The following is a 57,671-nucleotide window of genomic DNA, read 5'->3' as shown; positions in this document are numbered from 1 at the left end:
GCACGCTCGCGGCGCTCGCGACCTCGGGCGGCGACGCGGGCCTCGTCGCCGATCTCGCCGAAGCCGAGGGTATCGGGTTTCCCGCCGTGAGCGCGCAGGGCCGCGCGATGCTCGGAACCGTGCTGCCGCCCTACGCGAACATCGCCAACCCGCTCGACTTCACGACCACGCCCTGGGGCCGCCCCGACGCCATGCGCGCCTGCTGCGACGCACTGCTCGGCGAGCGCCCCGGCGCGGCCGCGATGATCCTCGACTATCCCAAGGAAGACACCGGCGAGCGCCCGCAATGCGATATCGCCGCCGACGCCTTCGCGGCAAGCGCCCGCGCCAACGGCGTGCCGGCCGCGCTGATCTCCGTGTTTCCCGAACTGACGCCGCCCGAGCACGCGCTGCGCATGGCCGCCGCCGGCGTCGCGCCCTTGCAGGGTTTGCGCGAAGGCATTGCGGCGATCGGCGCGGCGATGTGGTACGGCAAAACGCGCGCGGCGCGGCTGGCCGAAGATCGCCTCTCCTCGCTGCCGGTGCTGCGCCTGCGCGCTGCATCGGGCCATGACGACGATGGCCGCTTGCTCGACGAATGGGAGAGCAAGCGCCGGCTCGCCGAGTACGGTCTCGACGTGCCCGACGCCGTCTGCGTAAGTCCCGCCGAAGCGCCGGCCGCGGCTGCGCAGCTTGGCTTCCCGGTGTGTGCGAAGGTGGTGAGCGAGCGGCTGCCGCACAAGACCGAAGCCGGCGCCGTGGCGCTGCGGCTCGATTCGCCCGAGGCCGTTGCCGAAGCGGTCGCGCGCATGACGCAGAGCGTTGCGCGCTACGCGCCCGACGTCGCGGTCGAGCGCATCCTCGTCGAGCGCATGGCGAGCCCGCCGCTGATGGAGCTGATCGTGGGCATCAAGCGCGACGCCGGCTTCGGGCTCGCGCTGGTGCTCGGCAGCGGCGGCGTGCTGGTCGAGTTGATCCGCGATACGGCGACGCTGCTGCTGCCCGCGAGTGAACAGGATGTGCGCGCGGCGCTGCTAGGTTTGAAGCTTGGGCCGCTGCTTACGGGGTACCGCGGCAGCGCGGCTGCTGATCTTGATTCGGTGGTGCGTAATGTGATGGCGATTGCGCGCTTCGCGCAGGATCATACCGGAACGTTGCTTGAGCTTGATGTTAATCCGCTGCTGGTGTCTAAGGAGGGGGCCGTGGCGGTTGATGCGTTGGTGCGGCTTGTGGGGTGATGGTGCGTTTTCTTGTTTGGGCGTTTTCTTGTTTGGGCGTTTTCTTGTTTGGGCGTTTTCTTGTTTTCGTGTCGGTCTGCCAGGGTTGCCCCTGTGCGGGGCGGCACCTACTTTCTTTGCGGCGGCAAAGAAAGTAGGCAAAGAAAGCCGCTCACACCGCCAGTGTGACGAAGTCCGCAAACAGCCGTTCAGGGGAAATGGTATAGGAGCATCTGTCACCTCGCACCACCAGACGAAGTGACAAGGCACTCGCACATCCGGCGGCGCTGCGCGCGCCGTGGGGCATAACCCCAAACCAGTGGGGTGCATGCGCCTTCGCTGGTTTGTGTAGCACCCTGGGTTTCCCACGCAGACCCGACCGCTGCGCGCGTAGCGCGCAGCGGGATGAATGAGTCCTTTGTCACTGGGTAGAATGGTGCGAGATGGCAGACGCTCCGGAACCGCTCCGGCTGAAGGCGAGCGAAGTACTGCGTCACACTGGCGGTTTGAGCCGCTTTCTTTTGCTTACTTTTCTTTGCGGCTGCAAAGAAAAGTAAGTGCCGCCCCGCACAGGGGCAACACTTGCATACCGACACGAACCCAAGGAAACGCGAAAACCCAATCCCCTATAGCCCACAAAAAAAACCCTCAAACCACCTTCCCAGGATTAAGAATCCCACGCGGATCAAACGCCACCTTAAGCCGCCGCATGGCGGAAATTTCCTCAGGACTCCGAGACACCTCCAACCAGTCCCGCTTATAAACCCCAATCCCATGCTCGGCGGAAATCGATCCCCCGGCCTCACCGACAAACCGATAAACAAGCGCCTCGACATCCTGCGCGCTCTCACCGGACGCATAAGCCACCGACACACACAAATGCAGATTGCCATCCCCCAGATGCCCAAAGAAGAGCACATGGGCGCCCGGCCAGCGCGCATCGAGCGCAGCCTCGCACCGGGCAACAAAATCCTGCATCCCCCCATGCGGCAGACTCACATCGAAATTCACAAGATCGGGCAACGCATCGATCGCCAGCCCTTCGCGCAGCGTCCAGAACGCTCGCGTATCGGCTTCGCTCTGGGCCAGCGCGGCATCGTCGATGAGGCCTTGCTCGAGCCAGTCCGCCAGCACGGCCTGAAAACGCTCGGCCGTCTCCTGAGCGTCGCGGCCCGCGCATTCGATCAACACCCGCAGCCCCGCGTCGCCAGCAAACGGTACGCGCAGGTCGGGTGTATGCGCCGTCACGTAGTCACAAAAGCGCGGCCACATCACCTCGAAGCTCAGGAGTTCGGGCAACGCTGCCCGCGCGGCATGCAGCAACGCGAGCGCGCGGCTGAAGTCCGCGGTAACGCATAACGCCGTGGCAGGCGCCGCGAGGCGCGGGTGCATTCTCAGCACGACGCGCGTGACCACGCCAAGCGTGCCCTCGCTACCGACGAACACCTGGCGCAGATCGTAGCCCGCGTTGTTCTTCAGCATCTTGTTGAGCGAGGTGAGCACGGTGCCGTCCGCGAGCACCACTTCGAGCCCGAGCACCTGCTCGCGCATCGTCCCATAGCGGATCACGCGATTGCCGCCCGCATTCGTCGCCACATTCCCGCCGATCTGGCATGAGCCGCGCGCGCCCAGGTCCACGCCCAGCGTGAAGCCGGCCGCTTCCACGGCTTCCTGCGCGGCCTGCAAAGTCGTGCCGGCCCAGACCGTGACCGTTGCCGCGTCGCGGTCGATCTCGTCGATGCCGGCCATGCGTTCGAGCGAAAGCACGATGTCGCCCGCGCGTGGCGACGCGCCGCCCGCGAGGCCCGTCATGCCGCCCTGCACGACGACGGGCACCTGAAGCGCATCGCACAGCGCGAGCGTGCGGCTCACTTCGTCGACGCTGCGCGCTCGCACAAGCGCGAGCGGCCGCGTGCCCGGTGCCTCGCCGTAGTTGGTGAAATAGCGCTCGCCGATGGCGGCGCCGCGGCTCACGCAGTCCGCGCCGAGCACGTGCACGAGGCGCTCGACCGCCGCCTCCATGCACGGGATAGTCTCTTCAGGCTGATTCATGATCCTCATGCCGGCGCGGTCCGCGCCCGTTCAGAAGTTGTGGCGAATGCCCACGCGCGCAGCGGTTTGCGTGCGGCTCGACGAGGGCTCGAAACTATAGCCGATCACCGCGTCCACGCCGTTCGACGCACGCAGCCAGTCCACGGCCGCGTAGATGTCGGTGCGCTTGGAGAGCAGATAATGCGTGCCGAGCGCGACTTCGTGCCAGTGATGTCCTTCAAAAGTCGTGTACTGATAGCCGGCCACGAGCGAGAGCGGCGCGTTCACCTGATAGATGCCGCCGCCTTCATAAACGCGCATCGTCGACGACTGCCCATAGCCCTTGAACGTCGTGTTGGAGAAGTCGCCGCTCACGGTGAGGTTGCCGAACACATAGGATGCGCCAATGCCGAAGATCGATTGCGAATCGACCTGGAAGGGCTTGTCCGAGTACAGGTCGGTAACGGCGCCCGTTTGCGGATCGACGCTCGCGACCTGCTGGCCGAGCATGGTGCTCACGCCGATCTGCGCATACGGGTCGACTGCGGCGAGCCCCTGCGGCTTGTTCAGGCGCGTGTAGTTGCCGCCCGCCGAGAAGTTGCCGATCGAATACGTGGAGCCGACGCTCCAGGCGCTGCCGTCGTGGAAGTTGCCCGCGGCGTTGCTGAACGAGTACATGCCGCCCACCACGAGCCCGTGGTAGCTGTTGCTCACGAACTTGACCGCGTTCTGCAGGCGGTCGCCGCTCTGGCGGTCGAAGTCGCCCTGGTGCACGCCGTAGCCGCTCGCGAACGCGCTCACGTTGAACGCCTCAGTGAAGTCGAACGCGAAGTCGTATTGATTGCCGAACGTAAGCGTGCCCCAGTCGTTACCGAGGCCCACGTAGGCCTGGCGCCCGAACAGCGCCCCGCCCTGATTGAGCTTGCCGTTGCCGAGCCTGAAGCCGTTTTCGAGCTTGAAGACGGCCTTGTTGCCGCCGCCCAGATCCTCCGTGCCCATGAAGCCGAGCCGGTTGCCATAGGAAATGCCGTCGTCGAACAGCCAGGCGTGTGCGCCGCCCGTGTTGCTCGCATAAGTGATGCCGGCGTCGATGATGCCGTACATCGTCACACTGCTCTGCGCGAATGCCGGTCCACCCGCCACTGCGCAGGCCACGCCCGCTGCCAGGAATCGTTTTTTCATCGTCGAGGTCTCCAAACCTGTGTTGCTCTTTTGTTGATCAGCGATCGTGGCCGAGTATAGAATTTGCTGAATGAATGTTCAACCCAGGAAGAGCCTGCGCAGGCAACTGGTTTTACCCGTATTTTCCCGTACATCGCCCGATGTTGAAAAATTGTTCAATTAAACATACCATCGGGCCGGACAGCATCAGAGAACGGAGCGCCACGCGTATGAACCGCCACGATCCCCTGAATCCGCATCAATTGCGCTCGGCCTATGAAGGCCAGCCATCGCGGCCCTTCGACCTCAATGCGCCGGTGGCCACGCCGCTGGAACTGCATCGCTGCACGGTGCAGCCGGTCTGGGTCGACTACAACCAGCACATGAGCGAGTCGTGCTACCTCTATGTGTTCGGCGACAATTCGGACGCGTTCTTCCGCTACTTCGGCATCGACGACGATTACCGCGAGCGCGGTCATTCGGTCTATACGGTCGAAACGCATATTCGCAACCGGCGCGAGGTCGCGCTCGGCGAGCCCTTAAGGCTGACGCTGCGCCTGCTCGACTTCGATCACAAGCGCCTGCATATCTTTCACGAGATGTTCCATGCCGAAAACGGCACCTTGCTGGCGAGCGCCGAGCAGATGCTCATGCACGTCGACATGCGCGCGGGCCGCTCGGCGCCGTTTCCCGCCGGGATTCAGCAGCGCCTCGCCGTGATTCACGCCGCCCACAGCCGCACCGCGCGCCCCGCCGACGCGGGCCGCGTGATCGCGATCGAGCGGCGCGATACACCAGGCGGCGCGCGGGCCGTAGCGGCCTGAGCGGGTTAAACCGCCATCGACCGCGGCACCCTTTCATTCAATACATTGAGGAGTACGACGCATGACTGAAGCAGTGCAGGATTGGGCCGCGCGGGCGGCAACGCTTGCCATCGAGGGCCGCGCATGGATCGACGGCACATACTGCGCCGCGCACGACACGCAGACGTACCCGTGCGCGAGCCCGATCGACGGCCGTGCGCTGACCGAGGTCGCTCATTGCCGCACGGCGGACGTCGATCGCGCCGTGCAGGCCGCGCGAACCACGTTCGAGCGCGGCATCTGGCGCGGCCAGGCGCCGCGTGCGCGCAAGGCGGTGCTGCTGCGCTGGGCCGAGCTCGTGCGCGAGCACGCCGAGGAGCTGGCGTTGCTCGAAACGCTCGACACCGGCAAACCCATTGCGGACACAACGAGTGTGGACATTCCGTCGGCGGCCTGCTGCATCAGCTGGTTTGCCGAAGCTATCGACAAGACGGGCGGCGAAGTCGCGCCCGTCGGCGAGGAATTTCTCGGTCTCGTGACGCGCGAACCCGTGGGCGTGGTGGGCGCCGTCGTGCCCTGGAACTTCCCGGCGCTGATCGCCATGTGGAAATGCGCGCCGGCGCTCGCGAGCGGCAACAGCGTCGTGCTCAAGCCCTCGGAGAAGTCGCCGCTCACGGCCTTGCGGCTTGCCGGACTGGCCGCGCAAGCGGGCCTGCCCGCCGGCGTGCTCAACGTGGTGCCGGGCTTCGGCGACGCGGGCGAGGCGCTCGCGCGCCATCACGACGTGGACTGCCTCGCGTTCACGGGCTCGACGGCGGTCGGGCGCAAGATCGCGCGCAGCGCGGCCGACTCCAACCTCAAGCGCGTCTGGCTCGAACTCGGCGGCAAGTCGCCGCAAATCGTGCTGCCCGACTGCCCCGATCTGGAGCGCGCCGCCCGCAGCGTCGCGCACGCCGTGTTCTACAACACGGGGCAGATGTGCACGGCCGGCTCGCGCCTGCTCGTGCATCGCGAGATCAAGGCGTCCTTCCTCGAGCGCGTGCTGGCGATCGCAGCGGAATACGCGCCGGGCGACCCGCTCTCGCCGGCCACGCGCATGGGCAGCCTGATCGACGCGGCCCAGGTGGATCGCGTGCTCGGCTATGTCGAGCAAGGCCGCGCGACAGCGCGACTGCTGCGCGGCGGCCAGCGCGTGCGCAGCGAGACCGGCGGCCAGTATGTCGAGCCCACGGTATTCGATTGCGCCGACACGCAAAGCCCGATCGTGCGCGAAGAAATCTTCGGGCCGGTGCTCGCGGTGACGGCGTTCGAGACCCTCGACGAAGCCATCGCGCTCGCGAACGACACGCCCTATGGCCTGGCGGCCGCGGTCTGGAGCGCCAACCTCACGACGGCGCACGAAACCGCTCGGCGGCTGCGCGCGGGCACGGTGTGGGTGAACGGCTACGAAGAAACCGACGACATGAATTTCCCGTTCGGCGGCTTCAAGGAGTCCGGCAACGGCCGCGACAACTCCTTGCATGCGCTGGAGAAATATACGGAGCTCAAGTCCACTATCGTGCGTTTGCGCTAGGCACCCGCGTTATGCGTGTTCGAGCCTTGCCAGCGGGGCTCGAATACGCATACGAAGAACACGAAAAGGAAAAATCGGGCCACCCGGAGAAAGCTTGCAAAAAGCTGACAGCCAGGCTTTAATGAGATGCACGTCGTCTGAATCGCTCGCCGACACATCATCTTTGCAGGGTCCTGGCCATGTCTTCCATTCACGCTCCGCGCCTCTCGATTCGCCGCCTCCCATGCGCAGCGGAAAAGGACGTAAGCCCGGATACGACCATGGCGCCTGGAAGACGCATCCGGAGCCGCAGCGGTCTCGCGGATAAATCAGCACTCCTCTTTGCCCGGCGCTTCGCATAACCCCCAACAGCATCGCGAAGACCGGGCGCCTCCCCTCGCTGTACACCCACTCCTGCCATGCGCGTGCACGCGGGTCGTGAAGCGACGCGCCACGAGCATACGCGTGATCGCGCGACGCATTCACGGGCGTTGCGCGGCGCATGCGGCTATCGGCTGGATATCTGAAAAGCGGCCACTGGACGCTCTACGAGCAAGCGGGAAAACCATGAAAACGCGAAGGAAGCTTTTACGGGCGACCCCGATTACGACCGGGAGACCGGACGCGGCGCAGCCCGCCCCCATGGTGCAGGGCGATGGCATGGCAGGCCTCGATCAATGCACCGAGCACAACGGCTACCGTCTGAGGGCGCTTGCGAGCCCGACTCACTGCGGCCTCTATGCAGCCGATCTGATCATCGAGCGGCCCGGCTATCCGTCACGTCATTTTCACGCCCTCGATCATTTCTACGAGGCAAGGCAAGCCCTTCGCTACGCGACCCGCTGGGGCATCATCTGGGTCGACCATCAGGTCAAGAAGCTTGCGGCCCAGACCCATCGTCTGGACTGCCGATTGCGGCAGGCTTGACGCAGAACCCGGCAACAGAGATGGATATTAAGGTATGCAGACGATATCGAACCCTCAAGGCCGCCCGGCGTTGCGGTTTGTGATCCGGGACCCGGCCAATCCGGCGGCAGCGCTGCTTTACTGGCTGGGCACGCCGGAACCCTCACGCGAGGCGAGTTTCATCGACGCCACCCGGCGTTTCGGTCCCCTGATGCAGGTCGTTTTCGCCGATGAGCGTCCCGGCGCGTTCGTCAACCGCCACGCCGTGCGCGAGGTGGTCGGGTTCGGCATCATCGACCGTCTCGTCTTTGACGATCGTTCGTGGCTGGACATCTGGAACGACAGCCGCTGCTCGGACCTCTGCAATCTGCATGCGTGCCGGCGGCACACCTGCCAATGACCGTCACCGCCAGCTAAGCGCCTGCCTGATGCGCCTCCCCGCGCAATCCATACGCCCTGCGCGCCAGCGCCTGCGCCAGCACGTTCGCCGGATCGACCAGCGTCCACTCGCACGCCTCATCCACGAACGGCAGCGCGAGCGGGATTTCCGTGCAAGCCATGACGATCGGCAGTCCACCATGGCGCCGATGCAGCACGCGCCCCACTGAGCCGAAGCGTTCGCGCGCGATATCGAGCCGCCCCGCCTTCACGCCGTCGTAAATCCCCTCCATGAGCGCCTGCTGTTCCTCGGGCCGCGGCAGCACGCACCGGATCCGGCAATCGCCGAACGCGGCCTGATACAGCCCCATCCGGTAAGTCCCCTGAGTCGCGAGCAAGACCGCCGCACCGGCGCCGCGCTCGCGCAGGCGGATCGCCGTCTCCCGCGCGATGTGCAGCAGTTCCACGTCGTCGCGTCCGCGCTGCAGCGCGCCGTGCCACGCGTGCGCGGTATTGCACGCAATGGCGATGGTGCGCGCCCCCACGGCGGCCAGTTGCGCAAGCGCGCGCTCCATGCCTTCGAGCGGCTGCGGCGCATCGTCTTCGAGTAGTGCGCGGCTGCGATCGACCACGGGAACCTGCACGAGCCAATGCTCGGGAAACGCCTGATCGACGATCGGCACGCCCGCCTCGCGCAGGTGCTTTTCACACGCCGCGAGGAACAGCCTCACGAAATCGACACCGGCGGCGGGCCCCATGCCGCCGAGGATGCCGACCGGATGCGCGTTCTGCACGAAACCCGCACCACCGGGCGCACCTGCGGGAAAATTGCGACGTGATGAAGACGGGACGGGGGTCATGGATTTGCCTCTCTCCGAACCTGACCAAGGGTAATCCCCAATGAAAATGAATTTTCTGTATATATATTCTGGCGAAAACCTACTTACATGCGCAAGCCCCAAAACGACCACCAACCTCCGATGAGCCAGTCAGACCTCTCCGTAGTCGAGCGGATTTCCGGGCTGCTGCCGGCCTTGAGCGATGCTCACCGGCGCCTCGCCGACTACGTCCTCGCCAAGCCGTTCAAGGTCGCCGTCATGACCATCGACGAGTTCGCGAGCGCTTGCGAGGTGTCCAACGCCACGGCCAACCGCTTCGTGCGCCGGCTCGGCTTGCCAGGCTACCCGCAGTTCCGCACGCTGCTCGCGCAGGGGTTCGAGGACGCCCTCGCGCCCGTCGAGCGTCTGCGTCTGGAGCGCTCGCGCACCGCCTCGGCGGCGGACATCTTCGCCGCCTCGCTTTACGAGGATCAGCGCAATTTCGAGCTCACCCGCATGTCGCTGAGCGCGGAGCAATGCGAAAAAGCCGTGCAGGCCGTGGTGGACGCGCAGCGCATCTTCATCATCGGCTTCGGTTCGAGCGGCTTTCTGGCGGGGCTGCTGCAGCGCAATCTCGCGGTGCATTGCGATATGGTCCAGAGCCTCGCGACGCCCGGCGGCGTATCGGAAACGGCGCGCCAGGTGTCGCGTTTGCGCGAGGGCGATCTGGTGATCGCGATCTGCTTTCCGCGCTATCTGGCCGATACGGTCACGCTCGTGAAGACGGTGCGCGCCAAGGGCATCGGCGTTCTTGCGCTGACCGACAAGCCCACTTCGCCGCTCGCCACGCACGCCGACATTTGCCTCTATGCGCGCAGCGAGCGCCAGTACCTCTCGAATTCGGAAACGGCGGTGCTCGGCATGATCGAGGCCTTGTCGGCGGCGGTCGCACACCGCTCCGCCGATTCACTCAACGACGTGGCTCAGCTGACCGAATCGGTGATGCCATGGCTGACTCACAGGGACGACAAAACATGAACCAGGCAGTACTGGCAATTCATGGCGGCGCGGGTGCGATGGCGCGCGCCGAGGCCTCCGACGAGGCGCGCATGGCCTACGAAACGGCGCTTGCCGAAATTCTTCGGAGTGCTGGCGGTATTCTCGAGCAAGGCGGCACGGCACTCGATGCGGTGACCGAAGCCGTGCGTCTGCTCGAAGAATGTCCGCTCTTCAATGCGGGCCACGGCGCGGTGTTCACGAGCGACGCCACGCATGAGCTCGACGCCTCGGTCATGGACGGCAGCACGCTCAAGAGCGGCGCCGTCGCGGGCCTGAAGACCGTGCGCAACCCGGTGCTCGCCGCGCGCGCCGTGATGGAGCACAGCCAGCACGTGATGTTCGTCGCCGACGGTGCCGAGGCCTTCGCGCGCGCACAAGGGCTCGAATGCGTGGCGCCCGACTTCTTCTCGACGCCGCTGCGCCGCGAGCAACTAGAGCGCGTGCAACAGGCCCAGACCGGGCAAATGGCGCTCGATCACGACGCGCTCGCATCGGGCGCCGCCGGCGTGCCGTTATCGTTTTCCGCCAATGCAAAAGCATCGGCCAACCCGGCGGCCAACCCCGCCCCGCTCGACGAAGACCGCAAGCTCGGGACCGTGGGCGCCGTGGCCTGCGACGCGCACGGCAATCTCGCCGCGGCCACCTCCACGGGCGGCATGACCAACAAGCAGCCGGGGCGCGTGGGCGACTCGCCCATCATCGGCGCCGGCTGCTACGCGAACAACCGCACCTGCGCCGTCTCCACCACCGGCACCGGCGAGATGTTCATCCGCATGGTCGCGGCGCACGACATCTCGGCGCGCATGGAATATACGGGCGCCTCGCTCGAAGCGGCCGCCAACGCCGTGGTGCACGAGAAGCTGCCGCAGATCGACGGCCGCGGCGGTCTCGTCGCCGTCGATGCGCAGGGCAACGTCGCCATGCCGTTCAACACGGAAGGCATGTATCGCGGTTTCATCCGCGTCGGGCAGGCCCCGGTCGTCGCGATTTACGCGTGAGCTGAGCGCGCGCTTTCCACGCTCCGATTCTTTCCGCAAGAAGCACTACGATGAGCCACACAGTTGCCCCCATCCCGGATATGCCTCCAGAACGCGTCGTTCAGGTGAACGAACTGAATGTCGAGTTCCGGGGTTCCGGGCGCACGCTCCATGCGGTCAAGCATCTTTCCTTTCACGTGGATAGCGGCGAGACGCTGGCCATCGTAGGCGAATCCGGGTCGGGGAAATCGGTCACGTCGCTCGCGCTGATGCGGCTCGTGGAATACGGCGGCGGACGCATCACGGGCGGACGCATGGCGCTGCGCCGCCGCAATGGCCAGGTCGTCGATCTCACGCAGTGCCCGGCGCAGCAGATGCGCGCGATGCGCGGCGCCGATCTCGCGATGATCTTCCAGGAGCCGATGACCTCGCTGAACCCCGTGTTCGCGGTGGGCGAGCAGATTGCCGAATCGATTCGCCTGCATCAGGGTCTGGGCAATCGCGAGGCGCGCGCGGAGGCGCTGCGCATGCTCGACCAGGTGCGCATTCCCGATGCAAAGAACGTGCTCGGGCGCTTTGCGCACCAGCTCTCGGGAGGCATGCGCCAGCGCGTGATGATCGCGATGGCGCTCGCGTGCAAGCCCGCGCTGCTGATCGCCGACGAGCCGACCACGGCGCTCGACGTGACGGTGCAGGCGCAGATTCTCCAGTTGATCCGCGAATTGCAGCGCGAGATGCGCATGGGCGTGATGTTCATCACGCACGACATGGGCGTGGTGGCCGAGATGGCCGACCGTGTGCTCGTGATGCTGCGCGGCGAGCCCGTGGAAGTGGGCGAGGCGCAGCAGATCTTCGATCACCCGGCCCACCCCTATACGCGCGCGCTGCTCGCGGCCGTGCCGCGCCTCGGCTCGATGCGCGGCACCGACCGTCCCGCGCGCTTCGACCTGCTCGACGCGGCGGGCCCCGCCAGCGAGCCGGCGTCGCTTGTGCAGGGCGCGTCATCCACCACGCCCGCCGCTGCGCCCTCGCGTGACGCCGAGCCGATCCTGAGCGTGCGCGATCTCACGACGCGCTTCGACATCCGCACCGGCCTGTTCGGCCGCGTGACGCGTCGCGTGCATGCGGTGGAAAAGGTCAGCTTCGACCTCTATCGCGGCGAGACGCTCTCGCTCGTGGGTGAGTCGGGTTGCGGCAAATCCACCACGGGCCGCTCGCTGCTCCAGCTCGTGCAGAGCCAGGGCGGCCGCATCGTTTTCGAAGGCGAGGAGATCAGCGGCCTGCGCGGCACGGCGCTGCGCAATCTGCGCCGCAACATCCAGTTCGTGTTTCAGGACCCGCTCGCGTCGCTGGACCCACGCCTCACGGTCGGCTATTCGATCATGGAGCCCATGCGCATCCACGGCGTCTACCCCGGCGCCGAAGCCGAGCAGCGCATGCGCTATCTGCTCGAACGCGTCGGCCTGCCCGCCGACGCGGCCCAGCGCTATCCGCACGAGTTCTCGGGCGGCCAGCGCCAGCGCATCTGCATCGCACGCGCGCTTGCGACCAATCCGAAGGTCGTGATCGCCGACGAATCGGTTTCGGCGCTCGACGTCTCGATCCAGGCGCAGATCGTGAACCTGCTGATCGACCTGCAGCGCGAAATGGGCATGGCCCTGCTGTTCATCTCGCACGACATGGCCGTGGTCGAGCGCATCAGCCACCGCGTGGCCGTCATGTATCTGGGGCAGATCGTCGAAATCGGCTCGCGCCGCGACATTTTCGAGAATCCTCAGCATTCCTATACGAAGAAGCTGATGAACGCCGTGCCGATCGCCGATCCGCGCCGTCGCCATCTCGACCACAAGCTGTCGTCGGGCGAGATTCCGAGCCCCATCCGCAACGTCGGCGACGAGCCCGTGGTGGCGCCGCTCAAGCAGATCGCCCACGGCCACTACGTCGCGCAGCACGCCATTGCCGCGCAGTTTTGATACACCATTCCGCTACGAGGAGCAAAAACAATGCGAACGATGCGAACATTTCGCGCGAAACAATGGGTCGGGGCCATCGCACTGGCTTTCGGCGTGTTCACGGCGCCGCTGGCGATGGCGGCAAAGGACGTGACGGTCGCCGTGCCAATCACCATCGACTCGCTGGACCCCTATAACACCAACTCCACGCTCGCTCAGGCGGTCGGCAAGGCCTATTACGAAGGCCTCTTCACGTTCGACAAGGATCTGAAGGTCCAGCCGCTGCTCGCGCAAAGCTACACCGCCAGCCCCGACGGGCTCGTCTACACCTTCAAGCTGCGCCAGGGCGTCAAGTTCCAGGACGGCACCGACTTCAACGCGCAGAGCGTGAAGGTCAATCTCGATCGCGTGCTCAACAAGTCCAATGGCCTCGCGCGCTACAACCAGTTCAACCGCATCAAGTCCGTGGACGTGGTGGACCCGTACACGGTCAAGATCACGCTGACCGAGCCGTTCTCGGCGCTCATCAACGCGCTCGCGCATCCTTCCGCGATGATGATCTCGCCGGCCGCGCTCAAGAAGTGGGGCAAGGACATCGCGTTCCACCCGGTCGGCACGGGGCCGTTCGAATTCGTCGAATGGAAGCCCGCCGAATATCTGAAGGTCAGGAAGTTCGCCGGCTACTGGCGCCAGGGCTACCCGAAGGTCGACACGCTGACCTTCCGCACCGTAACCGACAACAATACGCGTGCCGTGGTCGTGCAGACGGGCGAGGCGCAGCTCGCCTACCCCGTTCCCTATGAACAGGCGCCCATTCTCAAGGCGAACGCGAAGCTGAACCTGATCGCCACGCCGTCGATCATGGCCAATTATGTTTCGTTGAACGTGCAACAAAAGCCGTTCAACGACGCGCGGGTGCGCGAGGCGCTCAACTACGCGATCAACAAGGACGCCCTCGCGAAGGTGGCCTTCGCCGGCTACGCGTTCCCGTCGCAAGGGGTCGTGCCGCAGGGCGTCGCGTTCGCCGACAAGATGGCGCCGTGGCCCTACGATCCCGCGAAGGCGCGCGAGCTGCTCAAGGAGGCTGGCTACCCGAGCGGCTTCTCGACCACGCTCTGGTCGGGCTATAACGACGGCACCTCGGCGAAGGTCGTGCAGTTCCTCCAGCAGCAGCTTGCGCAAGTGGGCGTCAAGACCTCGATCGAGATGATGGAGTCGGGCCAGCGCGTTCAGCGCGTGCAGCAGGTGCAGGACGCGAAAACGGCGCCCGTGCGCATGTATTACGGCGGCTGGTCGGCCTCCACGGGCGAAGCCGACTGGGCATTGCGTCCGCTGCTGACGACCAACGCATGGCCGCCCGTGTTCTACAACACCGCGTACTACTCCAACGCGACAGTCGACAAGGATGTATCCGACGCACTCCTGACTACCGATACGGCCAAGCGCCAGCAGTTGTATACGGATGCGCAGCAGCGCGTCTGGAAGGATGCGCCGTGGGTGTTCCTGACCACGCAGCGCAACCTCTCCGTCGAGAACAAGAACCTGAGCGGCTTCTACGTGATGCCCGACGGCTCGTTCAACTTCAGCGACGTCGATCTGAAGCAGTAATCCGATCGCCTCTCCAGTAGCCGGGCGCGCGCGGTCTCCACCGCCCGCGCCCGCCCATCCGGTTCCGCCATGCTTGCCTATATCGTCAAACGACTCCTGGGCGCCATCCCCACCCTGGTGCTCGTCACGATCGCCGTCTTCCTGTTCGTTCACGTGCTGCCAGGCGACCCCGCGCGCCTCGCAGCCGGTGCGGACGCCGACGAAGCGACGGTCACGCTCGTGCGCCATCAGCTCGGCCTCGACCTGCCGCTGCCCGAGCAGTTCGTGCGCTATTTCGACCACCTGCTGCACGGCGATCTCGGCGAGTCGCTGCGCACGCGCCGCCCCGTCTCGCGCGAGATTGCCGAGCGCTTCATGCCGACCTTCGTGCTGACGCTGACCAGCATGGTGTGGTCCGTGGTGTTCGGCCTCGTGGTGGGCGTGGTGTCGGCGGTCTGGCGCAATCGCGCGCCCGACGCGATCGGCATGACGCTCGCCGTATCCGGCATCTCGTTCCCGGCCTTCGCGCTCGGCATGGTGCTGATGCAGGTGTTTTCGGTGCAGCTCGGCTGGCTGCCTTCGATCGGCGCGAGTTCGTGGCGGCACTACATCCTGCCGTCGATCACGCTGGGCGCGGGCGTGGCGGCCGTCATGGCGCGCTTCACGCGGGCCGCGTTCGTCGAGGTGATGCAGGAGGACTACGTGCGCACCGCGCGGGCCAAGGGCGTGGCCGAGCGGCTCGTGGTCGTCAAGCACACGTTCCGCAACGCGCTGATTCCCGTCGTCACGATGATGGGGCTGCAGTTCGGCTTTCTGCTGGGCGGCTCGATCGTGGTCGAGTCGGTGTTCGCGTGGCCCGGCGTGGGCAACCTGCTCGTGGACTCGGTGAACATGCGCGATTACCCCGTGATTCAAGGGCTGATCCTGCTGTTCTCGCTCGAATTCATCGCGATCAACATCGTGGTGGACGTGCTGTACGGGCTGATCAATCCGACCATCCACTACAAGTGAAAGAGGCGAACATGAGTCAAAACATGAGCCCCGTTCAGGCAAATGCGCAGGTGCCGGCGCTGAATGCAGGCGCCGTGCCGAGCGGCCGCGTGCGCACGCCGGCGCGCGAATTCTGGCGCAAATTCCGCAAGCAGAAGCTGGCCGTGCTGGCTGGCGCGTTCGTGCTGCTGTTGCTGCTCGTCGCGATCTTCGCGCCGTGGCTCGTGCCGTTCGATCCCGAGAATTACTTCGACTACGACGCGCTGAACGCCGCGCCGTCCTGGGTCCACTGGATGGGCGTGGACGCGCTCGGCCGCGACGAGCTGAGCCGCATCGTCATGGGCTCGCGCATCTCTCTGGCGGCAGGCTTCCTCTCGGTCGCGCTGGGCGCCGTGGCCGGCACCGTCATGGGGCTGCTCGCTGGCTATTACGAGGGCTGGTGGGACCGCATCGCGATGCGCCTCTGTGACGTGCTGCTCGCCTTCCCCGGCATCCTGCTCGCGATCGGCGTGGTGGCCGTGCTGGGCTCCAGCATGGCGAACGTGATCATCGCCGTGGCGGTGTTCAGCGTGCCGGCCTTCGCGCGGCTCGTGCGCGCGAGCACGCTGTCGATCAAGCACATGACCTATATCGAGGCCATGCGCAGCATCGGCGCGTCGGACGGCGTCATCATCTTCCGCCACATCCTGCCCGGCACGATTTCGCCGATCGTGGTGTATGGCACGATGCGCATCGGCACCTCGATCATCACGGCGGCGAGCCTCTCGTTCCTCGGCATGGGCGCCCAGCCGCCCACGCCCGAATGGGGTGCGATGCTCAACGACGCGCGTGCGGATATGATGCTCGCACCGCACGTGGCGATTTTTCCGGCACTCGCCATCTTCCTGACCGTGCTCGCCTTCAATCTGCTCGGCGACGGCCTGCGCGACGCGCTCGATCCCAAGCTCGACCGCTGAAGCCGGCGCGAGCGACCTGCAACCAGCACCATGTCCGTACTACAACCGCCGGCCAAAACGGCCGGCTCCCTCTCTCCCGCTTCCAGCGATGCGCCGCGCGTCGGCATGCTGCCTTCGGGGCCGCTCGATCTCATCAGCGACGTGCCCGGCGTGAGCGTCGGTCACGCGACGCTCGAAGACGGTGATCATCAAACCGGCGTAACCGTCGTCATGCCGCACGCGGGCGACACCTTCCTTCACAAGGTGCCGGCCGCCGCCACGGTCATCAACGGCTTCGGCAAGAGCGTCGGGCTCGTGCAGCTCGAAGAGCTCGGCGTGCTCGAAACGCCCATCGCGTTGACCAATACGTTTTCGGTCGGCACCGTGGCGACGGCGCAGATTCGCGCTGCCGTGAGCCGCCATCGCGAGATCGGCCGCGACTGGCCGACGCTGAACCCGCTCGTATTCGAATGCAACGACGGCTATCTGAACGACATTCAGGCGATGGCCGTCACGGCCGAACACTACACGCAGGCCTGCGACGCCGCGGCGGCGCAGTTCGCGCAAGGCTCGGTGGGCGCGGGACGCGGCATGAGCTGCTTCGGCTACAAAGGGGGCATAGGCTCGGCCTCGCGCGTGGCCACGCTCACCGACGGCCGCTCGTTCGTTCTTGGCGCGCTCGTGCTGGCCAACTTCGGCCGCCTGGAAAACCTCTGCATTGCAGGGCAGCCGCTGGGCCGCCGGCTTGCTGAACTTGCGAATACAAAAGACGCAGCAGACGCTGAACCTTCAGGGCCCGAAAAAGGCTCGATCATCATGATCGTCGCCACCGATGCGCCGCTCGACGTGCGCCAGCTAGGCCGCGTGGCGAAGCGCAGCGCCGCGGGGCTCGCGCGCACGGGCTCCGTTTACGGCCACGGCAGCGGCGACATCGCACTCGCATTTACTTCGGCCTACCAGGTACCCCATTCACCCGACGAGCCGATGCCGGCCGTGCCCATGCTCCACGAGACTCGTCTGGACGCGCTATTCGAAGCCTGCGCGGAAGCCGTGGAGCAGGCCATCGTTCACGCCATGTGGCGCGCCGCATCGGTCACGGGCCGCGACGGCCATCGACGCCGCTCGATCACGGAAGCGTTGCCCGACTGGCGCCGCCTGATCGGCCCTATTCAAACGAGGAATGAGATTTGAAGATTCTGATTTCGACCGACATCGAAGGCGTGGCCGGCGTCACGCACGCCGAGCAGACAGGCAGCGGCAACCCCGAATACGAACGCGCGCGCGCATGGATGACCGCGGAGGCGAACGCCGCCATCCAAGGCGCATTCGAAGGCGGCGCGACGCAGGTGTACGTCAACGATTCGCATGGCAGTTTTCGCAACCTGCTGCTGGACCGGCTCGACGCGCGCGCGCAAACCATTACGGGCAAGCCGCGCTATCTGGGCATGATGGCCGGCGTGGATCTCGGTTGCGATGCGGTCTATATGGTCGGTTATCACTCGCGTGCGCAGACGCGAGGCGTGCTTGCGCATACGATCAATAGCTTCGCGTTCAGGAACGTGGCTGTGAATGGGGTTGCGTTTGGTGAGGCGCAGCTTTATGGGGCGCTGGCTGGTGAGTTTAATGTTCCGGTTGCGCTCCTTTCAGGCGACGATGTTTTTCTCGAAGAAACGGCGCCGGTGTTTCCTGGTGCGGTTGGGGTGGAGACCAAGCGGGCTCAGGGTAATGGCGTGTGTCTGAGTCTTGCGCCGGAGCGTGCCTGCGGTTTGATTCGCGAGGCCGCGAAGGCTGCGGTGGCGAATGTTGCGGACTTGCGGCCGTTTAAGGTCGCGGGACCGGTTGAGTGCGAGCTCACGACGCAGACTCCGGCGCTTGCGGATCTGTTTTGTCAGTGGCCGATGATGGAGCGTGCTGAGGCCAGTGTGCTCAGGTTTCGGGCGGAGAGTATGCAGTCGGTGGTGAGGATGCTTAATTCGCTTTCGGCGATGTCGTTTATGTTGAGGTAGTTTTTTTGGGAGGCGCGTTTCCTTGTTTTCGTGGCGGTCTGCTAGCGTTGCCCCTGTGCGGGGCGGCACCTACTTTCTTTGCGGCGGCAAAGAAAGTAGGCAAAGAAAGCCGCTCACACCGCCAGTGTGACGAAGTCCACAAACAGCCGTTTAAGGGGAATGGTATAGGCGCGTCCGCCATCTCGCACCATTCCACTCAGTGACAAAGGACTCATTCATCCCGCTGCCCGCTACGCGCGCACCGGCCGGGTCTGCAAGGGAAACCAGGGGTGCTGCACAAACCGGTGAAGGCGCATGCGCTCCACTGGTTTTCCGTTATGCCCCACGGCGCGCGTAGCGCCGCCGGATGTGCGAGGGCCTTGTCACTTTGTTGGGTGGTGCGAAGTGACGGATGCGCCTATACCTTTCCCCCTTAACGGCTGTTTGCCGACTTCGTCACACTGGCGGTGTGAGCGGCTTTCTTTTGCCTACTTTTCTTTGCCGCTGCAAAGAAAAGTAGGTGCCGCCCCGCACAGGGGCAACGCTAGCAGACCGCCGCGAATACAAGAAAACGCAACAACCAGGAAAACCCAAAAAAATCAGAACTCCAAACCACCCGCATGCCCATACATAATGACCGTAATAAACCGTATAGGCAGCTTGATCAACCGCTCGGGCCCATGCGGCACTGACCCACGAAACGTAAACGCATCACCGGGCTGCAGCAGGTAGCTACGATTACCATGCCGATACTCCATCTTCCCCTGCAGCATATAAATGAACTCCGTCCCCGGATGCTCAAAAGTCGGAAAGATCTCCGACTCATCATCCATCGTAATGAGGAAAGGCTCGAACAACTTGGCCGGCCCCTGATCATAAGCCAGCAGTTGATAAGTATGCCCCTTGGTCGTCCCGCGCCGGACCACCTCCATACCCTTGCCCGCCTTAACATGCTGCGCCGTACCTTCCTGCCCTTCAAAATTGCGAAACAACGTGGACATCGAAATACCCAGCGCGCGAGCAAGGCTAACCATCGATTCGAGACTCGTCGACACCTGCCCATTCTCGATCTTCGACACCATGCTGCGCGAAAGCCCGCTCTGCTCCGCAAGCTCGGCAATCGTGAGCCCCTGATTCGTGCGGTTTTCGCGCACGACCTTGCCGATGAAATGCTCGATCGACATCGCGTGGTCGGGCGCCTCCGCTGCGGCCGGTGGCGCTTCTCCCTCGTCCCGCTCAAAGCGCTTCGTCATCTGCCTGTTCCAGTTAGTTGGGTGTGCCTGGCATGCCCGGCGTACCCTGCGTACCTTGAGTGAGGCCGTCGCCCCTCGCCTCGCCCGCCGCGAGCGCGGTGTCGATCATGTCGAGCGCGCTCGGGAATTCCTTCTGCGCAAGCGCCCAGCCCACTTGCGCCGTGACGCGGAATTCGTGCCCCTCGACGCGCAGCGGTCGGCTCACCATCGCGCGCAAGCGCTCGGCCAGGATCTCGACTGCCGCCGTGCTGTTCTCCGGCATCAGCGCGGCCACCTTGCCCGCGCACTCGCACCAGTCGAGCGCCGCGGGTGAGAAGTCGGTAAGCATGATCGCAAAATCCTGCTTGTCGAGCAATGTCGCGCCATTGAGGTCGCTCTCGATGGTCTGCAGGCGCCGCCCCAGTTGCACCAGCACGCGGTCCGCGTACTCGGGGCCGAAGCGTCCCGTCACCTCGTCGAAGTCGATCACGCGCACCGCGAACACCGCGCAAGGCTGGGCGTTGCGGCGCGCGAACGCGACGGCGAAGCTCAGCCGGTCCATGAACATCGTGGAGTTGGTAAGGCCCGTCGAGCGATCGAACACGAAGCGGCGCCGCGCGCTTTCCTCGGCGAGCTGGCGCCGCGTCACTTCGATCACGAAGCCTTCGAGACCGAGCAGCTCGTTGCGCGCCGAGAAGATGCCGCGCCCCTGGTCCCAAACCCATTTGGTCTGGCCCGAGCGGTCGATGATGCGGTAGGTCACTTCGTAGGGCTCGCCCACGGCCACGCGCGCCTGAATTTCATTCCAGACGAATTCACGGTCCTCGGGGTGAATGAGCGACACGAACTTCATCACCGATTCGTCGAGCAGTTCGCCGGCTTCGTAGCCCGTCAATTCGAAGCAGCCCTCGCTCACGAACTCCATCGACCAGAGGCGGTTGTTCTGTCCGCGATAGATCATCGCGCGCACGTTCGCGAGCAGCATGCGCAGGCTGCGGCGGCTCGCGTGCAGCGCTTCTTCGTTGCGCCGGCTGTTCGAGACGTCGAGCGCGAGGCCGACCGCGCCAATCAGGTGCCCTTCCTCGTCCGCCACGGCATGGCAGCGCAGCTCGACATGGAACATGGTTTCGTCGGCGCGGATCATGCGCACGACCGTGATGAGCTCGCTGATGTGGCCGTCGAGCAGCGTGGTGAGCCGTGCGCTCAGCGTCGCGCGGTCGTCGGGATGCACGAAGCCCGCGAGCGGCGGAAAATCGCTGCCGCCGCCCACGATACGCAGCATGCTGCGCCACGCGGGATTCACGAAGATCAGGTTCTGCTCGCGGTCGGTGCGAAAGAGCGCTTGCGGCAGTTGCGCGACCACGTCCTGGCAATGCTGCTGGATCTGCGCCACGCTGCGCTGCGCATCGGCGCTCGCATAGGGCGCGGGAAATTGCAGCAGCGTGAGCCGCGAGCCCCGGCCGCGCAGCACGGTCACGGGATGGCGCCTGAACGTGCCGTCGCCATAGGCGAGGCGCAACGAGCCCGAGGTGCGCTCGGCCTCGCCGCCGGCCTGCGCGAGCAGCTTCGTGAGCTCGAGCAGCGACTGCGGATGCACGAGATTGCTGAACGGCATGCCGACGATCTCGTCGACGTGGTGCTCCCAGCGCGCATGCTTGAGGAACGCGCCGTTGACGAACACCAGCGCGTCGTTGTCGAGCAGCACCGCGGGCGTGGAGAGATTTTCGGCGAAGGCGGTGAGCTCGGGCGCCGCCGAGCCGCGCATGCCGCGCCGCACGGCGCGCTTCGCGCCGAACGTGAAGGCAAGGCCGAGCAGCCCGCTTGCCAGCGCGAGCGCGAAGGCAATGGCGATATAGAGCAGCACGTCGACGCCCTGGCCCGGTCCGAGCCGCGGCAGCACCAGCCCCACGACCAGCACCAGCAGCGTGGTGGAAAACAGATACACTGTCATCATGCGTTGGCCTCGCGAATCCGCAATCAGGACGCCGCAATGAGGTTGCGGTGATGCCGCAACCGGCGCCCATCAGTTCCTTCTTCGCTACTAGTCTCCAGTCCAGATGAATGCCGCCGACCGCGCCTGGTTGCGCCGTTATCCGCTCTACGCAAAAACCTGCATCGTCCTTGCGTGCCTCGTCGCGCTCATCGCCCTGTTGTTCGTCTGCACGCGCGTTCAGCTCGACAACAAGGGCCTCTACGAGCAGGCCACCGTCTCGCTCGGCGATGCCGCCAGGCTGCGCCGCATCGCCACGAGCATCGCGGCCGCCACGCCTGCTACGGCCGCCACGCTGAACGCCCAGGCCACGGCGCTCGTACGCAACGATACTTTGTTGACGCACTGGCGGCAACGTGGCGCGCCCACGCCGCTCATCGCCACGATACTGCAGACGCTCGACAGCGAGCACCCCGCGCCCGACCATCTCGATGCGCTGCGCGCCGAGATCGATCGCCAGGGCGACGCGCTCGAAGCCGTCATCACGCTGCTCGAAGCCTGCACCGCCGCACTTCTATTCGCGGGCATCTTCTCGCTCGCATGGGGCGCGCGCCGCGCGATGGTGCTGCGCCCCGCGCTGCCGCTGCACATGCTCGGCCAGGTCGGCATCCAGGTGCCCGCGGGCCGCGACGAAATCGATCGCCTCATCACGGTGCTCAACGCGCTCGTGGCGCGGCTGCGCAGCGAGCAGGACGAATCGGCCCGGCTCAAGCGCATCGTCGAGGACCATATTGCATTTGCGGACCAGTCGCTCGACCTGCTGCATTATATCTGCGCCCAACTCGCCGAAGATGCCCCCACCGGCGGCACGCTCGAAGCGCTGCTGCAGCGGCTCGTGGGCATTTTGCGCGTGCAGCGCATCGCGCTCGTGCTCTCCGAGCCTTCGGCGCAGCTGCTCGGCGTCGATACGATCGTGGCGCCCGCCGATCTCGCGCCGCACGTCGTGCGCGAGCGCGTCGTCAACGAGCTGATGTCGCTCTCCGGCGTGCGCTCGCTGCCGCACAGCCAGTCCGACGAACTGCTGACGATCCTAGCCGCGCCGGTGCGCGTGCCCTTTGGCACCTATGGCGTGCTGATCGGCGAAAGCGACGCCGAGACGCGCTACGAGCAACGCCATCTGCATCTGCTGGAGACGATCGCGAGCGTGCTCGCGCAGGCCATCTCCAACCTGAGCCGCGACGTGCGCGACCGGCGCATGACGCTGCTCGAAGAGCGCAACGCCATCGCGCGCGAGCTCCACGATTCACTGGCCCAATCGCTCTCGTACATGAAGATCCAGCTCGCGCGGCTGCAGGCCGTGCTGCCCGACGAGCTCTCGCAAAGCGACGTCGGCCAGATCGCGCGCGCGATCCGCGAAGGGATCGACAGCGCCTATCGTCAGCTGCGCGAGCTGCTCACCACGTTCCGCACCTCGGTGCATGCGCGCGGACTCGCGGCAACGCTGGAGGAAGCCGCCGAGGAGCTTTCCTCGCGCAGCGAGGTGCAGATCTCGATTGACAACCGTATCCGCCGCGTGCGCCTCACGGTCAACGAGGAGCTCCATATCGGCCAGATCGTGCGCGAGGCGCTCACCAATGTCGTGCGCCACGCGCGCGCGTCGAGCGCGCTCGTGACGCTTTCGTCCAACGAGCGCGAGGTCACCGTGACGATCGAGGACGACGGCCGCGGCATCGCCACCGAATCGGGCGGCGAGCATCACTACGGGCTCTCGATCATGCGCGAGCGCTCGCGCAGCCTCGGCGGCCGGCTCGAGATCCGCTCGAACGAGCCGGGCTCGCGCATCGTGGTGACGTTCGTGCCGGCCTCGTTCGCCCAGCAGACGCGCGCCGGCTCGGGCGGCGCCACGCGCTAGCGCGGCGAATATGCGCTTAATGTGCGCTTGAGGCTCGCTCAGCCGCCCGTCGGCAGCCGCCGGCCGATGTGCTCGCGGTGCCACACGACCGCTTCGAGCCGCGAATGCAGATCGAGCTTGTGCAGCAGATGCTTCACGTGCACCTTGACAGTGCCGACGCTGATGTCGAGCTCGCGCGCGATCGCCTTGTTGCAAAGCCCCTCGACGAGATAATCGAGCACCTCCTGCTCGCGCGCCGAAAGCAGCGTCTCGCTCGCGCAGAACGACTGGCTGCCCGAGAGCGCCTGCACGAGGTTGCCGGTCGCGGCCTCGCTGAGCACCGCGGTGCCTTTGAGCACCTTCTGCAGATTCACGCACAGCTCCTCGGGCTCCATGTCCTTGAGCAGATAGCCGTGCGCGCCGGCGCGCAGCGCGGCCACCACGTCCCGCTCGCTATCGGAGACCGTTAGCATGACGAAGCGTGCCCGAACACCCTGCTCGCGCAGCGCGGCGATCGTCTCCACACCGCTCATCTCCGGCATGTTCAGATCGACGAGCATCACGTCGGGGTCGAGCTCCAGCGCCATCTCCACGCCCTCGCGCCCCGAGCCCGCCTCGCCGACGACCCTGAACGCCGGGTTCATCTGAATGAGCTGCGCCACGCCGCGCCGGAACAGCGCGTGATCGTCGACGAGCAGAACGGTGGTGAGAGATTCCATGCCCTTTCCTCCTGCTGACGGCACAAGGCCGAACGCCTCCAGTATGGCGCGCCCGGCGCGCTCGGCAATCTACAAGAGGAGATTCCACTTTGGAGGTATCGGGGGGAAAGGACCGCGAGGCAAGGAAGTGAAAAGGGCTCATGCGGCGGCGCGCATGAGCCCGGTGAGATACGACAAAGTGCGGTGGAGCCTGGTCAAACGCGGCGGCGCGCGATACAGCCGCCGTTACCGCCAGGCGTGCTCGATGGCGGGCAGCTCGCCGGGCACTTCGGCGTCGGCCTGCACGCCCATGAACGCCGCCAGCCGCCGCGAGAAGTGGTCGCGCACGAGCAACTGCCTGCCGCAGCCCGTGCACGGCGTCACGTTGGCCGTCACGCCTTCGCTCATCGCGCGGCAATGGATGCAGTAGACGCGCCGCTGCAGGCTCCCGCTATGCTCCACCCTCACGGCCTCGGGCGCGAGGCCGCCGCGCTCGGCGATCTGCCGCACCGACCAGATGAACGGCTCGGTGCCGAGCGCGTAGAGACGAATGCCCACGCGCGCGCCGCGCAGCGCCTCGCCTAGCGCGCCAAGCAATTCGCCCTCGCCGTCGAAGTGCCGCGCGACGGCGTGAGGCTGCGCGCAGACGCCGCCGGCGCCCGCGTGCGCGAGGTCTTCGTCCACGGACCAGACTTCGAGCGGCGCCGTGGCGAGCGTGCCCAAAGCCTTCAGCACGCGCTCGCGGTCGGCCTCGGTGGCGCCCGAGGTCAGGAACCAGTGCTGCGTACCCTGCGGATCGGCTTCGAGCGGCGCATACACCGGGCGGCTCATGGTCAGCGAAGTCATCATCGGGGGCGCCCTCCGTGGCTGTGAGTGTTACTGATAGACCGCGATGGCGTGCGTGATCCAGATCACCGCAATACCGGCCAGCACGGTCACGTAAGGCAGAATCCCGGCGCGCTTCGCGACCTTGCCGTTGCCGAGCAGCTCCATGTCCTCTTTCATCGTGTCGGGGAAATGCCCCTTGTCGGTCACGTAGTGGCGGAACATGAATACCGGCAGGATCATCGCGGCAAAGACCAGCCCCGACACCAGCGTGCCCGCGCCCCACGTGTCCGCGCCCATGCCGAGCAGCGCGAGATTGACGAACGAGAACAGCGTGCCCAGCACGATCAGCCAGTTGGGCGCACGGAACGGACGCACCCAGTCCTTGCGGTCGAGCCGGTGAATCCACGCGGAATTCAGGTTCAGGAAGTTGAAGATGATGTAGCCGACGTTGGCAATCGCGAGCACGAACACATAGTCCGACATCAGCAGCAGGATCAGGTTGAAGCAGAGGTCGGTCCACATGGCGCGCGTGGGGGCGCCGTGCTCGTTCACGTGCGAGAGGTACTTCGGCAGCCAGCCGTCCACCGAGGCCTGATACAGCGTGCGCGAGGAACCCGCCATCGAGGTCATGATCGCGAGCACCAGTGCGAGCACCAGCATCACCACGAGCACGCGCTCGACCAGCAGGCCGCCGCGGATCATCGGCGCCATGGCCTTGGCCACGCCCATGCCGCTATAGATGTCCGGCGAGAGAATGCCGCTGTAGACGGCGGGCGTCACCACGTTGCCGGCGGCGTCCTTCACGTCGGGCGTGACCAGATGGCCGAGGCCGAGCACGCCCTGGAACGAGAGCGGCACCACCGTGAACACGAAAATGCACAGGAGACCTGAGTACAGGATCGCCTTGAACGTGTCGCGCTTCGGGTCGCGGAATTCACGCGTGTAGCAGACGGCCGTCTCGAACCCGTAGGTCGACCACGCGGCCACGAACAGGCCGCCTGCCATCAGCGTGATGCCCGCCATGTTCCATGTGCCGTCGATGATCTGCCCGCCAGCGTCCTTCGCGAGCGGCACGAGCGGAAACAGGTTATGCGCGGCCACGTCGCCGGTGAACAGCGGCACCATGCCGACGAGAATCAGCGGCACCAGCGCCGCGATGCCCAGGATGGTCTGGATGCGCGCCGCGTTCATGATGCCGCGGTGCTGGATCGCGAACGTGATGAGCAGGATCGCCGCGCCGAGTATGAACGTTGCGTTGATGCGCAAGCTCAGACCGGAGCGCAACCAGTCCAGACTCACGAGCGTGATCTGCCAGGTGTTGATGGCCGAGTCCGCGGGAAACAGGATCGAGAGCACGTAGCCCGCCGCGAGCCCCGAGCCGATGGCGAGCACGGGCGACCACGCGAACCAGTTGCACCAGACCGAGAGCGGCGCAAACAGCTTCGAATAGCGCACCCACGCAATGGCGCCGTAGACCGAGGCGCCGCCCGACTTGTGCGGAAAGAGCCCGGCGATCTCCGCATACGAGAACGACTGGATGAAGCCGAGGCCGATCGAGATGATCCAGACGGCCCACGAGAGCTTGCCGACCGTCGCCGCAATCGAGCCGATCGAGAACAGCACCAGCGCCGGGACTCCGCTGGCCACCCAGAACGCGCCGGTCCAACTGATTTTTCGCTGTAACGAACCTTCCGATTCGACAGCGAGCTCTTCGGAAATCGTATTCATATGTCTCTTCCTTTCTCTGATGAGGGACCGCTGGGTGGCGGCCGGAATACGGCATGTGGGGATGCGAACGCCGCCACGTCGCGCACCGCCCAGCGGCGCCGCTTGAAGCGCGGCGCCGGCACGGCACGCGGCATGACCACGAATGACTCAGGAACCGGCGAAACTCGGGCGTGTGTGCGACTCGTGGGACTCGTCGAGCGGCGGCCTCAGGCGTTCGACTTCGGCCTGGGTGCCGAGCGTGGTGGGCTCGCCGTCGTCGAACTGCGCGAGCCATTGCCGCGCGGTGTCGCGATAGCGCACCAGCCCCTTATATTCGGCAAGCTCCTGCGGCAGCGTGCTCAGCACGCGATGCAGGCGCTTGCCCCACTTCGGTACGCGCGCGAGCTCGTCGAGGCCGATCAGATAGCAGCGCACGCAGAACAGGATCGCGTTGCTGCGCGGCAGTCTGAACAGCGTCTGCAATTCAACGCGCAGATGCAGCTTGCGGCCGACATTCCCGGGCGTGATGCTCGCGCGGTCCGGGCCCCACTCGGGGTATTGCTCGGGCGAGGTGTCCAGACGCGGATTGACGGTCATGGTCCAGTTCAGGCGGCGCACCGGCGCACCCGATTGCAGGCGCAACAAGAATTTCAGCGCGCGCTCGAAGATGCCGGCCTGATGCGCGAGCGGCACGGGGCCGTGCCATTCCATGAAGCTCATGCCGAGGTCGAAGTCGAGCGACCAGTCCGCCTGGGTCGTCACCGTGCCGCCGTCCATGAACAGGTTGTCGTCGCGATGATCGAGCAGCACGAAGTCGCCCTGCGCCTGGCGCGTGATGTATTCGAACGGCGGGCACGGCAGCGTGTCGGCGTCGCCGAACACGAACGATTGCGTGAGCCCCAGCGGGCGGTTGGTCCAGGTCCAGTTCGTGCCATCGCGTTCGAGCTCGAAATACTCGGGGTAGTCGTGCGCGAGGCTTTCCATGATCAATTCGAGCGTGTCCCACTGCGCGGCGTCCATGTGATCGAGCACCTGGCAGCGCAGCGGATCGCGTTCGAGCGTGAGCGCGCGGTCGCGGCATTCGGCGATGTAGTGCTCGTCGATGTCGAACGCGGCGCGCAGCACCGTGCCGGGCGCGCCGCTCGTATGCGGCTCGATATTCACCGAATACATGTAGCGGTCTTCGGGGAACGGAAACGGAAAACGCAGGATCGCTTCGTCGCTGTTGCGATACGTGTAAGCGTCGCGAAACGACTCGTCGGGCTTGAAGGCTATGGACATGGCGTTGGGCTTCCTGGTCAGATGTTCAGCACGAGACGCTCGCTGCGCGCACGCGATACGCAAGGCAGCACGTTGCAGTTGGTCGCGCGTTCGGCGGCGCTCTGGAAGAAGTCGCGATGCTCGGGCTCGCCCTCCAGCACTTCGAGCGCGCAGGTGCCGCACGCGCCGCCCCGGCACATGTACGGCGCGTCGATGCCGGCGGCCTCCAGTGCTTCGAGCAGGCTCTCGTCGGCGCCCACCGCCACTTCGCAGCCACTCTTCGCGAGCACCGCGACGAAGGGCTGGCCATGCGAGGCGCCGCCGAAGCTTTCCTGGTGAAAGTGGCTCTCGGGCCAGCCGCGCGCGCGCGCCACCTCGGCGAGCCCTTCCATCAATCCCACCGGCCCGCACGTATAAAGATGCGTGCCGGGCGGCTGCCCGGCGAGCAGCGAGCCAAAGCGCGTTTCAACGTCCTGCAGGTCGGTGTAGATGGCCACGCCGCCCACGATGCGCTCGGCGATCAGCGCCTGCAGCGCGTCGGCGTCCTCGGGGCGGCAGCACAGGTGCATCTCCACGCGTGCGCCGCTCGCGGCCAGCTCCGGCAGCATCGAGAGGAACGGCGTGATGCCGATGCCGCCCGCCACGATCACGTGCCTGGTCGCAAGGCGCGCGAGCGGAAAGAAGTTCGACGGCATCGAAATTTCGAGCTCGCTGCCCTCGCGCACTTCCGAATGCATGAACGCCGAGCCGCCGCGCGAAGCGGGCACGCGGCGCACCATGATCTGGTACGCGTCGCGCGCGCCGGCCGCCTTCGTGAGCGAGTAGGCATTGCGCCAGGTACGCGCCTCGCCCCGCATGGTCACGACGACGTGACTGCCCGCGGAATACGCCGGCAGGGAGTCGCCTTGCGTCGGCACGAGCGTGAAGCGCCGGATATCGGCCGTGATGCTCTCCACACGTTCGACGCGTACTGGTATCGCCTTTGGTCCGTTCATGCCCGTTGATCCTCACGTCAAGAATCTGTACGAACAGAATCGGCGAGCAAAAAAGGGAGAGCAATGATTCATTGGGGGTAGCCCCCGCGCTACGCCCTGGAGGGTGCACCGGGGCCTGCGCCATGCAGCCGAATGTCCATCCGGCGGGCCTCGCGGGCCCACTTGTGTACATGCACGCTTACACGACCGGGCATGTTGCGGCGCATTTGAAAGCTTCGCGCGACGGGCCGAAGTATCGCGCCTACCCACTCGGAGGTAGCGCCACGGGGCGATTGTGACGCCGATTTTAACGAAGGAGACTGAGTGCCATCCAGCGACTATCCAGCGGCCCTCGTCGCGGCCCACCGGCCAGAACGCGTCGGCCTTTCTTCATGTAAGTCACGCAAGGCTCTCAACCTCGGGAAAACGCTATGACAAGGCAATCAATTCTGAATATCCGCCATCGCGAACTTGGCTCGAAGCTGGACGGCGATATGTGGAACGACATGCCGCTGCCCTGGTACTACAACAGCGACCCGAACGACGAGGTGGTCGCCGTGCGCTCGACCGCGGGCCTCTACGATATCAGCGCGCTCAACATCCTGCGCGTGAGCGGCCCGGACGCGTGCGCCGTGATCGACAGTATCTGCGCGATCGACGTCACGAAGATGAAACCCGGCACCGCGCGCCTCGCGGCGGAAGTGGACGAACGCGGCGTCGTATGCGACGACCTCATGGTGATCTACGACGCGCCGAACCAGTACCGCATCTCGCACGGCGGCGGCTCCACGCAGGACCATCTGCGCCGCGCCGCGCAAGGCCGCGACGTCGAATGGCACCAGGACTTCGACGTGCACATGCTCTCGCTGCAAGGCCCGCGCGCCGCGGCCATCATCCAGCCGCATATCGGCATCGATCTCGCGAAGCTGCCGTATTTCGCGCACGTCGAGACGAGGCTGTTCGACCGCAAGATCATCATTTCGCGCGGCGGTTATTCGGGCGAGCAGGGCTTCGAAGTCTCGTGTTCCGCGAACGACGCCATTGCGCTGTGGGACGCCATTCTCGAAGCGGGCAAGCCGTTCGGCATCGTGCCGGCCTCGTGGACCTCGCTCGAGCTCGCGCGCATCGAAGCCGCGCTGCTGTTCTACCCCTTCGACATGCCCGAAGGCGACGTCACGCCGTGGGAGCTGAACCTCGACTGGATGATCGACGTCGAGAAGCCCGGCGACTACACCGGCAAGGCCGCGCTGCTCAACGCACGCGGCAAGGAGCGCTTCAAGCAGGCCGGCGTGCTCGTAAAGCACGACGGTGCGGTGGCGGCGGGCTCGAAGATCTTCATCGGCAAGGAGCAAGTGGGCGTGGTCACGAGCGCGACATTCAGCCGGTATCTGATGCAGTCGCTCGCGATGGTCCATCTGAAGCCTTCGCATACGGCGCTCGGCACCAAGGTGGAGATTCACGACGCGGCCGGCACCGTGAGCGGCACCGTCACCCGCACGCCTTTCTATGACCCGCAACGCCTGCGCACCCGCGTAGCGGCCTGAGCCTCTACGCACCCTCTACGCACTCTACGCACCCTCGACTCACGCAGCCCCACAAGCACACTAAACACACAAGGAGATACGTCCCCATGTCCCGCGATCCCCGCTATGACGTGCTGTTCGAGCCCATCCAGATCGGCCCGAAGACGTTGCGCAACCGCTTCTATCAAGTCCCGCACTGCATCGGCGCGGGCAGCAACCTGCCCGGCTTCCAGGCGGCGCACCGCTCGATGAAGGCCGAAGGCGGCTGGGCGGCGATGAACACCGAATATTGCTCGATCCACCCCGAGTCGGACGACACGCACCGCCTCTCGGCACGCATCTGGGACGAAGGCGACGTGCGCAACCTGCGCGCGATGACCGAGGAAGTCCACAAGTACGGCGCGCTCGCCGGCATCGAAATGTGGTACGGCGGCGCGCACGCGCCCTGCATGGAAAGCCGCGCCACCCCGCGCGGGCCGAGCCAGTATGCTTCGGAGTTCGAAACGCTCACGTACTGCAAGGAGATGGATCTCGACGACATCCGCGACGTGCAGCAATACTATGTCGAGGCCGCGCTGCGCGCACGCGACGCCGGCTTCGACATCGTCTACGTGTATGGCGCGCACTCGTATCTGCCGCTGCAGTTCCTCTCGCCCTACTACAACAAGCGCACCGACGGCTACGGCGGCTCGCTCGAAAACCGCGCGCGCTTCTGGCTCGAAACGCTCGAAAAAGTGCGCCGCGCCGTGGGCAGCGACTGCGCCATCGCCACGCGCTTCGCCGTGGACTCGCTCTATGGCGCCGGCGGCGTCGAAGTCGAGAAGGACGGCATGAAGTTCGTCGAAATGGCCGATTCGCTCGTCGACCTCTGGGACGTGGACGTGGGCGACATCGCCGAATGGGGCGAGGACGCGGGCCCGTCGCGCTTCTATCTGCAGGGCCATCAGGTTCCGTGGACCAAGTTCATCAAGCAGGTCTCGAAGAAGCCGGTGCTCGGCGTGGGCCGCTTCACCGATCCGGAGAAGATGACCGAGATCGTCACGAAGGGCTATGCCGACATCATCGGCGCCGCGCGTCCGTCGATCGCCGATCCGTTCCTGCCGAAGAAGATCGAGGAAGGCCGCGTCGACGACGTGCGCGTATGCATCGGCTGCAATGTCTGCATCTCGCGCTGGGAAATCGGCGGCCCGCCGATGATCTGCACGCAGAACGCCACGGCCGGCGAAGAGTATCGCCGCGGCTGGCACCCGGAGAAGTTCGAGGAATGCAAGTCGGGCGACTCGGTGCTCGTGGTGGGCGCGGGCCCGTCGGGCTCGGAATGCGCGCGCGTGCTGATGCAGCGCGGCTACACGGTCCACCTCGTGGACAGCGCGGAGAAGATCGGCGGGCACCTGAACAGCGTGGTCACGCTGCCGGGCCTCGGCGAATGGGGCTATCACCGCGACTATCGCGAGACGCAGATCACCAAGCTGCTGAAGAAGAACAAGCAGAGCCAGCTCGCGCTCGGCGTGAAGCCGCTCACCGCCGACGACGTGCTCGACTACGGCGCGGAAAAAGTCGTGATCGCCACGGGCGCGCATTGGGTCGGCGACGGCACCAACTGCCTCACGCACGATCCGATCCCCGGCGCCGATGCTTCGCAGCCCGATCAATTGACGCCGGAGCAGGTGCTCGGCGGCAAGAAGCCGATCGGCAAGCGCGTCGTGATCCTCAACGCGGACACCTATTTCATGGCGCCGAGCCTCGCCGAGAAGCTTGCGGCGGCCGGCCACGAAGTCACGATCGTGAGCGGCGTGCATCTGGCGAACTACATGCACTTCACGCTCGAATACCCGAACATGATGCGCCGGCTCCATGAGCTGCACGTGACCGAACTGGGCGACCATTTCGCGAGCCGCATCGAGAAGGGCCGCATCGAGATCTACAACATCTGGGGCGACGGCTCGAAGCGCACCTACCGGGGCGCAGGGCAACTGCCGCGCGACGCGAACAAGACGCACCGCTGGCTCGAGTTCGATTCGCTCGTGCTCGTCACGGGCCGCCGCTCGAACGACACGCTCTACCGCGAGATCAAGGCGAAGCAGGACCAGTGGGAGAGCAAGGGCGTCAAGGGCGTGTACCTGATCGGCGACGCCGAAGCACCGCGCCTGATCGCCGATGCGACCTTCACGGGCCACCGCGTCGCGCGCGAGATCGAGGAAGCGAACCCGCAGTTCCCGCTGCCGTACAAGCGCGAAGTGGCCGTCTGGGGCACGCCGCACCTGCCCGAAGGCACGTACCAGATCCACTACAAGAAGTAAGTTGGCACGAGCCCGGCGCACCTGCCGGGCTCCGCCCGCCGCCACGGCGCCCGCATCGCCGGGCACCGCGGCGCAACAGGATCGGTTCGCATTGCTAATAGAACCTGGATCGTCAGGCGCGCTCGACGGCCTGACACGGATGCGCTTTGCCTGAAAAAAGCGCCCCCTCCCCCCAATTCATCAAACGGACGAGCCATGCAGACCCCAGCGACTTTCGACCCCGCGACCGTCACGCGCATCCTGTTCGAGGGCTTCCCGTCGTTTGCGATCGCGCTGTTCTATCTCATCGGCCTCACCGCGGTCGGCGTATTCGCGTGGGGGGTCTACGTCCAGATCCGCAAATACCGGCGCGGCCAGCGCTTGTCGAAATCGTTCGGCAAGATCGATCTGCAGGCGCGCTTCAAGGACATGGTGCGCGTCGTGCTGAGCCACCGCACCGTGGCGCGCCGCGACCCCGCCGCGGGCCGCGCGCACCGGATGATTTTCTACGGCTTCGCGGTGCTGTTTCTGGGCACCGCCACCGTGACCGTCGATTACGACATCACCGCGCGCTTTCTCGGCTTCCACTTCTGGAACGGCGACTTCTATCTGCTGTTCAAGCTCGCGATGAACGTGGCGGGTGTCTCCATGATCGCCGGGCTCCTCTACATGATGGTGCGCCGTGGCTGGATCAAGCCGCCCAAGCTCGACTACAAGCGCCCCGACCGCCAGCCCGGCGACCCCGACTACGACCGCAGCGGCTACCGCCGCGAAGACTGGGCGTTCCTCTGGACGCTCGTGCTGATCGGCATCACCGGCTTCGTGCTGAGCGGGCTGCGCCTCGTCTGGCTGCAGGACCGCGCCGTGGTGTGGGACACGCGCTGGTGGTCGCCCGTGGCCGCGCTGCTCGCCGAGATCTTCAAGGGCGTGGGCGTGAGCGCCTCGGCCGCCTACGTGATGCGCACGGGTCTCTGGTGGTTTCATGGCCTGCTCGCGCTCACCTTCATCGCGCTGATTCCGTACACCAAGGTCAAGCACATCTTCACGGCCTCGGGCTCGCTCATGATGCGCGATCCGCTCGCCGCCCAGCGCCTGCCGCGCATCGAGGCCGCCGAGGTCGTGGAAGGCGCCGCGCCCGGTGCCGAACGCGTCGGCTACAAGACCATCACCGACTTCACCTGGAAGCACCTGCTCAATCTCGACGCCTGCACGAAGTGCGGCCGCTGCCACGAAGCCTGTCCCGCGAACGCCGTGGGCGCGCCGCTCTCGCCGCGCGACGTGATCCTCTCGCTGCGCGAGTTCGCCAACGAGGCGCTGCAAAAGAACACCTTGCCCGACGAGGTGAAACTCGACGTGCACGGCAAGGGCATCGGCCAGGTGTTCATGGAAACCGTCTGGTCGTGCCGCACCTGCATGGCCTGCGTGGAGATCTGCCCCGTGGCGGTCGAGCACGTGCCCATCATCGTGCAGATGCGCCGCAAGCTCGTCGAGGACGGCGAGATGGAACCGCAGGTGCAAAAGACGCTGCAGGCCATCCACAAGAACGGTAATTCGTTTAACGAATCGAAGCGCAAGCGCGCCGCGTGGACCAAGCCCCTGCCCTTCCAGATCAAGGACGCGCGCAAGGAGAACGTCGACCTGCTGTGGTTCGTCGGCGACTATGCCTCGTTCGATCCGCGCAACCAGCGCGTGACCCAGGCCTTCGCCACGCTGCTGCACAACGCCGGAGTGGATTTCGGCCTGCTCTACGAGGGCGAATCGAATGCGGGCAACGACGTGCGCCGCGTGGGCGAGGAAGGGCTCTACGAACTGCTCGCCGAGAACAACATCGCGCTGCTTGGACAATCGCACTTCAAGCGCATCGTTACGACCGACCCGCACTCGTACAACACGATCCGCAACGAGTACCCCGACTTCGGCGGCAAGTTCGAGATCGAGCACTACACGAGCGTCGTCGCCCGCATGCTCGCCGAAGGCGTGCTCAAGCCCAGGCGCAAGCTCGGCTACCGCGTGACCTTCCACGACCCGTGCCACCTCGGCCGCTTCAACAAGGGCTACGACGCGCCCCGGCAGATTCTCGCGGCGCTCGGCTGCGATCTCGTGGACATGCCGCGCTCGCGCGACAACTCGTTCTGCTGCGGCGCGGGCGGCGGGCGGATCTGGATGAGCGATCCGGTCGGCAAGGAAAAGCCCTCGCAGAACCGCATGCACGAAGCGGCGCGCATCGAAGGTCTGGAAGTGTTCGTCGTTTGTTGTCCGAAGGATTTGACGATGTTCGAGGACGCGCTGAAGACGAGCGGTTACGAAGGCAAGTTCGTGGTGCGCGAGCTGATCGAGCTGATCGCCGAGAGCCTCGCGGAGCCGGCGAGCGACGATGCCGGTCCCGCTGGCGACGTGCACGCCATCGCCGCTGCGTGAACGCAGCCCGACGCCACCTGAACGTTACCTGAGCCCCCGCCCCAAGGACCGCCCGAGATGACGCCCAGCTCCGCCACCACGCAAGACCGCGCCCACGCGCTGCCCGCGCTGCACGCCAGGCACGCGCGGGCCGGGATGCAGGAGACGCACGGGATGCACGAAACGCCCGACAATCGGCACGCAAGGCACGCCATGCACGAGACGCCCGAGGCACCCCAGGCACCCCAGGCACCCCAGGCACCCGAGGCAAAAGCGCGGCCCGAGGCGCACGAGCAGCGCGCGAGGCAGCGCCGCCCGCGCACGCCCACGATGCGCCGCCACTGGCGCGAACTCGTCGAGCTCGCACTGGCCGCCGACGACGTGTACGCGGCCGCCGCGCTCTATCCGCACGCCGACGACGCGGACCGCGAGCGCCTGGGCGCGCGGCTCTTCGATGCGCGGCGCGACTGCCTCGCCCTCGCGGCCTGCACGTTCGCGCACGGCGCGGTGCTGGCCGAGCTTGCGCGGCTCGCCGTGGCGAATCGCGACGAGACGCTCAAGCTGCGCCTCGCGCGAAACCCGGCCACGCCCGGCGATGCGCTCGCGCTGCTCGCCGAGGGGCACGAAGCCCCCGCTACTCGCCTCGCCTGCCTGCTCGCGCGCCACGCAAAAGCGCCCCACGCGCTTTTGGCTACGCTCGCGGCGCAAAGCAACGACCTCGACGTGCTGCGCGCGCTCTGCGAGAACGTCGGCGTGCCCTCGGAGCTGCTCACGCTCGTCGAACAACGCGGCATCGCCGTGCTGCAGCGCCTGCTCGCGATCCATCTCGCGACCGATCCGCAAACGCTGCTGCAGCTCTGGAAAAGCACGCGCACGAGCGCGGTGCGCGCCCAGGTGCTGCGCCATCCGTGCTGCCCCGACTCGCTGCTGCACACGCTGCCCTCGTCGCCGGCCGAGCGCCGCAGCCTCGCGCTCCAGGCGCGCGCGGGCGCCGCGATCCTCGCGGACCTCGCCCGCGACGAAGACCCCGGCGTGCGCCGCGCCGCCGCGCTCAATGCGAACACGCCCGCGGGCGCGCTGATCGGCCTGTGCTTCGACGCGCAGGCCATCGTGCGGCGCGTGGTGGCCACGCGCCGCGACCTGCCGCTCAAGGTCGTCGAGTGGCTGATCGGCAATGACGATCCGTGGGTGCGCCGCACGCTCGCGCGCAATCCGGCCTGCCCGGCCGAATGGCTCGAGCGGCTCGTGAGCGACGCCGAATCCGAAGTGCGCCGCGCGGTGGCGCGCCACCCGGACTGTCCCGCGCGCCTCGTCGCGCAGCTGGCCGGCGACCCGGTCGCGTGGGTCCGCGCGGGCGTCGCGCTGCGCGCGGACCTGCCAGGCGCGCTGCTGCGCCGCCTCGCGGCCGACGAAGACGTGGACGTGCTCTCCGCCATCGCGCACCACCCCGCGACCCCGCAGGCGCAGCTCGCGCGGCTCGCGGCCCACCCGGTGGCCGACGTGCGCCGCGGCGTGATCCTGAACCCGCAGGCCTCGCGGCGCGTGCTGCTGCAGTTGCGCCACGAGCCCTATCCGCTGCACCGCGTACTGGTGTTCGAGCACCCAAATCTAACGGACGCCGACCGCTGGCGCATGCGTTTTGACCCCGATCGCGAAGCCCGCGCGCGCCTGTTCGGCCATTTCGGGCGCGCGCTCGGCCCGCTCGCCGCCCGCGCGCCGCAGGCTTCCGCCGTTTTCCCCCATCCGCTGGATGACGATGCAATGCAACACGAGCCACACCCGCAAGACGTGCAACACGATTCGCCCTGTCCGACGAACATGGAGTCAAGATGAAAATACTAGTCACAATCAAGCAGGTCGCTTCGCTCGATGAGGACTTCGAGCTGAACGACGACGGCCGCGACGTGAGCGCCGATTTTCACGTCTTCGACCTGAACGAGTGGGACCACTACGCGCTGGAAGAAGCGATGCGCCTGAAGGAGGGCGCGAACGGCGAGATCGAGATCGTGGTGGCCACGGTCGGCCCCGAAAGCGCCGACGACGAGCTGCGCAAGTGCCTCGCCAAAGGCGCGGACCGCGCGGTGCGCATCTGGAGCGACGATCTCGAAGGCGCCGACCCGGTCGCCATCGCCCGCGTGCTCGCGGCGCTCGCGCGCAAGGAAGCGCCCGACATGATCTTCGCGGGCGTGCAGGCCTCCGATCACGCCTATGGCGTGACCGGCATGGCGCTCGCAGGCCTGATCGACTGGCCGCACGCGGCCGTGGTGGCCGGGCTCGACTACGCGCCCGGCGCGAAGACGGCCACGGCGCGCCGCGAGCTCGAAGGCGGCGCCTACGCGAACGTCGAAGTGCAATGTCCCGCCGTGCTGACCATTCAGCTCGGCATCAACACGCCGCGCTACGCGTCGCTGCGCGGCATCAAGCAGGCCGCCCAGCGGCCCATCGAAACCTTCACGCCCGACGAGCTCGGCCTTGCCGCCGGCGAGACCGGCGCGGCAGGATCGCTCTCGCGCATCCGGCGCGTCTATGTGCCCACCGCGGGCCGCGCGCAAATGATCGAGGGTACGCCCGCCGAGCAGGCGGCACGCCTGGCAGGCCTGATCAAGGAATTCAGGGGAGAAGCGAAATGAGCGGCATTCTGGTTCTGGTCGAACACCGTCAAGGGCAACTGCGCCCGGTCAGTCTCGAAGTGCTCGGCGCCGCCGCGCAGGCGAAGGAAGCGAGCGGCGAAACCGTCACCGTCGCCGTGCTGGGCGCACAGCCCGATGCCTGGGTGGAGAGCCTCAAGCTCGCGGGCGTCGACGAAATCGTCACCGTGCAGACGAGCGACGACGCCTTCGACCCCGAAGTCTATGAAAACGTTGCGCGCGCAATGATCGAGGCGCGCAAGCCCTCGCTCGTGCTGCTGCCGCATACGATCGATACGCTCGGATACGCCGCCCCGCTCGCGGCCAAGGGCAATTACGGATTCACGACCGACGCGTTCGGGCTCGCGCGCGACGGCGCGGACTGGCTCGCCACGCGCTCGGGCTATGGTCAGAAGGTCAACATGGAGATCGAGTTTCCGGGCAAGGAAACGGTCATCGTGACCCTGCGCCCCGGCGCCTTCAAGGCGCCCGAAGCGGCCGCCAGCCCCGCCGTGAGCAGCTTCGCCGCGCCGGCGCTCGCGCCGCGCAGCAAGCACCTCGCGTTCGAGGAGCCGGCCGCGAGCGGCGACGTCGACATTCCGGGCGCCGAGTTCATCCTCTCGGTGGGCCGCGGGATCGGCGAGGAAACGCACGTCGAGCAGTTCCGCGAGCTCGCGGAGACCGTGGGCGCCACGCTCGGCTGCTCGCGCCCGATCGCCGACTCGGGCTGGCTGCCGAAAGCGCATCAGGTGGGCCAGTCCGGCAAGACCGCGGCGGCCTGCAAGATGTACATCGCGATGGGCATTTCGGGCTCCGTGCAGCACATGGCCGGCATGAAGCACGTGGACAACATCATCGCCGTGAACACCGACCCCGAAGCTTCGATCTTCACGATCGCGCGCTACGGCATCGTCGGTGACATTTTCGACATTGCCGAGGAATTGCGCAGTCACTTTTAGGCGTTACAGAGCATTACGGGGGTCGCGAGAAGAGAGATTTGGGCTGGCCTGCCATGAGCCAGCCCGTTTTTTTCTTGGCAATGAATTTTGTCCATCGGGATTCCACGCGTAGACTTGAACTTCTAATCAAGAAAAGATCCGGTTGCTGCGTGCATGTGCACTGATGCATGCGCCGCAAGACAGATCACACGCCGTTCCAGTAGAGACAGGTAGTCTGGTTAACGCGCCAAGGAAGCTCAATGCCCCCTCATACCGTTCTGCTCATCGACGACCATGCGCTCTTTCGCAAAGGCGTCGCGCAGCTCATCCAGATGAATCCGCTGTTTTCGATCGCGGGCGAAGCCGCCTCCGGTCGCGACGGCGTCGAGATGGCCGTGCGCCTGAAGCCCGAGGTCGTGCTGATCGACCTGAACATGCCGGAGGTGAGCGGCATCGAGACCCTTCAACTGATGCGCGACGCCGGCGTCAACGCGCGCTTCATCATGCTGACCGTCTCGGACCATGAACGCGACGTGGTCGCCGCGCTGCGCGCCGGCGCCCACGGCTACCTGCTCAAGGACATGGACCCCGAGGACCTCTGCGTCACGCTCCAGAAGGCATTGGCGGGCGCCGCCGTGCTCAGCGACGCGGTCACGGGCAGCCTCGTGCACGCGCTCTCGGGCGGCCAGCGCATGCCGCCCGCGCAATCGGACCTTACCGCGCGCGAAGTGGAGGTACTCGACTACCTCGTCGAGGGCATGTGCAACAAGGTCATCGCGCGCAAGCTCGGCATCAGCGTGGGTACCGTGAAGGTCCACGTGAAGCACGTGCTGCGCAAGCTCGACCTGCATTCGCGGCTCGAAGCCGTGGTGTGGCGCCACGAGCACGGCTCACGCGAGCGCTAAAAGCCGCCGTACTAGCGCGCCGCATCGGCAGGGTGACATGCCGGCTACCCACAAGGGGGTAGCCCCATAAGGCGAATTGTCACCGGAAATTTGACTGCAAATAATTGGGCACAAGCTGGCAGGAGCGCCGCCCCTCAAGGCGATGCATCCGTCGATGTGCCCATGATTGGCAGTCGGAGACTCCGGAGACACGTGTCATGCAGTCAACCCAATATGCCGAAGAATGTATTGAGCGTCCTGCCCGCGCGAGTGGCGTCGACGGCGTATTGCGCCAGCGGCTCGGCCATTACGAACCGGGCGCGGCCATCGTGCGCTCGTGGACGCGCTGCCTGAACGAGTACGGGCTCGACCCCGACACGTGCCGGCCGCCGCCCGTGCTCACGAGCGCCGAACTCGCGCAGCGCCGCGAGCGCCTTGCCGATCTGATCGGCTGCGCGAAGCTCGAAATGACGACGCTCTATCAGCAACTGGGCGACGCCGATCTCGCGGTCGTGCTCAGCGACGCGGACGGCGTGATCCTGCATCTGGTCTCGTCGACGAGCTTCGCGGAGCAGGTGGAGGACTGGGGCTTCTGCGTGGGCGCGGTCTGGAGCGAACGCGAAGCGGGCACCAACGGCATGGGCACCTGCCTCGCCGAAGGCGAAGCGCTCGCCGTGCGCCAGCACGAGCATTTCTTCTCGCGCTACGCCGCCCTCACCTGCTCGGCCGCGCCGGTATTCGACGAACGCGGCACGCTCGCGGGCGTGCTCGACGTCACGAGCCGCTCGCAGTTGCAACAACAACATTCGCTCGTGCTCGTGGGCATGTCGCGTCAGATGATCGAGAACCGCCTGCTCGATGCGCGCCACACGCAGGCGCACATGGTGCATTTTCATAGCCGCCCCGAATTCGTGAATACGCTGCACGCGGGCAAGCTCACCATCGACGAAAGCGGCCTCGTGCTCGGCGCGAACCGCAGCGCGCTGTTCCAGCTCGGCTTTGGCTCGCTCGCCGAGATCGCGGGCAAGCGCATCACCGATCTCTTCAACGCCACGCTCGCGGACCTCGTTGCGCGCAGCGTGCAGAGCTCGTTTCATCCCGTTGCCGTCTATCGCGCTCACGCGCCGAACCGCTTTTTCGCCGTCGCGCAGGCGCCGCTGCGGCAGAGCACGGCGAGCGTGGGCCGCACCACGGCGCAGCCGCCGGCCGTCGCGCAGGAAGCCCAGGCACGCGAGATCGCCGCGCCGCGCCGCGAGCCCGCGCGCGCGCGCGGGCGTACCTCGGGCGGCCCGCGTGTCGAGTTCGGGGACGCGCATCTCGCGAGCCAGTTGAGCCTTGCCGAACGCGTGATCGATCGCGGCATTGCCGTGCTCGTGCGCGGCGAAACGGGCGCGGGCAAGGACGTTTTCGCCAATGCGCTGCACGCGGCTAGCGCACGCCGCGATGGGCCGTTTGTCGCGATCAACTGTGCTTCGTTGCCCGAGCATCTGATCGAGAGCGAGTTGTTCGGCTATCGCGCGGGCGCGTTCACCGGAGCGCAGCGCGAAGGGCGGCGCGGCAAGATCCTGCAGGCCAATGGCGGCACGCTGTTTCTCGACGAGATCGGTGATATGCCGCTCGCGCTTCAGGCGCGGTTGTTACGCGTGCTCGAGGAGCGCGAGGTGACGCCGCTGGGATCGGAAGCCGTTATCAAGGTCGATTTTCAGCTTATTAGCGCGAGCCATCGGGATCTTGCTGCGCTCGTTGCTAGTGGGCAGTTTCGCGAGGATCTTTATTACCGGCTTAATGGCGTTGCGGTGAGCGTGCCAGCGCTGCGCGAGCGTGAAGATAAGCTCGCTTTGATTATTCATCTGCTTGAGCAGGATAACGAAGTGCCGCCGATGCTGGGTAAGGATGCGCGGCAGATTCTGTTGGCTAGTCCGTGGCCTGGCAATGTGCGCCAGTTGAGGAATGTGCTGCGCACGGCTGCTGCGTTGTGTGATGGGCCCGAATTGACTGCTGCGCATTTGCCTGGGGAGCTTGTGGGGCTGCATGCGGTGCAGAGAGGTGATGCAGGCTCGCCGGTTCCTCCGGCATCGGATGTCGCTGGCAATTTTGATCAGAGCGATGAGAGCGATGACGACTGCGAGCCGCTCAATGCGATTCTGTTGGCCGAACGCGAAGCGCTCATGGGATTGCTCGATACGCATCGCTGGAATGTCAGTGAAGTGGCTAATGCGCTTGGGGTGACGCGTAATACGCTGTATCGGAAAATGCGGCGCGTTCATATTAAAAGGTGACGCGCGGGTGCGTTGGTTTTTCGCGTTTCCTTGGTTTCGTGGCGGTCTGCCAGGGTTGCCCCTGTGCGGGGCGGCACCTACTTTTCTTTGCAGCCGCAAAGAAAAGTAGGCACAAAGGACTCATTCATCCCGTTGCTCGCTGCGCGCGCAACGGTCGGGTCTGCATGGGAAACCACGCGTGCTGCCTGGATAAGCGAATACGCATGCGCCCCACCGGTTCTTGGTTATGCCCCACGGCGCGCGTAGCGCCGCCGGATGTGCGAGTGCCTTGTCACTTTGTTTGGTGGTGCGAAGTGACGGATGCTCCTATACCTTTCCCCCTTAAAGGCTGTTTGCCGACTTCGTCACACTGGCGGTTTGAGCGGCTTTCTTTTGCCTACTTTTCTTTGCCGCTGCAAAGAAAAGTAGGTGCCGCCCCGCACAGGGGCAACACTAGCAGACCGCCGCGAAAACAAGGAAACGCGAAAAAACCTCAGATATACAACCCAGCCCAATCATCATGCCGATAGGCAGCCTGCACAACACGCCCAGACCGAGGCACTTGACGCGGACTCCCAATCAATTCCAGCAACTCCGCAAGACTATCGATCACCCGCAAGCACGGCAAATCATCCTGCGCCTCTGCAGAGCGCCGCGACTGCTCCGCATAACTCACCCGTATCATCTGCACCCCGGCAGCCTGCGCGGCCATCGCATCGTTACTGGAATCCCCCACATAAAGCGCATGCGCGGGCTGCACAGCAAGCGCCTCACAGGCATGCAACAGGGGCGCCGGATGCGGCTTGCGCTGCGCAACAGCCGCACCGTCCACCACAATATCAAACCACATCGAAAGACCGAACCGCTGCAGCATAGGCTCCACGGCATCCATCGCCTTGTCGGTCACGAGCCCGAGCTTCAGCCCCATCTGGCGCAATCCATCGAGCGCGGCTTCCACATCGGGAAAGAGCTCGACAAAGTGGCCGCCTATACGCTTCCCATGCAAGGTGCTGGCAAGATCGAATAGAACAGCATCAACGGGCAATTTGCGCGACATGACTTGCATGAAAATATCTCCTGTTGTTGAGCCATCAATGGCTCTTTATCTGCAATGAGCGCGCGCTTCACCTGCCTTACGCCGCGCGTTGTTGCCGATCGATCATCTTCAATATCATCGGCGTGAAAATCAGTTGCATCGCGAGCCCCATCTTGCCGCCCGGCACGACGATCACGTTGGGCCGGCTCATGAACGAGTCCTGCAGCATCGTGAGCAGATAGGGAAAGTCGATGCCCCTCGGATTGGCAAAGCGGATCACGACAAAACTTTCGTCGGCGCTCGGAATATCGCGCGCCGTGAACGGATTCGATGTATCCACGGTCGGCACGCGCTGAAAATTCACGTGCGTGCGGCTGAATTGCGGACAGATGTAATGCGCGTAATCAGGCATGCGGCGCAGGATGGTGTCCATCACCGCCTCCTGCGAGTAGCCGCGCAGCGTCTTGTCGCGATGCAGCTTCTGAATCCATTCGAGGTTGATGATGGGCACCACGCCCACGAGCAAGTCCGCGTGCTGCGCGACGTCGATGCCCAAGCCCACGAAACCGCCATGCAATCCTTCGTAAAAGAGCAAATCAGTGTCCGGCTCCACGTCGGTCCACGCGGTGAACTTGCCGGGCTCCACGTCGTATTCGAGTGCCTCGGCCTCGTCGTGGATGTACTTGCGCACCTGCCCACGGCCCGTTGCGCCGTACTGTCTGAACAAATCTTCGAGCCGGTCCAGCACGTTCGCGTCGGGGCCGAAGTGGCTGAACTGCTGGCGCTGTTCTTCGGCTTCCTTCATCGCGAGGTGCATGCCCTCGCGGTCGTGACGGTGGAACGCGTCGCCTTCCACGATCTGCGCCTTGAGCTTTTCGCGCCGGAAGATGTGCTGAAAGCTCTTCATCACTGTGGTCGTGCCCGCGCCGCTCGAACCGGTCACCGCCACGATCGGATGTTTGATCGACATGGTGGCTCGCTCAGGCGCACGCTTCGGGGCGGAACAGCGAGCGTTCGTTGAAGAGCGGCGAATTGAACGGCCGGTCCACGCCGCGTTCGTACTCGCGGTGATAGCGTTCGAGCCGCGCCACTTCGCTCTTCGACCCCAGCACGATGCCGGTGCGCTCGTCGAGCGCGCCGGGCAGCAATTCGAGCACGCGCGCGCGCCCCGTGCTGGCCGCGCCGCCCGCCTGCTCGACCAGCAGCGCGAGCGGCTGCGCCGCGTGCATGAGCGCGAGACCGCTTGCGCCCAGCGCTTCGCGAGGCTCGCGCGGCACGATGCCCACGCCGCCGCGCGTCAGGATGCGATGGACGTCGGCGACCGCGCAGCCGCCGAAGCGCAGGCTGAATTCACGCTCGCGCTCGCCCGCGCTGCCCGCCCGGCATTCGCGCACGTAGCGCAGCACGGGCGGCTCCCACGCGTGCTCGCGCGCGCCGTCGATCGCAAGCTCGGGGCCCTCGTCCGGCACGCACATCGCGCGATGCGTGAGCACGAACGTGCCGCTCGATCGATCGAGCGTGAACCCATACGTGCCGCGTCCCAGCGTCAGGACGAGCAGCGTCGAGGGGCCATAGAGTGCGTAGGCCGCCGCCCATTGCGCCGCGCCACCGCGCAGCCAGGCGGCGTCCTGCGTGAGCTCCTCCGTCGATTCGCACGCGGCCTCGCGCACCGAAAATACGCTGCCCGCCACGCCGTTTTCGGCGATTTGCGCGGCCCCATCGAGCGCCTCGAAGGCCAGCAGATAGCCGCCGCGCTCCGATACGCCCGATACGCCCGATGCACCCGCAACAGCCGCCGTGGCCCGCATAGCGCCCGCGCCCGCCGCCGCATAGCCCGCAACGCACGCGCTGCGCTCGCACAGCGCCACCATCAATTCGCGCGCGGCGGCTTCCAGGTTCAAACCCGCATCCCCACCCGCGCCCATGCTGCCGTCGAGCATGACGCGCTCGATCATCGCTGCGATCGCGCGCACCGCCAGCGCAATCTCGCCGAGCACCGTGCGCAGGCGATATGCGCCCGCTTCGTCGCGCTGGCCCTCCAGCGTGCGTAAAAGAAAATCGTCGAGCATCATGTAATGGCCTGGCATAGTCGCCTCATTGCAGGAGTTCAGAAAGCTTCGCGCCGTGCGAAACACGCGGCCCACACGAATACCGGCAGCACGAGCAAGATGCCTGCCAGCCGTGGCAGCCTGCTTTCGCGGCCAGCCTTTGTAGCCGTGTCCACTACTATGCTTTTCGACCCATGCGCCGCGCGATTCGATGCGAATCGCGCGCCTGCTGAAACATGGTCAAGCCCACAGTTCAACGATAAAGTGCGGATCGAATCAGCGAAATTCAGATATTCTTAGTCATCCTATAAGGGATCCCTTACCTGTTCGCGCGCGCCCCCGCATCGCAGCGTTTCTACTGGTGCGGCGCTTCTTCTGGTGTCCTCCGTCATGCTCAACTTCGTCCGCACGCTCACGCTGCGCCAGTTGCAGATCTTTGCCGCCGCCGCGAAGCACGTGAGCTTCGTGCGCGCGGCGCAGGAGCTTCATCTCACGCAGCCGGCCGTCTCCATGCAGATCAAGCAACTGGAAGAAGCCATTGGCCTGCCGCTGTTCGAGCGCATCGCGCGCCGCATCTCGCTGACCGAAGCCGGTGAAACGCTCGCTCACCATGCGCAACGGATCCTCGGCGAAGTGAAGGACGCTCAGGACGCGCTGCAGTCGCTCTCGCTCGCCGACAGCGGCGCGGTCTCGGTCGGCCTCGTGAGCACCGCGCGCTATTTCGTGCCGCAACTGATCGCGCGCTATTGCACGCAGTTTCCGAAGGTCGATGTGCGCTTCACGATCGCCCCGCGCGAACCGCTCTTGCGCATGCTCCAGGACAACGCCATCGATCTTGCGGTGATGGGCCGCCCGCCGCGCGATCTCGACGCCGTGGCCGAGCCGCTCGCGTACAACCCGCAGGTGATCGTCGCGGCGCGCGATCATGCGTTCGCGGCGGCGCGGCGCATCGACGTGCAGGAGCTGCGCCACGAGACCTTCCTCATGCGCGAGCCGGGCTCGGGCACGCGCACCGTGGTCGAGCAGATGTTCAAGAACCATCTGTTCACGCCCGCGAAGGTCGTCACGCTCGACAGCAACGAGACCATCAAGCAGGCCGTCATGGCGGGCATGGGCATCAGCCTGCTTTCGCTGCACACGCTGCGGCTCGAATTGCGCACGCGCGAAATCGCGCTGCTCGACGTGAGCGGCACGCCCATCGACCGCGCCTGGCAGATCGTGCATCTGAACGCGCGGCAGCTCTCGCCCACTTGCCAGTCGTTCCGCCGCTTCGTACTGGAAAACACCGAGACGTATCTCGCCGGCGAATACGTGGATCTGCCCACGCACCCCGTGCGAATCCAGCGAGGCGAGTGACACACTGTCACCGATACGGCGCACGCGTGCGTTCGAGCCGCGTGCCGCTCCAGATCCGTTTGCGTTGGCGCGCGCCCGATGCACGCGATACAGACAGGCGCTTGAACCGATCCGCGCGTGCACGCGGCCCGTATGGCATGACGCTTGCATGAGTCGGCGGACCAGGCTGTCCGCTCACCGCTGCGAGGAAGCGCTCATGACGCAATACGCCACGACGCAACACCCCATGAAAGCCGCGCATGCCGTCACCGTGAATGCACCGGGCCGACTGCATCTGGGCTTTCTCGATCCGGGGGCGTCGCTCGGCCGGCGCTTCGGCAGCCTCGGTCTCGTGATCGACGGCATCAGCACGACGCTCGAAATGCGTCTCGCGCGCGGCCAGCAGGCCAACCACGATGAGAGCGAAGAAGATCACTACGCCGCGCCGCCCTATGCGAGCGAGGAACTGCCGCGCCTGCGCGCGCACATCGAGGCGCTCAAGCGCCTGAGCGGCCGGCGCGAGGCGCTCGACGTGCGCCTGCGCCATGTGTTGCCCGCGCATGCGGGCCTCGGCTCCGGCACGCAGCTCGCGCTGTGCGCGGGCCATGCGTTCGCGCGGCTGCATCGGCTCGAACTCGAACCTTCGCAGCTTGCGCTCGCCCTCGCGCGCGGCGCGCGCTCGGGCGTGGGCGTGGCGGGCTTCGAGCAGGGCGGCCTGATCCTCGACGGCGGCCCGCGCTCCGCGACCGAGCTGCCGCCCGTGCTCGCGCGCCTGCCGTTTCCCGACGAATGGCGCGTGCTGCTCGTGCTCGACGACGCGCGCAGCGGCTTGTCCGGCCTCGCCGAACGCAAGGCGATGGCCGCGCTGCCGCCGTTTCCGCAGGAGCTCGCGGCCCACGCCTGCCACCTCGCGCTCATGCAGATCCTGCCCGCCGCCGCCGAGCGCGATTTCGCGCCGTTCGCGCGCGGCGTGAGCGAACTGCAGGACGGCATCGGCCGCTACTTCGCGCCCTCGCAGGGCGGCGTCTATACGAGCGCCGCCGTCGCGCGCGTGCTCGACTGGGTCGGCACGCGCCATCGCGCCGGCATCGGACAAAGCTCGTGGGGTCCCACGGGCTTCGCGATCCTGGCCTCGCACGACGAGGCCGCGCACGCCGTGGCGGCGGCGCGCCAGGCCGGCGTGGTCGGCCCCTCGCTGCGGCTCGAAATCGTCAAGGGGCGCAACGCGGGCGCCAGCGTCGTTCATGCGCCGGGTCACGCCTGACGCCCTCTCCCAACCACTCTTGAGCATCCGACAAACGATGGAACGTCCCTTCATTCTCCACATGTTCACGCCGACCCGGCAGATGAGCCCCTTCGACGTCAACATGGCCGTCGATGCGGGATACCAGGTCGTCGTCCCGTACGCCGACGTCGGCATCGACAACATCGCCGCGCTCACGCAGGACGCGATCTTCTCGCGCGGCCCCAAAGGCGTCGCGCGCACGGGCCTCTTCATCGGCGGACGCGACGTCGTGCTGGCCGCCGACATGCTCAAGCGCGCGCGCGAAGCGATGGTGCCGCCGTTCGAGGTCTCCGTATTCGCCGACCCGAGCGGCGCCTATACGACGGCGGCCGCGCTCGTTGCTAGCGTCGAGTGGCATCTGCGGCGCACGCACGGCGCGGCGCTCGAAGGCAAGCGCGTGGTCGTGCTGGGCGGCACCGGCCCCGTGGGCGTGATCGCGGGCGTGCTGGCCGCGCGCGCGGGCGCGCTCGTCTCGATTGCGAGCAGCCGTGGGCTCGAAGCCGCGCAGGCCGCGAGCGGCCGCATCAACGCGCGCTTCGACGTGCAGACGCGCGGCGCCGATGCTCAGCAGACCGAAGCGCTCGACACCACGCTCGCGCGCGCCGAACTCGTGTTCGCGACCGCAGCCGCTGGCGTGCAGGTGATGAACACGCGCCACGTCGATCAGGCCTCCCAACTACTCGTGGCCGCCGACGTGAACGCGGTGCCGCCAGCGGGTATCGACGGCGTGGGCGTGGCCGACGACGGCAAGCCGTTCGGGATGCATCGTGCGCTCGGCATTGGCGCGCTGGCGATCGGCAATATCAAGTATCAGGTGCAGCGGCGCCTGTTCGAGCGCATGCTGGCGAGCACGAAGCCGGTCTATCTCGGCTTCGAAGAGGCCTTCGCGCTCGCGCGCGAAGTAGTGGCCGAGAGCGAGGCTCAAGCCGCGTGAAGCCGCCCGTTGCCGCCGCGATGCGCCACGCGAAGCGCGCTCCCCTCCGCACCGAGGCGCGCTCATGACGCCGCCCGCCATCGTCGTGGCCGGGCTCTCCGCGCGGATGTTCGCTGAATCGGCGCGGCGCGCGGGCTGGCGCGTGATCGCGCTCGACCTGTTCGGCGACAGCGACACGCGCGCCGCCGCGCAGCGCTGGCATCCGGTCGGCCAGGCCGCGACGCTCGCGCTCGATCCCGCGCGCACGCGCGCGGCGCTCGAACGCGCGAGCGTCGAGCCCGGCGTGATGGGCTGGATCGCGGGCAGCGGATTCGAGGCCTGCCCGGCGCTGCTGCGCGCGCAGATCGAGGGCTTGCCGCTGATCGGCAATACGGCGCTCGCTTATGACGCCATGCGGTCTCCCGCTCGTTTATTCGCAATACTGAACGATTACGGTATCGCTTTTCCTGAAACGCGCATGGAGCCTCCGCTGGACGCGCGTGGTTGGTTGCGCAAGGAAGCCTCGGGCACGGGCGGTTGGCATATTCGCCATGTGGATGCATCCGACGATTCGGCTCATGACGAGCACAGTGGCGTCTACTACCAGCGCTTCTGCGAAGGACGCCCGATGTCGGCGCTCTTTCTCGCCGATGGGCGTAACGCGACAGTGCTCGGCATCAACGAGCAGATCATCGTGCGGCATGGCGAGCATCCGTTCGCCTGGCGCGGCGCAATCGGCCCTGTGCAGGTGGGAGCCCATCTCGCGGATGCGGTGCGCCACGCCGTGCAGGCCGTGGTCGCCGCGAGCGGGCTCGTCGGGCTCAACAGCCTCGACTTTCTGAGCGACGGCGAACGCTGCGTCGTCCTCGAAGTCAACGCGCGTCCTTCGGCGACGATGGCGCTCTATGACTGCGATCCCCACCCACCGCTGCTCGCGCGTCACGTGCGCGCCTGCCTTGGCGAATCGATCGAGTCACTCGAATCGATCGAAAACGAAGGCTCATCCGCGCTCTCGCCACCCGTGCGCGGCCAGCTAGTCGTATTCGCCCAAACGGCCCACGTCGTCACGCCCTCGTTCGAAGATCAGGCGCGGCGGCTCGGCTGGTGCCACGACATCCCCGTCGCCGGCAGCGCGATTGTCGCCGGCACGCCGCTTTGCACCGTCTCGGCGACCTGCGCGCCGGGCACATCCGTGGATGCGGTGCGTGCCGCCCTTGCCGCGCGCGCCGCCGCCATCGAACCCTTGCTGAAGGTGTCCCATGAACGCTCATTCGCCCATCGTTGAATCCGCAACGAACGCCGCGCCGCTCAGTGTCAACGCACTCGCGCAACCCTTGCTCGCCGCGCTGCTCGAACGGCAGACGGAGCTTGGTATCGCTGCGCGCCGCGACGCGCGCGGCGTGCTGATCGTCGATGCCGGCATCGATACACCCGGCAGCGTAGCCGCCGGCGCCGAGATCGGCGCGATCTGCATGGGCGGGCTTGGCACCGTGCGCGTGCGCGCGAACGGCGGCGCGAGCGCGCGCGACGAATGGCCGACCGTGGTCGAGATCGCGAGCGCGCAACCGGTGCTCGCCTGCCTCGCGAGCCAGTACGCAGGCTGGAGCCTGTCCGCCTCGAAAGAGGAAACGGGCGGCAAGAAGTTCTTCGCGCTCGGCTCGGGCCCGGCGCGCTCGCTCGCCTGCAAGGAGCCGCTTTACGAGGAGCTCGGCTATCGCGACGTCTCGAAGCGCGGCTGCCTCGTGCTCGAAGTGGACCGCGCGCCGCCCGAGGTCGTCATCGACAAGATCCTGCGCGATTGCGCGCTGGAGGCACACGAACTCACGCTGATCCTCACGCCCACCGCGAGCCGCGCGGGCACAACGCAAGTGGTTGCGCGCGCACTCGAAGTGGCGCTGCACAAGGCACACGTGCTGGGCTTCGCGCTCGGCGACATCGTCGAAGGTAGCGCGAGCGCGCCGCTACCGCCGCCCGCGCGAGAAGCGATCGAGGCGATGGGCCGCACCAACGACGCGATCCTCTATGGCGGACGCGTCCACCTCACCGTCAACGGCGACGACGACGCCGCACGCGATCTCGCACAGCGCCTGCCTTCGTCGGCTTCGCGCGACTTCGGCCGCTCGTTCGCCGAGATCTTCACCGAATACAACTACGACTTCTATCAGATCGACCCGGCCCTCTTCGCGCCCGCCGAAGTCTGGGTCAGCAGCCTCGCAACAGGTCGCACGTGGCACGCGGGCGCGACGCGCTTCGACCTGCTCCATCCGCTGTGGCTCGGCGAGGCCTGATATGAAAGCAAGCAGCGACGTAAGCACCGGCGCAAGCGGACCGCGCGTCGCGATCATGACCGACGAGACCGGCTGGCACACCTCGCGCCTGAAGCGCGCATTGCGCGAACGCGGCGCGCAGGGCCGCTGCGTGGATCTCGCCAACTGCCGCATCGACACCACGTGGGCCGCGCACGGCCTCGTGATCCCGGGCTATGGCCGCGGCCTGCCCGACGCCGTCATCGTGCGCGGCATCGCGGGCGGCACCTTCGAGCAGGTGACCGTGCGCCTCGGCATCCTCCATGCGCTGCGCGAACTGGGCGTGCCCGTCTACAACGACGCGCGCGCAATCGAGCGCAGCGTCGACAAGTCGATGACGTCCTTCCTGCTCCATCGCTCCGGGATTCCCACGCCGCCCGCGTGGGCCGGCGAATCCGAGCCGCACGCGCGCCGCATCGTGATGCGCGAGGCCGCGGCCGGCCGCGAGGTCGTGCTCAAGCCGCTGTTCGGCTCGCAAGGCAAAGGGCTCGTGCGCCTTGGCGGCAGCAAGGAAAACGGCTGCGCGACGCTGCCCTCGTTGCGCGCCTATGGCGGCCTCGCGTACATGCAGCGCTTCGTCCCGCCGGTCGCCACACCGGGCTTCGACTGGCGCGTGCTGGTGGTGGGCGGCAAGGCCATCACGGCGATGCGGCGCGTGAGCGAGCACTGGGTCCACAACGTCGCGCAAGGCGGCCTTTGCGAAGCGCAGCCCTTGACGCCCGAACTCGCGCAACTCGCCGAGCGCGCGAGCGCGGCGCTCGGCCTCGACTATGCCGGCATCGACCTCGTGCCGTGCGGCGCCACCGACGCCGGCGCCCAGGTCATCGAAGTCAACGGCGTGGCCGCATGGCGTGGTTTGCAGTCCGTAACATCGTTCGACATCGCGGGCTGCATCGTCGACGATCTGCTCACGCGCCGTCTCGGCCGCGCCTGCGTGCCGCGCGAGGCCGTCGCATGAACGCGCGGCCCGATCACGAAACGGCCACGGCAGGCTCGACGATCGAAGCGGCGTTTCTCTGGGCCTGCGAGCAGGACGTCGCGTGCGCGAAGCCCGGCAACGTCAGCGTGGCGTCCGCCGGGCATGGCATGCACGCGGGGCTCTTTCTCGCGAGCGCTCAAGCGGCTTGCGAACCGCTCGCACGCCGGGGCGCTTCGGTGGGCGCACGCATCGAGGCGGCCATCGCGAACACGCGCGCCGCGGCCGGATGCAATACCAATCTCGGCATCGTGCTGCTGTGCGCGCCGCTTGCCGCCGCGTTCGAAGCGAATCCACCGCCAGCCTCGTTGCCGCATTTCGAAGCCTCCGTGCAGGCAGTTTTACGCGCGCTGAGCATCGACGATGCCTACGCCGCCTACCGCGCGATTGCGCTCGCGAACCCGGGCGGGCTCGGCAAGACCGAGAGCCAGAGCGTGGGCACGACGCCCACGATCGACCTGCGCGCGGCCATGACCCTGGCCGCCGACCGCGACAGCATCGCGCGCCAGTACGCCGAGGACTTCGGCGACGTACTCGGCTTCGGCATCACCACGTTTCGCGCGGCGCATGAACGGCGCGCCGCTTCGCCCACGGCACTCGCCGACGCGGTCCTGCTCACCTGGCTCGGCTTCCTCGCGCGCTGGCCCGATTCGCACATCGCGCGCAAGCATGGCAACGCCTGCGCACGACGCGTTTCGGCCGAAGCGGCGGCATGGCTCGCGCAAGGCAACGCGCGCGTTTGCGCGCCGCACGCACTCCACGGCTGGGACGCCGCGCTCAAGGCAGCAGGGATCAATCCAGGCACGAGCGCCGATCTCACAGTCGCGACGCTGTTCGCGGCTGCCTGCATGGACCCGTCGATGATTGCGCCCGCAACTAACTACTCGATGAATTCACTGGAGACAGACACATGGCAAAGATAGATCGCGTGCTCGTAGGCGAATCGCTCGTCGGCGAAGGCAATGAAGTCGCGCACATCGACCTGATCGTCGGCCCGCGCGGCTCGGCGGCGGAGAGCGCGTTCTGCAACGCGCTCACCAACAACAAGGACGGCTTCACCTCGTTGCTGGCCGTGGTCGCGCCCAACCTGCTCGCCAAGCCCAACACGGTGCTGTTCAACAAAGTGACCATCAAGGGCGCGAAGCAGGCGGTGCAGATGTTCGGACCGGCGCAACGCGCGGTGGCGCTCGCGGTCGCGGACAGCGTGGAAGACGGCACGATTCCCGCCGACGAAGCCGACGACGTGTTCATCAGCGTGGGCGTATTCATCCACTGGCAGGCCGAGGACGACCAGAAGATCCAGGACTACAACTACCGCGCGACGCGCGAAGCGCTCCAGCGCGCGGTGAACCGCGAGCCACGGGCGGCCGAGGTGGTGAGGCGCAAGGGAGAGGCGAAGCATCCGTTTGCGGCTAGTTGAGGGGGAGGCGGCGGCGCTCAGCTCAGAGTTATGCCCCACGGCGCGCGAAGCGCCGCCGGAGGCATGAGCCCTTTGTCACTCCGGCGTGAGGCGAGTGATGGCAGACGCTCCGGAACCACTCCGATAACAGGCGAGTGGTGAACGGCGTCACACTGGCGGTGTGAGCGGCTTTCTTTGCCTACTTTCTTTGCCGCCGCAAAGAAAGTAGGTGCCGCCCCGCACAGGGGCAACCCTGGCAGACCGACACGAACACAAGGAAACGCGCAAAGCCCCAGCACCGCGACAAAATTCAGGCCCATCCGGGCCCCGCTTCAAAACGCCCCCTCCGGCGGAAACATCCCTGCCCCGAGCAGCGCGAGCGCCACTCCCTCGCGCTTCTGCGCAGGCGCTACAGGCACGCGCCGCCGCTCGATCGTCACGCCGACGGCCTTCACATTCGCGAACTTGTGTGGCTTCACGAGCGCGACGCGCACCCAATGCGCGCCAAAATCCACGAGCAGCATCTGCGCAATCACTTCGGCCAGCGCTTCGAGCAACTGCACGCCGTGATTCGCCAGCAAGGCCTGCAACGCGCCATGCACTTTCCCGTAGTCGATAGTGTCGTGGATCACATCGGTATCGCACGCGCGGCTGCGCGGCAAGCCGGCCCAGAGATCGATCTGCACCGGCTGCGGGTCGTGCAACTCTTCCGGATCGATGCCGATCACCGTCTCGCCGGTAAAGCCCTCGATAAAGATGAGATCCATCGGCTGCTCGCCTTCGGCGTGGCGCGCGGCGTTGCCGGTCTGCCTCGCGGGCCGGTCGAACATGCTCGTGTCGACTGCGTTCATGGTTGCTCCTCTCGTTTGTCCTGAATGGGTCGGGGCGATGCCATGCAAGAACCGGCCCAGGCACGAATGTCGCAAGCAACTCCCGTGTAATGGTCGACGGCAGGGCAACAGCACGGCAAAGCACAGGCCCAACGTGGCAAAGCGCATCCGGCACCCCGCGTCCGTGGTGACACTGTGTATCGCAAACTGCGCAAGCTGCCTGCTCGCCGAAAAGCGCCTACGGACACGGCCCGCAACCGAGTCACCGGAAACGACCCAAAAGCAGCTCAACACAACGAAAGGCAGACGATGACCCGCCCGCAGCAACCGACCCACACGCCCCCGTCGAACGACGACCAGCACGACGCCACGCTCGCGCGGCCGCGTCTTGCGTGGGCCATCACCGGATCGGGGCATTGCCTCGAAGAATCGCTCGCGCTGGCCGCCGGGATGCCCAACGTCGACCTGTTTCTCTCGCGCGCGGCCGAGGAAGTGCTGCCGCTCTACAAGATCGGCATCGCGCAACTGAAGACGCGCTTTCGCGTCTTCCGCGACAACAGTGCGAGCGCCGTGCCGGTGGGCATGTTCTACGAGCCCGGCCTCTACCACACGCTCGTGATTGCGCCCGCCACCAGCAACACGGTGGCGAAATGCGCGTTCGGCATCTCCGACACCTTGCCGACCAACCTGTTCGCCCAGGCCGGCAAGCTCGGCATACCCGGCATCATCTTTGCATGCGATACGGAACCGGTCGTCGTCACGAGGAGTCCGCTGGACTGGGTCGAACTGCGGCCCCGCAACATCGAGCTGCAGAACGTCGAGCGCCTGCGCCAGATCGATCATTGCCTCGTGGCCAATTCGATCGATGCGCTGCGCGCAGCGCTCGACACCCGCTACAGAACGCTCGGACTGCTCGCGGACTTGCCCGGCTAATACACGGTTACACGGTTGAAGATCGAAGGCGCGCCCGAATCACACATCATGGAACACATCGTCTTTCTCACCGGACGCCTCGCCCAGCCCGGCCTCGAACGGGTATTGCGCCGCCTCGAGCCCGCGCCGTTCACCTGGGAGATCCGCGAAATCGGCCTGCAGGTGGCCGCGCTCATGACGGCGGACATGATCCGTCGTCGCGTGAGCGCACCCATCGCGGCCGACCGCGTGATCGTGCCGGGCCGCTGCCGCGGCGATCTCGACGCGCTCTCGGCCCACTACGGCATTCCGTTCGCGCGCGGCCCCGAAGAACTCAAGGACCTGCCCGCGTATTTCAATCGCGCCGCGCGACCCGTCGACCTCTCGAAGTACGACATCGCCATCTTCGCGGAGATCGTCGATGCGCCGCGGCTCGACGTCGATGCCATCTGCGCGCGCGCCGCGCAGCTCGTGGCCGAAGGCGCCAACGTGATCGACGTGGGCTGCCTGCCCTCCACGCCGTTCCCGCATCTGACCGATGCGGTGCGCGCGCTCAAGGAGCGCGGCTTCACGGTCAGCGTCGACTCGATGGACGCGAAGGAGCTCGTGCGCGGCGGTCGCGCCGGCGCCGACTATCTGCTGAGCCTGTCGAGCGAAACGCTGTGGATCCTCAACGAAGTCGAATCGACACCGATCCTGGTGTCGCGCGAGCCCGCGGACGAGCCGTCGCTGTTCGCCGCGATCGAGGCCGTGAGCGCGATGGGACGGCCGTTTCTCGCCGATCCGATTCTCGATCCGATTCCGTTCGGGCTCCTGAAGTCTCTGGTGCGCTACCAGCGCGTGCGCGACGCGTTTCCCGACGCGCCGATCATGATGGGCGTCGGCAACGTCACCGAGCTTACCGAGGCCGACACCTGCGGCATCAACGCCGTGCTGCTCGGCATGGGCGCGGAGCTCGGCATCTCCGCCATCCTCACGACCCAGGTGAGCCAGCACGCGCGCCGCGCGGTTCGCGAAGCGGACGTCGCGCGGCGCGTGATGTACGCCGCGCGCGAGCAGCGCACGCTGCCCAAGGGCATCACCGATGCGTTGATGACGGTCCACGCGAAGCGGCCCTTCCCCGACACCCCCGAGGAGATTGCCGAGACCGCGCGCGCGATCCGCGATCCGAACTTTCGCGTGCAAGTGTCGAATGCGGGCGTGCACGTCTACAACCGCGACGGCCACCACGTCGCCGTCGATCCGTTCGCGCTCTGGCCGCGCCTGAAGCTCGAAGACGACGGCGCGCACGCGTTCTACATGGGCGTGGAGCTCGCGCGCGCCGAAGTGGCGTGGCGGCTCGGCAAGCGCTTCGCACAGGACCAGTCGCTCGACTGGGGCTGCGCCGCCGAACGCGACGCCGAGAACCTGCTCGAACAATGCGCACCCGGCACGACGATGCGTAAGGAGGCCTGAATGATTTACGAAACCGTCGTCACCACCTGCTCGGCTGAGGGCGTGCCGCACGTCGCGCCGATGGGCGCGCAATTCGATCAGGGCGAACGCGGCAATGTCGTGCTGATGCCGTTCACGCCGTCCACCACCTACGACAACATCATGGCGAGCGGCTGCGCGGTGATGAATTTCACCACCGACGTGCGCGTGTTCGCGGGTTGCGTGACAGGCCGCCGGCGCTGGCCGACGCTGCCCGCAGCCACGGTGCCCTGTGTGCGTCTCGCGGGCGCACTTGCGCATGCCGAGCTGCGCCTCGTCGACGCGAGCGGCGACCCAGGCCGCCCGGTGCTCACGCTGCGCCGCGTGGCCGAGGCAACCCATGCGCCGTTCACCGGCTTCAATCGCGCGCAGGCCGCCGTGATCGAAGCCGCGGTGCTGGTGAGCCGCCTGCACCTGCTGCCGCGCGAAAAAATCGAAACGGAGATGGCGTGGCTCACGATCGCCATCGAGAAAACGGCGGGCCCCGCCGAACGCGAAGCGTGGCAGTGGCTCACCGCAGCCACGGCTGCGTTCTATTCACCCAGCGATTCACCCAACGAGCGCGCCTGCATGCGCGAACCGACATGATCCGACTCCTCACCAGTGTGCGCGACCTCGCCGAGGCGCGCGAAGCAGCCGCCGCGGGCGCGGATTTCATCGACATCAAGGAGCCGCGCGCGGGCGCGCTGGGCGCGTTGCCGCCGGCGCGCGTCGCGAGCATTGTTGGCGCGTTGCGCGAGAGCCATCCGGGGTTGCCTGTGAGCGCGACGATCGGCGATCTGCGGCCCGGTGATTACTCGGCCATGGTGCATCATGCGGACCGTATCGGCGGGTGTGGCGTGGATTATGTGAAGGCGGGCGTCGCGCCGGGGCCCGCGGCGCGCGAGACGCTTGAGCGCATGCGCGCGTTGCGCTGGAACATGGTGCCTGTGCTGCTTTGCGATGATGGGCTCGATCTGCGGCTTGTTGAGTATGCGTGCGAGCTGGGTTTTGCGGCGGTGATGGCTGATACGGAGCGCAAGGAAGTGGGCAGCCTGTTTCGCTGCGTGCCGCTCGCCGTGCTCGACAGCATGGTGCAGATCGCGCGCGCGCATGAGGTGATGGTGGGGTTGGCGGGGGCGCTGCGCTTGGAGCATATTGCGCGTGTGCGGGCGCTGCTGCCTGATTTTGCCGGGTTTCGTAGTGCGTTGTGTGAGGGGGCTCGGACGGGGCGGCTTGAAGGGGCGAAGGTGTGTGAAGTGCGGGCGGCGTTGAAGGGCGAGGTGCGGGTGGTGGCACACGAGGTTGCTCGGGCTGCGGCGTGAGCGTCATAAAGGTCTCATGCAGGCCGCTCGCGCCTCAGAACGTGGCGAAAGGACGGCATATTTACTGGCGCAGTCTATCCTCTGCAGAAGCGGCCAGA

48 protein-coding genes (1 of these 48 running past the window's edge) are annotated in these 57,671 nt (G+C 66.3%); 34 read left to right on the top strand and 14 right to left on the bottom strand.

Features of this window, described 5'->3' with window-relative positions; all coding sequences use genetic code 11:
* On the top strand, positions 1-1,217 hold the 3' portion of the coding sequence (locus tag U5775_RS06185) for an acetate--CoA ligase family protein (RefSeq protein WP_322057247.1). 919 nt of this gene lie to the left of the window's left edge; the window shows 1,217 of its 2,136 coding nt (coding positions 920-2,136); the start codon falls outside the window, past its left edge; its stop codon occupies positions 1,215-1,217.
* Between the two features lie 627 nt (positions 1,218-1,844).
* On the opposite strand, the gene U5775_RS06180 is transcribed toward U5775_RS06185, so the two are convergent.
* Positions 1,845-3,248, bottom strand: coding sequence for an FAD-binding oxidoreductase (locus U5775_RS06180; RefSeq protein WP_415913518.1), 1,404 nt, complete (start codon positions 3,246-3,248; stop codon positions 1,845-1,847).
* 30 nt (positions 3,249-3,278) lie between these two features.
* On the bottom strand, positions 3,279-4,409 hold the full coding sequence (locus tag U5775_RS06175; protein ID WP_322057246.1) for a porin: 1,131 nt from the start codon (positions 4,407-4,409) through the stop codon (positions 3,279-3,281).
* 209 nt (positions 4,410-4,618) lie between these two features.
* On the opposite strand from U5775_RS06175, the gene U5775_RS06170 reads away from it, so the two are divergent.
* From U5775_RS06170 to U5775_RS06155, 4 genes are all read left to right on the top strand, one after another.
* Positions 4,619-5,212: a thioesterase family protein gene (locus U5775_RS06170; RefSeq protein WP_322057245.1), complete on the top strand. Its 594-nt coding sequence runs from the start codon at positions 4,619-4,621 to the stop codon at positions 5,210-5,212.
* A gap of 61 nt (positions 5,213-5,273) precedes the next feature.
* A complete protein-coding gene (locus U5775_RS06165) occupies positions 5,274-6,764 on the top strand; it encodes an aldehyde dehydrogenase (RefSeq protein ID WP_322057244.1) in 1,491 nt (496 codons plus the stop codon).
* A gap of 621 nt (positions 6,765-7,385) precedes the next feature.
* Positions 7,386-7,670: a hypothetical protein gene (locus tag U5775_RS06160; RefSeq protein WP_322057243.1), complete on the top strand. Its 285-nt coding sequence runs from the start codon at positions 7,386-7,388 to the stop codon at positions 7,668-7,670.
* A 34-nt stretch (positions 7,671-7,704) separates the two neighbouring features.
* A complete protein-coding gene (locus U5775_RS06155) occupies positions 7,705-8,049 on the top strand; it encodes a hypothetical protein (protein ID WP_322057242.1) in 345 nt (114 codons plus the stop codon).
* Positions 8,050-8,062: 13 nt separating this feature from the next.
* Here the strand turns inward: U5775_RS06155 and U5775_RS06150 are convergent, their stop codons facing one another.
* The gene (locus U5775_RS06150) at positions 8,063-8,887 is read right to left on the bottom strand and encodes an aspartate/glutamate racemase family protein (RefSeq protein WP_322057241.1); all 825 of its coding nucleotides are present in this window, start codon (positions 8,885-8,887) and stop codon (positions 8,063-8,065) included.
* A 120-nt stretch (positions 8,888-9,007) separates the two neighbouring features.
* On the opposite strand from U5775_RS06150, the gene U5775_RS06145 reads away from it, so the two are divergent.
* The 8 genes from U5775_RS06145 to U5775_RS06110 all read left to right on the top strand — a co-directional run bounded on the left by U5775_RS06145 (position 9,008) and on the right by U5775_RS06110 (position 18,351).
* Positions 9,008-9,883, top strand: a complete 876-nt coding sequence (locus U5775_RS06145; protein ID WP_322057240.1) for a MurR/RpiR family transcriptional regulator — start codon at positions 9,008-9,010, stop codon at positions 9,881-9,883.
* The gene (locus U5775_RS06140; RefSeq protein WP_322057239.1) at positions 9,880-10,902 is read left to right on the top strand and encodes an isoaspartyl peptidase/L-asparaginase; all 1,023 of its coding nucleotides are present in this window, start codon (positions 9,880-9,882) and stop codon (positions 10,900-10,902) included. Before U5775_RS06145 ends, U5775_RS06140 begins: the two co-directional genes overlap by 4 nt.
* A gap of 50 nt (positions 10,903-10,952) precedes the next feature.
* A complete protein-coding gene (locus U5775_RS06135; RefSeq protein ID WP_322057238.1) occupies positions 10,953-12,854 on the top strand; it encodes a dipeptide ABC transporter ATP-binding protein in 1,902 nt (633 codons plus the stop codon).
* A 39-nt stretch (positions 12,855-12,893) separates the two neighbouring features.
* Complete coding sequence (gene gsiB / locus U5775_RS06130; protein WP_322057450.1) at positions 12,894-14,441, top strand: glutathione ABC transporter substrate-binding protein GsiB; 1,548 nt, start codon at positions 12,894-12,896, stop codon at positions 14,439-14,441.
* Positions 14,442-14,510: 69 nt separating this feature from the next.
* Complete coding sequence (gene gsiC, locus U5775_RS06125; RefSeq protein WP_322057237.1) at positions 14,511-15,431, top strand: glutathione ABC transporter permease GsiC; 921 nt, start codon at positions 14,511-14,513, stop codon at positions 15,429-15,431.
* 23 nt (positions 15,432-15,454) lie between these two features.
* Positions 15,455-16,366, top strand: coding sequence for a glutathione ABC transporter permease GsiD (gene gsiD, locus U5775_RS06120; protein ID WP_415913517.1), 912 nt, complete (start codon positions 15,455-15,457; stop codon positions 16,364-16,366).
* Between the two features lie 30 nt (positions 16,367-16,396).
* Complete coding sequence (locus U5775_RS06115) at positions 16,397-17,536, top strand: P1 family peptidase (protein WP_322057235.1); 1,140 nt, start codon at positions 16,397-16,399, stop codon at positions 17,534-17,536.
* Positions 17,533-18,351 (top strand): M55 family metallopeptidase, encoded by an 819-nt coding sequence (locus U5775_RS06110; protein WP_322057234.1) that lies wholly within the window; start codon positions 17,533-17,535, stop codon positions 18,349-18,351. The genes U5775_RS06115 and U5775_RS06110 overlap by 4 nt, the downstream gene beginning before the upstream one ends.
* 578 nt (positions 18,352-18,929) lie before the next feature.
* Here the strand turns inward: U5775_RS06110 and U5775_RS06105 are convergent.
* Positions 18,930-19,514, bottom strand: a complete 585-nt coding sequence (locus U5775_RS06105) for an XRE family transcriptional regulator (RefSeq protein WP_322057449.1) — start codon at positions 19,512-19,514, stop codon at positions 18,930-18,932.
* Positions 19,515-19,596: 82 nt separating this feature from the next.
* The gene (locus U5775_RS06100; RefSeq protein ID WP_322057233.1) at positions 19,597-21,516 is read right to left on the bottom strand and encodes a PAS domain-containing protein; all 1,920 of its coding nucleotides are present in this window, start codon (positions 21,514-21,516) and stop codon (positions 19,597-19,599) included.
* Between the two features lie 103 nt (positions 21,517-21,619).
* Here U5775_RS06100 and U5775_RS06095 point away from each other — a divergent pair, with 103 nt between their 5' ends.
* Positions 21,620-23,404: a histidine kinase gene (locus tag U5775_RS06095; RefSeq protein WP_322057232.1), complete on the top strand. Its 1,785-nt coding sequence runs from the start codon at positions 21,620-21,622 to the stop codon at positions 23,402-23,404.
* A 38-nt stretch (positions 23,405-23,442) separates the two neighbouring features.
* Here the strand turns inward: U5775_RS06095 and narL (U5775_RS06090) are convergent, their stop codons facing one another.
* From narL (U5775_RS06090) to U5775_RS06070, 5 genes are all read right to left on the bottom strand, one after another.
* Positions 23,443-24,102, bottom strand: coding sequence for a two-component system response regulator NarL (gene narL, locus U5775_RS06090; protein WP_322057231.1), 660 nt, complete (start codon positions 24,100-24,102; stop codon positions 23,443-23,445).
* A 225-nt stretch (positions 24,103-24,327) separates the two neighbouring features.
* Positions 24,328-24,930, bottom strand: coding sequence for a dimethylamine monooxygenase subunit DmmA family protein (locus U5775_RS06085; protein WP_322057230.1), 603 nt, complete (start codon positions 24,928-24,930; stop codon positions 24,328-24,330).
* 27 nt (positions 24,931-24,957) lie between these two features.
* Positions 24,958-26,637: an APC family permease gene (locus U5775_RS06080; protein WP_322057229.1), complete on the bottom strand. Its 1,680-nt coding sequence runs from the start codon at positions 26,635-26,637 to the stop codon at positions 24,958-24,960.
* 147 nt (positions 26,638-26,784) lie between these two features.
* Complete coding sequence (locus tag U5775_RS06075) at positions 26,785-27,897, bottom strand: DUF3445 domain-containing protein (RefSeq protein ID WP_322057228.1); 1,113 nt, start codon at positions 27,895-27,897, stop codon at positions 26,785-26,787.
* Positions 27,898-27,914: 17 nt separating this feature from the next.
* On the bottom strand, positions 27,915-28,871 hold the full coding sequence (locus U5775_RS06070) for a PDR/VanB family oxidoreductase (RefSeq protein ID WP_322057227.1): 957 nt from the start codon (positions 28,869-28,871) through the stop codon (positions 27,915-27,917).
* A 410-nt stretch (positions 28,872-29,281) separates the two neighbouring features.
* Between U5775_RS06070 and U5775_RS06065 the strand changes: the two genes are divergently transcribed.
* From U5775_RS06065 to U5775_RS06030, 8 genes are all read left to right on the top strand, one after another.
* Positions 29,282-30,394, top strand: a complete 1,113-nt coding sequence (locus U5775_RS06065) for an aminomethyltransferase family protein (protein ID WP_322057226.1) — start codon at positions 29,282-29,284, stop codon at positions 30,392-30,394.
* An 86-nt stretch (positions 30,395-30,480) separates the two neighbouring features.
* The gene (locus U5775_RS06060) at positions 30,481-32,673 is read left to right on the top strand and encodes an FAD-dependent oxidoreductase (RefSeq protein ID WP_322057225.1); all 2,193 of its coding nucleotides are present in this window, start codon (positions 30,481-30,483) and stop codon (positions 32,671-32,673) included.
* 195 nt (positions 32,674-32,868) lie between these two features.
* Positions 32,869-35,070 carry a heterodisulfide reductase-related iron-sulfur binding cluster gene (locus U5775_RS06055; protein WP_322057224.1) on the top strand — a complete coding sequence of 734 codons (2,202 nt, stop codon included), beginning with the start codon at positions 32,869-32,871 and terminating at the stop codon, positions 35,068-35,070.
* 57 nt (positions 35,071-35,127) lie between these two features.
* Positions 35,128-36,882, top strand: a complete 1,755-nt coding sequence (locus U5775_RS06050) for a hypothetical protein (protein ID WP_322057223.1) — start codon at positions 35,128-35,130, stop codon at positions 36,880-36,882.
* Positions 36,879-37,679: an electron transfer flavoprotein subunit beta/FixA family protein gene (locus tag U5775_RS06045; RefSeq protein WP_322057222.1), complete on the top strand. Its 801-nt coding sequence runs from the start codon at positions 36,879-36,881 to the stop codon at positions 37,677-37,679. Before U5775_RS06050 ends, U5775_RS06045 begins: the two co-directional genes overlap by 4 nt.
* On the top strand, positions 37,676-38,635 hold the full coding sequence (locus tag U5775_RS06040) for an electron transfer flavoprotein subunit alpha/FixB family protein (protein ID WP_322057221.1): 960 nt from the start codon (positions 37,676-37,678) through the stop codon (positions 38,633-38,635). The genes U5775_RS06045 and U5775_RS06040 overlap by 4 nt, the downstream gene beginning before the upstream one ends.
* Positions 38,636-38,874: 239 nt before the next feature.
* Complete coding sequence (gene narL / locus U5775_RS06035; RefSeq protein WP_322057220.1) at positions 38,875-39,519, top strand: two-component system response regulator NarL; 645 nt, start codon at positions 38,875-38,877, stop codon at positions 39,517-39,519.
* 197 nt (positions 39,520-39,716) lie between these two features.
* Positions 39,717-41,777: a sigma-54-dependent Fis family transcriptional regulator gene (locus tag U5775_RS06030; protein WP_322057219.1), complete on the top strand. Its 2,061-nt coding sequence runs from the start codon at positions 39,717-39,719 to the stop codon at positions 41,775-41,777.
* Positions 41,778-42,249: 472 nt separating this feature from the next.
* Here U5775_RS06030 and U5775_RS06025 read toward each other — a convergent pair whose 3' ends face one another.
* The 3 genes from U5775_RS06025 to U5775_RS06015 form a co-directional block, all read right to left on the bottom strand.
* Positions 42,250-42,822: an HAD-IA family hydrolase gene (locus U5775_RS06025; RefSeq protein ID WP_322057218.1), complete on the bottom strand. Its 573-nt coding sequence runs from the start codon at positions 42,820-42,822 to the stop codon at positions 42,250-42,252.
* 67 nt (positions 42,823-42,889) lie between these two features.
* The gene (locus U5775_RS06020) at positions 42,890-43,762 is read right to left on the bottom strand and encodes a phosphoribulokinase (protein WP_322057217.1); all 873 of its coding nucleotides are present in this window, start codon (positions 43,760-43,762) and stop codon (positions 42,890-42,892) included.
* Between the two features lie 10 nt (positions 43,763-43,772).
* A complete protein-coding gene (locus tag U5775_RS06015; protein ID WP_322057216.1) occupies positions 43,773-44,879 on the bottom strand; it encodes a fructose-1,6-bisphosphatase in 1,107 nt (368 codons plus the stop codon).
* 351 nt (positions 44,880-45,230) lie between these two features.
* Here U5775_RS06015 and U5775_RS06010 point away from each other — a divergent pair, with 351 nt between their 5' ends.
* From U5775_RS06010 to fae, 8 genes are all read left to right on the top strand, one after another.
* A complete protein-coding gene (locus U5775_RS06010) occupies positions 45,231-46,196 on the top strand; it encodes a LysR substrate-binding domain-containing protein (protein WP_322057215.1) in 966 nt (321 codons plus the stop codon).
* Between the two features lie 196 nt (positions 46,197-46,392).
* Positions 46,393-47,439, top strand: coding sequence for a beta-ribofuranosylaminobenzene 5'-phosphate synthase family protein (locus tag U5775_RS06005; RefSeq protein ID WP_322057214.1), 1,047 nt, complete (start codon positions 46,393-46,395; stop codon positions 47,437-47,439).
* A gap of 37 nt (positions 47,440-47,476) precedes the next feature.
* Positions 47,477-48,394 (top strand): NAD(P)-dependent methylenetetrahydromethanopterin dehydrogenase, encoded by a 918-nt coding sequence (locus U5775_RS06000; RefSeq protein ID WP_322057213.1) that lies wholly within the window; start codon positions 47,477-47,479, stop codon positions 48,392-48,394.
* Between the two features lie 64 nt (positions 48,395-48,458).
* Positions 48,459-49,658, top strand: a complete 1,200-nt coding sequence (locus U5775_RS05995) for an ATP-grasp domain-containing protein (protein ID WP_322057212.1) — start codon at positions 48,459-48,461, stop codon at positions 49,656-49,658.
* Positions 49,633-50,661, top strand: coding sequence for a methenyltetrahydromethanopterin cyclohydrolase (mch, locus tag U5775_RS05990; protein ID WP_322057211.1), 1,029 nt, complete (start codon positions 49,633-49,635; stop codon positions 50,659-50,661). Before U5775_RS05995 ends, mch begins: the two co-directional genes overlap by 26 nt.
* Position 50,662: 1 nt before the next feature.
* Positions 50,663-51,637 (top strand): RimK family alpha-L-glutamate ligase, encoded by a 975-nt coding sequence (locus U5775_RS05985; protein ID WP_322057210.1) that lies wholly within the window; start codon positions 50,663-50,665, stop codon positions 51,635-51,637.
* Entirely contained in the window at positions 51,634-52,578 is a 945-nt protein-coding gene (locus tag U5775_RS05980) for a triphosphoribosyl-dephospho-CoA synthase (RefSeq protein WP_322057209.1), read from the top strand. The genes U5775_RS05985 and U5775_RS05980 overlap by 4 nt, the downstream gene beginning before the upstream one ends.
* Positions 52,566-53,075 carry a formaldehyde-activating enzyme gene (fae, locus tag U5775_RS05975; RefSeq protein WP_322057208.1) on the top strand — a complete coding sequence of 170 codons (510 nt, stop codon included), beginning with the start codon at positions 52,566-52,568 and terminating at the stop codon, positions 53,073-53,075. Before U5775_RS05980 ends, fae begins: the two co-directional genes overlap by 13 nt.
* Before the next feature lie 311 nt (positions 53,076-53,386).
* Here the strand turns inward: fae and U5775_RS05970 are convergent, their stop codons facing one another.
* The gene (locus tag U5775_RS05970; RefSeq protein WP_322057207.1) at positions 53,387-53,905 is read right to left on the bottom strand and encodes a dihydroneopterin aldolase; all 519 of its coding nucleotides are present in this window, start codon (positions 53,903-53,905) and stop codon (positions 53,387-53,389) included.
* Between the two features lie 288 nt (positions 53,906-54,193).
* Here U5775_RS05970 and U5775_RS05965 point away from each other — a divergent pair, with 288 nt between their 5' ends.
* Genes U5775_RS05965 through U5775_RS05950 form a run of 4 tightly spaced genes read left to right on the top strand, consistent with a single transcriptional unit; the run spans position 54,194 to position 57,573 of the window.
* Entirely contained in the window at positions 54,194-54,817 is a 624-nt protein-coding gene (locus tag U5775_RS05965) for a flavoprotein (protein WP_322057206.1), read from the top strand.
* Between the two features lie 48 nt (positions 54,818-54,865).
* Positions 54,866-56,251: a DUF6513 domain-containing protein gene (locus tag U5775_RS05960; RefSeq protein ID WP_322057205.1), complete on the top strand. Its 1,386-nt coding sequence runs from the start codon at positions 54,866-54,868 to the stop codon at positions 56,249-56,251.
* Positions 56,252-56,857: a DUF447 domain-containing protein gene (locus U5775_RS05955; RefSeq protein WP_322057204.1), complete on the top strand. Its 606-nt coding sequence runs from the start codon at positions 56,252-56,254 to the stop codon at positions 56,855-56,857. It abuts the gene before it with no gap.
* Positions 56,854-57,573: a (5-formylfuran-3-yl)methyl phosphate synthase gene (locus tag U5775_RS05950; RefSeq protein WP_322057203.1), complete on the top strand. Its 720-nt coding sequence runs from the start codon at positions 56,854-56,856 to the stop codon at positions 57,571-57,573. The genes U5775_RS05955 and U5775_RS05950 overlap by 4 nt, the downstream gene beginning before the upstream one ends.
* The last annotated feature ends 98 nt before the right edge of the window (positions 57,574-57,671 follow it).

This window comes from Paraburkholderia sp. J63 (assembly GCF_905220245.1).
GTDB lineage: Bacteria > Pseudomonadota > Gammaproteobacteria > Burkholderiales > Burkholderiaceae > Paraburkholderia.
The sequence above is the reverse complement of the archived record's forward strand: the minus strand, read 5'-3'. Positions and strand labels throughout refer to the sequence as shown.

Excerpts from the sequence above, each read along its gene's own strand:
- U5775_RS06175 (WP_322057246.1), bottom strand. The coding sequence starts at position 4,409 with ATGAAAAAACGATTCCTGGCAGCGGGCGTGGCCTGCGCAGTGGCGGGT.
- U5775_RS06050 (WP_322057223.1), top strand. The coding sequence starts at position 35,128 with ATGACGCCCAGCTCCGCCACCACGCAAGACCGCGCCCACGCGCTGCCC.
- U5775_RS06045 (WP_322057222.1), top strand. The coding sequence starts at position 36,879 with ATGAAAATACTAGTCACAATCAAGCAGGTCGCTTCGCTCGATGAGGAC.
- U5775_RS06015 (WP_322057216.1), bottom strand. The coding sequence starts at position 44,879 with ATGCCAGGCCATTACATGATGCTCGACGATTTTCTTTTACGCACGCTG.
- U5775_RS06105 (WP_322057449.1), bottom strand. The coding sequence starts at position 19,514 with ATGTCGATCGAGCATTTCATCGGCAAGGTCGTGCGCGAAAACCGCACG.
- U5775_RS06135 (WP_322057238.1), top strand. The coding sequence starts at position 10,953 with ATGAGCCACACAGTTGCCCCCATCCCGGATATGCCTCCAGAACGCGTC.
- U5775_RS06155 (WP_322057242.1), top strand. The coding sequence starts at position 7,705 with ATGCAGACGATATCGAACCCTCAAGGCCGCCCGGCGTTGCGGTTTGTG.
- U5775_RS06030 (WP_322057219.1), top strand. The coding sequence starts at position 39,717 with ATGCAGTCAACCCAATATGCCGAAGAATGTATTGAGCGTCCTGCCCGC.
- U5775_RS05985 (WP_322057210.1), top strand. The coding sequence starts at position 50,663 with ATGAAAGCAAGCAGCGACGTAAGCACCGGCGCAAGCGGACCGCGCGTC.
- U5775_RS06160 (WP_322057243.1), top strand. The coding sequence starts at position 7,386 with ATGGTGCAGGGCGATGGCATGGCAGGCCTCGATCAATGCACCGAGCAC.
- U5775_RS06115 (WP_322057235.1), top strand. The coding sequence starts at position 16,397 with ATGTCCGTACTACAACCGCCGGCCAAAACGGCCGGCTCCCTCTCTCCC.
- U5775_RS05980 (WP_322057209.1), top strand. The coding sequence starts at position 51,634 with ATGAACGCGCGGCCCGATCACGAAACGGCCACGGCAGGCTCGACGATC.
- U5775_RS06040 (WP_322057221.1), top strand. The coding sequence starts at position 37,676 with ATGAGCGGCATTCTGGTTCTGGTCGAACACCGTCAAGGGCAACTGCGC.
- gsiC (WP_322057237.1), top strand. The coding sequence starts at position 14,511 with ATGCTTGCCTATATCGTCAAACGACTCCTGGGCGCCATCCCCACCCTG.
- U5775_RS06020 (WP_322057217.1), bottom strand. The coding sequence starts at position 43,762 with ATGTCGATCAAACATCCGATCGTGGCGGTGACCGGTTCGAGCGGCGCG.
- U5775_RS06145 (WP_322057240.1), top strand. The coding sequence starts at position 9,008 with ATGAGCCAGTCAGACCTCTCCGTAGTCGAGCGGATTTCCGGGCTGCTG.
- U5775_RS06070 (WP_322057227.1), bottom strand. The coding sequence starts at position 28,871 with ATGAACGGACCAAAGGCGATACCAGTACGCGTCGAACGTGTGGAGAGC.
- U5775_RS06180 (WP_415913518.1), bottom strand. The coding sequence starts at position 3,248 with ATGAATCAGCCTGAAGAGACTATCCCGTGCATGGAGGCGGCGGTCGAG.
- U5775_RS06150 (WP_322057241.1), bottom strand. The coding sequence starts at position 8,887 with ATGACCCCCGTCCCGTCTTCATCACGTCGCAATTTTCCCGCAGGTGCG.
- U5775_RS05960 (WP_322057205.1), top strand. The coding sequence starts at position 54,866 with ATGGAACACATCGTCTTTCTCACCGGACGCCTCGCCCAGCCCGGCCTC.
- U5775_RS05950 (WP_322057203.1), top strand. The coding sequence starts at position 56,854 with ATGATCCGACTCCTCACCAGTGTGCGCGACCTCGCCGAGGCGCGCGAA.
- U5775_RS06065 (WP_322057226.1), top strand. The coding sequence starts at position 29,282 with ATGACAAGGCAATCAATTCTGAATATCCGCCATCGCGAACTTGGCTCG.
- U5775_RS06060 (WP_322057225.1), top strand. The coding sequence starts at position 30,481 with ATGTCCCGCGATCCCCGCTATGACGTGCTGTTCGAGCCCATCCAGATC.
- U5775_RS06080 (WP_322057229.1), bottom strand. The coding sequence starts at position 26,637 with ATGAATACGATTTCCGAAGAGCTCGCTGTCGAATCGGAAGGTTCGTTA.
- U5775_RS05965 (WP_322057206.1), top strand. The coding sequence starts at position 54,194 with ATGACCCGCCCGCAGCAACCGACCCACACGCCCCCGTCGAACGACGAC.
- narL (WP_322057220.1), top strand. The coding sequence starts at position 38,875 with ATGCCCCCTCATACCGTTCTGCTCATCGACGACCATGCGCTCTTTCGC.
- U5775_RS06165 (WP_322057244.1), top strand. The coding sequence starts at position 5,274 with ATGACTGAAGCAGTGCAGGATTGGGCCGCGCGGGCGGCAACGCTTGCC.
- U5775_RS06010 (WP_322057215.1), top strand. The coding sequence starts at position 45,231 with ATGCTCAACTTCGTCCGCACGCTCACGCTGCGCCAGTTGCAGATCTTT.
- fae (WP_322057208.1), top strand. The coding sequence starts at position 52,566 with ATGGCAAAGATAGATCGCGTGCTCGTAGGCGAATCGCTCGTCGGCGAA.
- U5775_RS06055 (WP_322057224.1), top strand. The coding sequence starts at position 32,869 with ATGCAGACCCCAGCGACTTTCGACCCCGCGACCGTCACGCGCATCCTG.
- U5775_RS06095 (WP_322057232.1), top strand. The coding sequence starts at position 21,620 with ATGAATGCCGCCGACCGCGCCTGGTTGCGCCGTTATCCGCTCTACGCA.
- gsiD (WP_415913517.1), top strand. The coding sequence starts at position 15,455 with ATGAGCCCCGTTCAGGCAAATGCGCAGGTGCCGGCGCTGAATGCAGGC.
- U5775_RS05995 (WP_322057212.1), top strand. The coding sequence starts at position 48,459 with ATGACGCCGCCCGCCATCGTCGTGGCCGGGCTCTCCGCGCGGATGTTC.
- U5775_RS06000 (WP_322057213.1), top strand. The coding sequence starts at position 47,477 with ATGGAACGTCCCTTCATTCTCCACATGTTCACGCCGACCCGGCAGATG.
- gsiB (WP_322057450.1), top strand. The coding sequence starts at position 12,894 with ATGCGAACATTTCGCGCGAAACAATGGGTCGGGGCCATCGCACTGGCT.
- U5775_RS06075 (WP_322057228.1), bottom strand. The coding sequence starts at position 27,897 with ATGTCCATAGCCTTCAAGCCCGACGAGTCGTTTCGCGACGCTTACACG.
- U5775_RS05955 (WP_322057204.1), top strand. The coding sequence starts at position 56,252 with ATGATTTACGAAACCGTCGTCACCACCTGCTCGGCTGAGGGCGTGCCG.
- narL (WP_322057231.1), bottom strand. The coding sequence starts at position 24,102 with ATGGAATCTCTCACCACCGTTCTGCTCGTCGACGATCACGCGCTGTTC.
- U5775_RS06085 (WP_322057230.1), bottom strand. The coding sequence starts at position 24,930 with ATGATGACTTCGCTGACCATGAGCCGCCCGGTGTATGCGCCGCTCGAA.
- U5775_RS05970 (WP_322057207.1), bottom strand. The coding sequence starts at position 53,905 with ATGAACGCAGTCGACACGAGCATGTTCGACCGGCCCGCGAGGCAGACC.
- U5775_RS06025 (WP_322057218.1), bottom strand. The coding sequence starts at position 42,822 with ATGCAAGTCATGTCGCGCAAATTGCCCGTTGATGCTGTTCTATTCGAT.
- U5775_RS06005 (WP_322057214.1), top strand. The coding sequence starts at position 46,393 with ATGACGCAATACGCCACGACGCAACACCCCATGAAAGCCGCGCATGCC.
- mch (WP_322057211.1), top strand. The coding sequence starts at position 49,633 with ATGAACGCTCATTCGCCCATCGTTGAATCCGCAACGAACGCCGCGCCG.
- U5775_RS06170 (WP_322057245.1), top strand. The coding sequence starts at position 4,619 with ATGAACCGCCACGATCCCCTGAATCCGCATCAATTGCGCTCGGCCTAT.
- U5775_RS06100 (WP_322057233.1), bottom strand. The coding sequence starts at position 21,516 with ATGATGACAGTGTATCTGTTTTCCACCACGCTGCTGGTGCTGGTCGTG.
- U5775_RS06140 (WP_322057239.1), top strand. The coding sequence starts at position 9,880 with ATGAACCAGGCAGTACTGGCAATTCATGGCGGCGCGGGTGCGATGGCG.